Source organism: Lysinibacillus sp. NPDC056959 (assembly GCF_042674095.1).
Lineage (GTDB): Bacteria > Bacillota > Bacilli > Bacillales_A > Planococcaceae > Lysinibacillus > Lysinibacillus zambalensis.
Genome location: NZ_JBHURE010000014.1, coordinates 1 through 57,671, shown reverse-complemented (window position 1 = coordinate 57,671; position 57,671 = coordinate 1). Strand labels below are relative to the sequence as shown.

The following is a 57,671-nucleotide window of genomic DNA, read 5'->3' as shown; positions in this document are numbered from 1 at the left end:
CATTTGAATAAGCATTGTCCCTACCCCGCCAGATGCAGCATGAATTAGTACGCTATCGTTTGTACGAATTGGAGCGATTTGATGTGTTAAGAGATAGGATAAAAACAAAACCGTTGGCACAGCGGCTGCCTTCTCCAAAGAGACATCATTTGGAACTTTGAAGACAAGTTGCTCTTTCGCTACCACATATTCTGCATATGCTCCATCTTTCGGGAATGCAATAACGACATCACCAGCTTTAAATGCACTATTTTCATCGAAAACCTCTTCAACTACACCTGCTACATCTAAACCAAGTATCATTGGAAAATTTGCTTTTGCTTTATTACCTGTTCTATTTTTAATATCAGCAAAATTCACACTCGTATATGTCGTACGTATTAATACTTCCCCTGCTGAAATAGTCGGCTTTGGACATTCTACGTACTTTAAAACATCAGAAGTTCCAAACTCATTAATAATCACAGCCTTCATAAATTTCTCCCCCCTTGTTATAGTTAGATTATAAAATAAAAAAGGAATATATGGAGGTATTTCCATGAAAATCAAACTAAGAAAAGAACAATACAACGATATTCCATACAATTACTTTGATAACAAAAGTGACAGGGTGTGCTTCATGTTCTCTGGCACTGGCTATACGTATGAAAAGCCACTTCTTTATTATTCTACTGAGCTGATGCTGGAGCTTGGCTATGATGTAGTACAAGTATGCTATACGTTTGATTCGCAACAATTTGAACAGGAACCAGAAGCTATTTCAGCAATGGTTTATAATGCCGCAAATCCTATTGTGGAATTTATTTTAAGCACAAAATCTTATACCGAAGCTGTATACATAGGAAAATCACTCGGAACATTACCGATCACAGATTTTTATATGCAGCGAGTGTCATCTGTTCCTTCTCGTTATGTACTTTTGACACCCCTATTGTCACTAGATCATGTGATGAAAAATTTGCTTGGAAAGCAGGCATTTTTAGCAATCGGTACTGCTGACCCTCATTTTTCTAAAGAAAGATTAGAACTACTTTCTTCATTTGAGCTTACTATTGTAGAAAATGCTGACCATTCTCTTGAAATAAAAAATCATACAGTAGAGTCAGTGATTCTTTGCCAATCACTTTTAACAGAGCTTACAACCTATCTTCAATAAGAATATCGGAACCTTTTCATGAAATATCGGAATCATTCCTGCATTTATCGGAATGTTTTAGAAGTTTATCGGAACAATCCCTCGTTTTATCGGAATGTTTTAAAAATTCCAAAGAACACTTTACCAGTATTACAAATATATGCTACACTATCAAAAATACATTGAAGAGAAGAGTAAATAAGGCTGTTCTTCCCAGAGAGCTCGGGGTTGCTGAAAACGAGTAAGAACGAATTATTGAAACAAGCCTCGGAGTAGCGCATTGGATTTCTGTTTGAATGATGGTGCGACGGGAACTCCCGTTACAGAGAAACAGTATAAGCATACATATTTATGCCGTACTGAAAAGGCTATTATGGCGACATAATAGTGAACTAGGGTGGCACCACGTGAGTATAAATTCCGCAATCTCGTCCCTAAGACAAATTGTCTTGGGGGTGGGATTTTTTTGTTTTAGTTGTTACTTGTCATAACTAAAAGGAGGAATTTATATGAGTGTGAATAAATTAATAGAAACGTGGCGTTATCCGGCCATATTATTGTTTAGTATTGGTGTTTCCAGCGTCGGAAGCTGGATATATTTTATAGCTTTAAATCTAATTGTTTTAAACCTTACTGGATCCGCTATCGCTGTGTCTGGCTTATATATCGTTAGGGCTTTATCCAAACTTTTCGCCAGTTTTTGGTCAGGTAGTTTGATTGATCGTTTAAATAAAAAACATCTCATGATTGTTCTCAACCTTTTCGAATCTTTACTAATTGTCACACTACCTTTCTTCTCTACTTTGCCTTGGATATATTTCATGGTCTTTGTTATCACAATAGCTAGCTCTATGTATCATCCGACTTCGATGACCTACATTACAAAATTGATACCCGTTGAACAAAGAAAACGTTTTAACTCGCTTCGTAGCTTACTTGATTCCGGCGCATTCGTAACTGGTCCAGCTATTGCAGGACTGCTATTTACGATTGGATCACCTAATATGGCAATTTACTTGAATGCCATTGCATTATTTTTATCAGCCTGTATTACATTTGGAATGCCTAATATTGAGGCTAATCAACAACTGGCAAGTAAGGCCGATGCGAAATTTTCCTACAAGGTTTTATTCAGTGATTGGAAGCTTGTTATAAGATTTAGCCTTAAAAATCCTTATATTATGATGATCTATCTTTTATTTAGTGCAATGATTGTCATGATGACAGCTACGGATTCTTTAGAAGCTGCATTTGCTACTCAAGTACTATCATTATCCGAAGGTGAATACGGTGTTTTGGTGGGCATAGCAGGTGCTGGAGTATTAGTTGGTTCTTTAATGAATACAGCGATCGTTGAAAAAATACCAACTGCTTGGCTTATAGGTTTGGGGTCATTAATAACAGCATTAGGCTATTTAATTTTCACATCCTCTTATACATTTCTTATCGCTTCTTTAGGATTCTTTATTTTGTCCTTTGCGATGGCCTTTGCCAATACGGGCTTCTATACATTTTATCAAAACAATATTCCTGTCGATAGCATGGGGCGAATAGGCAGTATTTATGGTTTTGTAGAAGCCTTGTTCATTATTATCATCACTGCCGTCTTTGGGGTTGCCGCTGAAATTATATCTATACGATATGTTGTTGTTTCTGCTGCTCTTATAATGTTATTAGTATCAATTACTCTACTTATTTTTAATATTCAACCTTCAAAGGCCAAATTTTATTCAACTATTTCTAAGCTTTAGAGACTAGAGAATAAAGTGCGAAAAAATTCCTTCTTCCCCGTGAATTTGAAATGTGAATCATCACACTTAAACTAGTAAAGGAAAATAGAAAAAGACAACTTCTTGTTTGTATGTAGGACCGCAAGAGGTTGCCTTTTTCGAAGTTTAAACCGTATATTTTAGTGTCCGTCTACCATTAGGAAGTAGTTGGAAAGCATTTTACTTTATCTACTGCTTCCAATAATTTTTGTGTTACAACTTCCGATTCATCTATATGATCTGTTAGTACTTTATTTGTCTCGTCAAATAAAATCGTTGTAGTATTAAATTTATTCATAACATCTTCATTGGAAATTTTTTGACTTTTGATATAATCAAGCAGTTCATTCACCTCACCTTGAACATTTGTAATCATTAGCAATAATGCATTTATTTGTTCAGAGGTTTCGGTACTCTTTTTTATGCCTTCTGTAACTAACTGCATATTGTTCTTATTATCTTCATAGGCTTCTGAAATTTGCTCTTCTATTTTTTTCGTAAGGTTGGCTATATCCTCTGTGCTAGTTTTTGTATTTTCTGCTAGTTTTCTTACTTCCTCGGCAACAACCGAAAACCCTTTTCCATGCTCGCCCGCTCTAGCTGCTTCTATTGATGCATTTAACGCAAGTAAATTGGTTTGATTGGAAATATCACTAATGACTTTTACAATTTCTGCAATTTGTTTAGAGCGATCACTTAATTGGTTCATGCTCGATGAAGTTTTTTGGGATTGTTCACCTAGAGAATCGATTAAATACTCCACTTCTTGGACAGCTTGTTTACTTTCAATTGAAAGTGTCACCATCTCATCTGATGAAGTAATTAGAGAATTACCTTTTTCAAGTGCATTTTCAGATATAGTGTTAGAGTGAATTGTGCTATCCTCTACTTTGTTAAATTCCTCTAGAATTTTGGTAACCATTTTTCCTAAAACTATATGTTGATTATTGACTATATCATGTTGTTCAATAGTCGAAATAAGTTCTTTATGTAAGTCATTTAAAAATATTTGGAATTCATGATCCTTTTTATCAAGCTTTGCATTAAGCTCATCTATTTTTATCTTAAATTGCTCTATATCCTCTTTTTTTGATTGAAACATCGTTAACATAACTTATCACCTCTAGATAAATTTTCTTATATAACATGTATAAATTTTACTTGTTTTATAACGATTAATAAAGCAAATAACAAATTTATCCGGTTTTGTTCAAGAGATATTGCTACTTTCTTCACAATTCCACAGAATTATCTCAAATATAAAACCACCCTCACAGCAGACATTATGTCCATTGCAAAAGTGGTTTTAATTAGAAAAATATAAATTAATACGCTAAGCCGAATAGCGCTTTAATGTGTGTCAGATAGCGAATGTTAGACGCTTCTTTCATAAGTGTTGCAGGAAGACCTTTAAGTTGTGTGTTGCTAGCACCGATTGTCGCAACAGCGTCTTTACGGCCTAAGCTTGCAAGTGTACCAGAGTTAATTGCAGAGAAAGGCTTCATTTCTTGGTTTTTGTATTGTGCGAATAAGTTGTATCCAGCGCACTCACCCATTTGCCATGCAACTTGTGCAGTTGGTGCGTATAGCGGACGTCCGCCATCAGCTGGTAATGCTACAGATGCATCACCGATTACGAATACATCATCATGAGATGTAGATTGTAAGAATTCATTAATCGTAGCTTTACCGCGGTCTGCTGCAAGACCAGACTCGCCTACGATTGGAAGTGGAGCTACCCCACCTGTCCAAATAAGGGTATTGGCAACGATTGGTTCGCGATCTTTAAGAGAGATGACATTACCATCAACACCTGTTACAGGAGTGCTAGTAATGAATTCAACGCCACGTTTTGTTAAGCTTTCAGTAGCGCGTTGGATAAGTACATCCGGAAGTACTGGTAAGATTTTTGGACCAGCTTCAACAAGTTTAATTTTAAGGTCAGCAAAGTTAACACCGTGTTTTGCTGCGATTTTCGGGAAGTTGTCCACGATTTCACCAACAAGCTCTACACCTGTTAAACCGCCACCACCGATAACGATTGTTGCATCTGCTTCGTCTTTTGTTTGTGCATATGCTTTAATACGGTCTTCGATATGTTTGTTAATTTTATTTGCTTCGTTCACTGATTTAAGTACCATGGAGTTTTCTTCTAATCCTGGGATACCGAAGAATCCAGTTTGGCTACCTAAAGATACTACTAAAGTATCGTAATTTAAAGTATAACCAGTATCTAGGTCAACTTTTTTACTGTCTACGTTGAATTTTGTAACTTTAGCGATTTGTAAATCGATATCTAAACCTTTAAAGATTTTTTTAAGTGGTAAAGCAACAGCACCTTCAGCAATAGTACCACCAGCTAAACGGTGAAGTTCAGTGATAATTTGGTGTGTTGGGAATTGGTTTACTACAGTAATTTTAGCTTCATCAGCTGATAGATACTTACGTGCTGTTAATGCAGTTAAAACGCCAGCGTAACCAGCACCTAAGATGACGATTTCTTTTGACATGATTAATTAATCCTCCGTCCGTACGTTTTGAATATATCTCGAGTCGAGTCTTATTTAGCTTTACGTTCAGCGCTTACTTGTAAGAAAGCATTAACAAAACGGAAAACACCTTGAACTTGTGGGTCTTTTAACATTTTCATAAGACCGAATAAACCAATTACTTCTTGGCTTTCAGACGCACGGTCTTTCGCTTCAATTGCAGTAGCTGCAAGATTTTTAGCTGAGCCTACTACTGGGCCTGCCATTTCTGTTACCGCACCAACAGTATCATTTTTCAGTACTTCGTCAGTTGCAACAGCTTGAGCAAACTCATATGATTTTGTTAATAGCGTCATCATTTCAGTTAACTTTGGTAATTGTTCAACTAAAGTTGTAAGTGATTCCTGAACCTCAGGCTTTAATAATTGATCTAGCACATCCAATTGTTCTTGACTCACAGTTAATTGTTCAGACTGTGTTTGGTTATTCGTTTCTGACATTTTGAACTCTCCTTTGCCATCACTATCACTATTTTAATTTTTATTGCTTCCATGTAAAAAAGACCATTAAGGCACTTCTTAACAGTCGTTACAGCGCTTATATCTTACAAATCACCAGTCTCAAGAACTGGATAGCAATTCGTATAATTTGTTATTACAATGTTAACTTTATTTTGCAAAAAGCGCATCATAATTCCATCCTATCTTGTCTTGGTGACGTTACAACCTCCATTATAAGGTTGTTTGTATATTATTTCAATGAGCTAAATCACAATTTCGACAATCTTTTCAAAATTCATTGATTTGTAACTATATATTTGTAATTAAGTTTGCTTTGTATCCCAAATACAACATTTTTAATCTCAAATTTATTAAAATACATCTGATCTAATCTTCCCCTAAATCGATTGCGTAATACTTATTTTATTTTCAGCATACATACTACATAAAATGAAAGAAATCATTTTTCAACAGATTTCCAGAAAAAGTCTATAATTTCTTTCGCGGCCATAGCTTCTGATTGAAATATCCTTTTCCCTTCCCCATCTTTAACGTATCCTACTGACATTAAAGCCAAAAACGAATGGGCAAAAAAAGTAGCATTCCCCTTCCGAATCGTGCCTAGTTCCATCTCTAACTGCATCGCATGCTCTATCGTTTTATACATATTATTTTCTGATGCTTGCACTTCTTTTAACTGAGATTCCGATAAATTAATTGTCGCTTCTCTCATAAAATTTTTCATATCAATATCTACAGTGGCCGATAAATGAATTTCAACAAGCTTCTCTAACCGATCTTTAAATGATATTGACTCCTCTAAGATCTGTAAAATGGAAAGTTTAATTTGATTCATCATTGCTAGCAAAGCTGATGTATATAAATCCCCTTTAGTCGGGTAATAGTAATAGATAGTAGCCTTTGTAACGTTACAAGCTTTTGCTACATCAGCCATCGAAATATTTTTATAGCCTTCTTTGATAAAAAGCCTAGTTGCCGTTTCAAGAACAATATCTTTTTTTGGTTTCGCATTCTCATCATGGCGAGGTCTTCCGAGAACACGCGGTGACTGCTTCAACAAGTTCGCCCCCTTATAAAGGATTCATTTTAGACATAGTATAGCATATAATTTTTTACAATTGATTAATTAACCTTCTGGTATATATAATTAAAATCACTTACATGAAACGGAGGTCTTTAAATGAAAAAGCACCCACTAGAGCAATGGGGCTCAATGGTAACAAGTAAAAAAGGGCGCTTTTTAGCCCTTGCCTTTTGGATTTCACTAGTTGTTGTACTGTCATTTGCCTGGCCACAGATTAATAGTATCAAGAGCGAATCTGGTAAAAATTTACCCGAAAGTGAAATGTCTCAGCAGGCAGCAACTATTATTGCAGAACAATTTCCGAATGATGCAGGTACACCATTATTACTCGTCTGGCATCGAGAAAGCGGGCTAACTACTGATGATTTTGTTGCTATCCAAAAAGTTTACGGAGAGCTTAAAGCTAAACCTTTAGCAAATCAAACTGTTATTCCACCATATGATAAAATGCCACCTCAAGCCTTTTTAGCGTCTGCATCTGACAATGGCACAACAATTGTAACTCCTGTTTTCTTTGAAAAAGGCGTGGCTACGGATGCGTTGCGAGAGAGTTTAAAGTCATTAACAAAAACAATGGATAAGTATAATATCCAACTAGATAAAGACTTAGTTAGTGACAATCTTCATGTGCGTTATTCTGGACCGGTTGGTATCGCTACGGATGCTGTCGGTTTATTCTCCCAAGCTGATGTTAAATTACTAATTGCGACAGTACTCCTTGTTTTAGTATTACTAATTATTATTTATCGTTCACCGTTATTAGCCATTATTCCATTAATGGTTGTTGCTCTTGCCTACGTCGTTATAAGTCCAACGCTCGGTTTTTTCGCCGATCATAGATGGATCGATAAGGACCCGCAGGCTGTCTCTATTATGACTGTATTACTCTTTGGAGCAGGTACAGACTATTGTTTATTTTTAATATCAAAGTATCGAGAGATATTATTTCATATTGAAGATAAGACTACTGCCATGAAGCTTACTATAAAGGAGTCTGGCGGTGCGATTTTGATGAGTGCATTAACGGTTGTTATCGGTTTAGCTACTCTTAGCCTTGCCCATTATGGTGCATTCCAACGCTTTGCAATTCCGTTTAGCTTTGGTGTACTAGTGATGGGTGTAGCAGCGTTAGTTGTACTTCCAGCAATTCTTGTTATTATAGGTCGAGTTGCCTTCTTCCCATTCATACCGCGAACAGAGGATATGGCTTATAAAAAAGGAAAAAAACAGCACAAACCAACACATAAAATAAGCCGCACAATTGGGCGCACTGTAACGCATAAACCATGGGTGGTCATTGTTGTCACTTTACTGTTCCTTGGTGGGTTAGCAGCATTCGTACCACGTATTCAGTATACTTTTGATCTATTATCGTCATTTCCTGAGAATATGCCATCCCGCGAAGGCTTTAATTTAATAGAAGAAAATTTTTCACCTGGCGAATTAGCTCCAGTTCAGCTCGTCATTGATACTGAGGGTATAGATATCCGCTTGCAGCAGCAATTAGCTGAAATCTCTTATATTGATAGTGTTGCAGATAGCCGAATTGGAGAGAAAAATAATGCTATCCAATTGTACGAGATTTCTTTAAACGCGAATCCTTATGCTAAGGAATCGTTAGCTCATATTCCAGAGCTTAAAGCAGCGGTTATAAAAATGCTTGAGGATGAAGGTATAAAAGATGCAGATAAACATATTTGGATTGGCGGCGAAACAGCTAGTCAATATGATACACAGCAATTAACTGTACGCGATGAAACTGTTATTATGCCAACAATGATTGCTTTAATTGCTTTATTATTATTCATTTATCTACGTTCCATAACAGCTACTGTTTACTTATTAGCAACAGTTATTATTTCTTATTTCGGGGCACTTGGTGCAGGTTGGCTAATTTTACACCATGTAATGGGGGCAGATGCCATTTCAGGAGCAATTCCACTCTATGCATTTGTATTTTTAGTAGCTCTCGGGGAAGATTATAATATCTTTATGATTTCGGAAATTTGGAAAAAACGCAGAACAGTAGATCATTTGACAGCTATTGAGGAAGGTGTTGTACGAACAGGAAGCGTTATTACATCTGCTGGTTTAATTTTAGCTGGAACATTCGCTGTACTTGCTACCTTACCTATTCAAGTACTTGTTCAGTTCGGTGTCGTTACGGCAATTGGCGTGTTGCTTGATACATTCATTGTACGTCCATTGCTGGTACCTGCTATTACTACTGTTCTCGGTAAATATGCGTTTTGGCCAGGAGCATTATTTAAAAAGAACGATTAAAATTGTTGCACGGACATTAGCACAAAAGGTTAGGATGATTTTAAAATATTCATCCATCCTTTAGCTTTTGCTAATATCCGTGCTATTTTGTGTGCCCATACAACGATACGTATTGCTATAATGCATCAAAAAACTCCCCTTCGATAAGCAGAAATATATTTTTCATCTGTCTACCTATAGGGGAGCATATCGACTCATTATTATTTAGTTGGTTTTTTCATATCCATTGAAGCCGCTGCGCTTTCAACTTTAACGCGTTTTAAGAAGAACGCAAGTACAAGTGCAAGAACTGTAATACACGCTGCAATGAAGAATGAGTGTGTAATACCATCTAATAAAGCCATTTGCTTAATGTGCTCCTGCATTTGCTGCATTTGTTCTGGCGTCGGTACAACACCTGATTGCCCTGCATTCGCTTTTGCTTCTGCAATTAATTCTTCAGCTTTTGCTATTGCACGGTTATTCATGAACGTTACCATCACAGCACTACCAATCGCCCCTGCCACTTGCTGTAGAGTATTATTAATAGCAGTACCATGTGGGTTCATCATTTGTGGTAATTGGTTTAAACCGTTTGTCATAATTGGCATCATAACCATTGACATACCAAACATACGAATTGTGTACAAGGACACAATAAATGTATAGCTTGAATCTAACTCTAACTTTGTTAAACCAAATGTCGCAATTGTTGTAATCGCTAAACCGATAATCGCTAATAGACGCGGTCCAAATTTATCAAAAAGCTTCCCTGTAATCGGCGACATAATCCCCATTACAAGTGCCCCTGGAAGCATCATTAAGCCCGCTTCGAATGGTTCAATTCCACGAATTGATTGTACATAAGCTGGTGTTAAAATCATCCCAGAGAACATAGCCATTGAGACAATAACCGAGATAGCTGATCCCAACGCAAACATTGGATATTTATAAATACGTAATTCTAGCAAAGGCTGATCCATACGTAGTTGTTTAAATATGAAGATGATTAAAGCAAGTAGACCAACTGAAATCGTGCCATATACCCAAGGACTTGACCAGCCTTTATCCCCTGCCGTACTGAAACCATATAAAATACCACCGAATGCAATTGTTGATAATAGTACTGATGGGACATCTAAATGAACTTTACGTGTCTCCATTACATTATCTAATTTCCAAATACCAAACAATAAGCTAATGACAGCAAACGGAATAATCATTTGGAATAGCATACGCCAATCGTGATGCTCAACAATATATCCTGATAATGTAGGGCCGATTGCTGGTGCAGAAATCATCACTAGACCGAAAATACCCATTGCTGCTCCGCGTTTTTCTTTTGGGAAACTAATCAGCATTACATTCATTAGAAGTGGTGACATACTTGCTGCCCCTGCTGCCTGCACCATACGACCTGCTAAAAGTGTACCGAAGTTAGGTGCAAAGCCAGCCATAACCGTACCGATTGTAAAGACTGACATCGCTGCAATAAATAAATGTCTATTTTTAAAGCGTGTTACGAAGAATGCTGAAGCAGGTACCAAAATACCACTCACAAGCATATAACCTGTTGCGAGCCATTGTACTGTTGAATACGTTATATCAAAATCTTTCATGATTGTTGGTAATGCAACATTTAACAATGTGTTATTTAAAAAAGCAACAAAAGCACCCACAAATAAAATTGAAATCATTCCATAGGGGGGCTTTTTCAGTGTTTGCTCACTATTCATTTATATCCCTCAATTCTTTCTTGTTTTTTTCGATAAAACTTATTTTATACTCGCAGTCTACTTTTTTCAAGAATTAAGATTATAAATTTTAAAAACATTGATATATAGGCGTTTTAGCTATAGAATAAGAGTATAATATTTTAAAAAAGGTGAGGTTATGAACAAAAGAAAAAGACAAATCATCACAGCTGCCCGTGCTCTTTTTATTGAAAAAGGCATTGTAGATGCATCGATTAATGACATCATTAGTTCCGCTAAAATTTCAAAAGGCACATTTTACAATCATTTTTCTTCTAAAAATGAATGCTTAATCGCCATATTAGATGAAGGGCGCGAAGAAGCAAGTAATCGTCGCCACGAACTTCTTTACGGTAAGGATCCTACTGATTTAGAAGTATTAACACAGCAAGTTGCAGTACTCATGTATGTCAATCGAGAACAAAATTTAATTCAGATTTTTGAATCGATTTTCCATTCTCGTGATAAAGAACTGAATAAAATTATTTTAAATTTTTATTTACAAGAGTTAGAGTGGCTCGCCAATCGACTTGTACAAGTTTTTGGAGAAGAAATTAGTCCCATTAGCTATGAATGTGCTGTGCAGACACTTGGTATGATTAACCTTACATTACGTGCCGTCTTAATTGCTGACTATAAATATATAAATCGCGAAGCCATTGTACGTGTAGCATTACGCAATATTAGCGTAATTATACCCGTTATGCTTGAATCAAAAGAAATCATCATTAGTACGGAAATGATCAATACGATTCAAAACGTCGCGAATTTTAAAACAGTAGATAAGGAAACGGTCATCGAGCAATTAACAGGCTTTAAAAAAGGATTAGCTAAGAACGAAACAGTAGAAGGATTAGAATACGTGGAATTCTTATTAGAGGAATTACAGCGTGAGAAACCGAAGCTCTTTATTATCGAATCACTTCTTACACCTTTCCGTAAAGCATTCGTTGGAACCGTACACGCAGAAGAGGCACGTGACATCGCTAATAGCTTGTGGCGCTATGTAAAAATTGAGCGACCATCTGAGCGGTGCTTAAAATAACCACATAAACAAAAGGAGCCATATAGAAAGTCAAACATTCACGACTTTCCATCTAGCTCCTTTTTTAAGCTTCTATCCTATTAAATTTCGGGGATCAGCGTCCATTTACGGTGATAAAGCCCATTACTTAATTTGACGATCTTTCGGTCCTATCCAAAAGCCAACCGCAATGCTAATAGCTACTACAAGAAAAGGTGCATACAAAATAATAAATTGATTCATTATAATTCCCCCCTACGCATGGTGATCATGTTTACCGCAAGCATAATCACGATCAAACACAAACCATTTCATTACTAAATATAGTGAAGGGATGAGTAGAACTAATCCTCCAACAAACGCTATCACTAATGCAATCGCCATTGTTTCATTTGTAAAGCTATCATAGACCGACAAATACGGATACAGTAAATATGGATAATGCGAAATACCATAGCCGAAAAATGCAAAGCCAAACTGGGCAACCATTAAAAAGACGGCTATGCCATAGTTTTTCTTTTTAAATAAAAGAATTAGTGTTAAAAGAAATAGCACACCTGAAATAGCGAAAAGCCACCACAGATTTAACATATTTTCATAATGCTCAGGCACATGTCCCTTTAACTCCACCATAATCCCTATTACACTTATCACGAGCGGTAAAGACCAACCGAGAGCATATTTTCTCATTAAATTAGAGGCATGTTCATCCTGCGCTCTTTTCCCATACCATGTTAAGAAAACAGCCGAAATATACAAAACTGCCACTATACTTAATAGCACAATAGACCAAGTTAACGGATTCGTGAAAAGTTTAGCAATTTGTAAACGCGGTTCTTCATTGACAATTTTCACGAACCCTCCCTCAGATATCGTTAACACAATAGAAAGGGATGCAGGTATAAATAAACCAGTAATTCCGTACATCATTGTATAACCAATATGTCCACCTTTTTCGCTGTAGGATTCAAATGCATAATAACTCCCTCTAATTGCTATTAATATTAATGAGATACTGACTGGCACTAGCAAAATTGTGCCGTAATAATAAGCTGTTTGAGGAAAGAAACCTACCATTCCAACAAAGAAAAATACAAGGAAGACATTTGTAATTTCCCACACCGGGGATAAATAGCGCTTAATAACATTAGCTAGTATTTGGTCTTTACCAATCAAGACACTATACGCATTAAAGAAGCCCGCTCCAAAGTCTATGGACGCAACAATGACATAGCCAAATAGAAATAACCATAGTACTGAAATCCCTACTATTTCTAAGCTCATTGCCCCGCACATCCTTCCACTTGCTGATGTTCTTCAATTTCACGTTCAATCGGATTGTTACGGAACATACGGATAAGTACAACGATACTTCCTACCGCTAATACAATGTACAGCCCCGCAAATAGTATTAGCATCGTATCGACTTGGCCACTTGTTGTAGCACCTTCCGCCGTTTTCATATAACCACGCAGTATCCAAGGTTGACGCCCTACTTCCGCAAACCACCAGCCTGCCTCAACAGCAATAAGCGATAGCGGACCCCCTGCCACTACTATTCTCTTAAAACTTTTTGAAGAAATAAACTTCCATCCTCGCCACTTACCTAGCACATAAATAGCTGCAACGACAATTAGTAAAGTTCCGATCACTACCATGATGTCAAACAAATAATGGATATAGAGTGGCGGCTGTTCGTCCTCAGGAAATTGATCTAAACCTTTTACTTCTGCAAAAGGATTATTATGCGCCAATACACTCAATGCATACGGTACTTTGATGGCATATTTCACCTCTTCCCCATCTAACACTCCAAATAGCACAAGCGAAGCATCTTCTTTTGTTTTAAAATGCCATTCAGCAGCAGCTAATTTTTCTGGTTGATATTCAGCTAAATACTTCCCGGAAAAATCACCTACAATCAGTGCTGCTAGCGAAAATACTAGTCCAAGTTTCAATAAAAGATGTAATGCTTTTTTGTGATACACATGCTTCGATCCTCGCAGCATACGATAAGCTGCAATAGAAGCTAATAAAAATGCAGACGTCATATAAGACGTTACTAATACATGCGCTACCTTCGTTGGCATTGCAGGATTTAGCATTGCTAGTACTGGTTGAATATTTACAAGCTCTCCATCTACAAGATCAAAGCCCTGCGGCGCATTCATAAATGCATTCACAATCGTAATAAAAACGGCCGACATAGAAGCACCAATAGCTACTGGGACCAATAATAATAGATGTCGCTTTGGATTTTTGAATCGATCCCATGTATATAAATAAAGCCCTAAGAATATAGCTTCAACAAAGAATGCGAATGTTTCCATAAACAATGGTAATGCGATTACCTGACCAGCCAACTCCATAAAGTTTGGCCATAATAGTGATAGCTGCAATCCTATCGCAGTACCAGTGACAACACCAATTGCCACAGTAATCACAAACCCTCTTGCCCATCTTCTCGCAAGTAATAAATAGTGTTCGTCATTATTTTTCAATCCAACCCATTGAGCAATCATGATCATTAAAGGTATACCGACGCCAATTGTTGCGTAAACGATATGGAATGACAATGTTAACTCTGTTAAGGCCCGACTCCACATTACAGCTGAATCATTCATTTCATTTCATCTCCTAGGTACCAAAAATTCTTCCAATAATTGAAAGAAACATTATCCCCGCTACTAAAAAACTTATAATTATTAGCTTTTTTTCATGTGATTTATAGACAACCACTTTTTGTTTTTTCATCATAATAGATCAACCCAAATTTTAATCGCTGTCGCCAAGATGAGTACGGCTAAAATACTTTGCAAAATTTTCGTATTCATTTTTTTACCTACTTTTGCCCCAAGAGGAGCCGCCAGTAAACTTGCCACTATCATAATACCTGCGGAATAGTACTCTACTTGTCCTGTCATTAACTTACCGATTGTTCCACCAATTGATGAGATAAACGTAATAGCTAAACTAGTAGCAATTGTCATGCGCGTTGGAATCCCGAGTACTACAAGCATAATCGGAACAAGCAAGAAACCACCTGCAGCACCAACGATCCCTGAGCCGATCCCAACAATAAATGCTAAAATTGCGGCTAACGGCTTGTTGAAGGTTACTTCCTTCATCGGCTTATCATCAATTTGTTTCCTAGGAATAAACATCATCACAGCTGCAATCAAGGCTAAAATCCCGTATACGACATTCACACCACTTTCAGATAAAAACTGTGATCCGTAGCTCCCGACAAAGCTACCAGCTAAAATGGCACCTCCCATATAAAGAATAAGGGGCTTATTAAGATAGCCACCCTTTCGATATGCCCAAACGCCTGCAATCGAAGCAAAAAACACTTGTACCGCACTAATACCTGAAACTTCATGTGCTGAAAATGCCACTAAGCCAAAAAGTGGTGGAATATATAGCAGCATTGGGTATTTAATGATTGAACCGCCTATTCCCAACATGCCGGACACAAAAGATCCAACGAATCCAATCAGGAAAATCACAATTATAAATGTTATATCCACTGTGCTTGCATCTCCTTTTATTTATGTGCCTTCAGTATAGTCCCGCTGTAATTCCAGACATATAGGGGTTTTCCACTATTAGCTTTACTCACTGTGACAATATTGAAAATTATTTTTAAAAAATAAAAAAAGATCACTCATCATTCGAGTGATCCCAACTTGCTGACAAAAATAAATATAAAATGATGTGTATCAATAAACAAAGGTTGATTTTTACTCCGAGTTGGCGCCTCCCGCGGACTTGGCTTCAATCTATCCCGCAGGAGTCACCACTTCAGCAGCTCCAAGAAAGCGCTAGTCGGAACGTAAATCCACCCCTCACGTTACCGAATGGACATATATCCCAATTCTCATATTGCATCAGATCCTAACCACAATACGCTGTTACATATAGTTATTTGCAAGTCCATACTGAATAAGCTCAGCTTTATTACTTAAATCGAGTTTTTGCATAATATTTGATTTATGATTTTCAACCGTTTTACTACTGATATATAGTTGCCCAGCAATTTGGACATTCGTATATCCTAGAACTGTTAACCTCATTATTTCCTGCTCACGCACAGTTAAAATACATTGTTCTTCATGCCCTTTATGTTCAAACAATTTATTAAGCTGCTCCTGTGGAATACCCACGTTATAATATATACGGCCACTATACACAGCGCGGATAGCCTCATAGAGAACTCCACCTTGACTATTTTTTAAAATATAGCCATGAGCTTCAACAGCAATCGCTTTTTGAATATAAGCAACTTCATTGTGCATTGTTAACATAATAATTTTCACGTTAGGCATTTGCTTATGAATCTCTTGAGTAGCCGTAAACCCATCTAACCCATTCGGAATGGATACGTCCATTAAAATGACATCCGGGTTTAATGATATTGCCTGAGTGATTGCTTCCGCTCCATCACCCGCTTCACCTACGACCTGTACATCTTTATAATTTTCCAATAAAAGTACAATCCCTTTACGGATTAGCACATGATCATCTACTACTAAAACACGAATCATCTAAAGTCATCCTTCCAATTAGGTACTTGAATGCTAATTTTAGTACCTTTATTGTGAGCCGAATTAATATTAAAAGATCCCCCTAATAGTGTAATTCGCTCCTCCATATGCTTTAAACCAAGCCCTTCTTTTTTCACGTACTGCAAATCAAACCCTACGCCATTATCTTCTATATAGAGTGATAAATTTGTAGCTTTCTTTTCGAGGCGAATGACGACTGTAGAGGCCTTTGCATATTTAGTAATATTGTGTAAAGCCTCCTGCACGACGCGATAAATATTGATTTCTACAGATGGATGACACCGTTCTTCAAAATCTGTTTCTAACGATATAGCAATATTAGGATGTACCTTTTGCACTGAATCGACAAGGGTGCTTAATGTAGGTGTAATCCCTAACTGATCTATACTATGGGGGCGAAGCTGATAGGAGTACAATTTAATATCATTCATTACTTGCTCTAGCTCATTGCGTACTTCTTCGATATACGTATTTAGCTTTTCATTGTCTTTGACATAAGATTCAACCGCCTGCAATGCAACAGATATTGTATATAATGATTGGCCAACGCCATCATGTAATTCTTGCGCAAGCCTTTTATGTTCTTCCTCTTTTGCCTCAATCAGTTTTTTAATAATCAGCTTTGAAATCCGAGCCTCTTCTTCCTTTAACTGAAGGGTCTGATCGCGCAACACAAGAAGAAACGCTTGCTCGTTACTGTCGGTATACATCAGTGCCGTGCTCATTTCAACATCTATCTTACTACCATGATACGTCGGCATTTTCGATAAAAAATAAGGAACCTCATTATGCTCTATTAAATAACATGTATGTTCTTTTGGAGATTTTTGACGATTTTCGCAAAATGAACAAAAGGGCACTCGATCTCCTAATTCCCATCCCGATAACCGCTTCGCTGAGGGATTCATCATTAAAATTTCACGGTTTTGATTCATTATGATGATGCCATCTTGAATATATTGAAATATTTGCTGTAAATATTTATTTTTCAGCTGTTCTTTCTCCAATCTAAACACACTCCTAGATCAATTATACCTCGGCATAATTCCGTCCGGAATCGGCTTTGTGCTTAGGCCTGCACGAGGGCCGACACGATGTCGGTCATTTTGGTAATGCCACAGGACGTGGCGTTTTTAGACTGAGTTCCTATATTTCAGCGGATGTTTGGACACCCGCTGAAAAGTGACTTAAAACCACATTCATCCCACCTATAGAGGTGGGAAACTTAAGCTGAAAGAAGTTAAAAAAGGCATAAAGCCTCCCTTTAATTTTACTTGTTACTTCAGCATAATTGACCCTATACTTTTTCTTCTATTAAGCTATAACTCCTCACTTCATGCCCTGCTTTCCGAATGATACGAACACTCATATTTTTTTCTAGCTGTGTTGACGCAATGATATGAAGTGGTCTTTTTGGTAGTTCATGCATGTGACGTACTAAATAAGCAATTGGTAAATTTAATGCATTTGGTGTAGGTGATTTATAAGAGTCATTATAATCACGTACATCCACTATAGCCATTCCCACATTCAACTCTTGTAGTAAACACTCTTGTATTTGACGTACTGGGATATGCCGTTTATAAATAATTCTACCAATAATAAGAAGGAATATACTCAAACTTACAATAATCATTTTTTAACCCCTTTTACCGAGAAAAAAGGTTGTCTAAATCCGTTTAGCATTCCATTGACGAATCTCATAACGCCTTACCAAACAAAGAAAAATAGCAGACTAGGATCACTAGTATGCTATTTTTCTTTTAGAACAACCTCATTTATTTAGTCACTACCTCTTGTTGCCAAGCCATATAGCCACCCGTTAAATTTACAATGTCGTGAATGCCGTTTGCTTTTAGCACACTTACAGCAATTGCAGAACGAGCACCACCTTGGCATTGAACAACAATTTTTTTATTAGTTTGCAATTCATCTAAACGTCTAGCTAGCGTACCAACCATAATATGTTGAGCATTTTCAATATGCCCTGCATCATATTCTGTTTGATTGCGCACATCAAGCACATGAACTTTTTCACTTTCAATGAACGACTTTGCTTCTAAAGGAGTTATATTTTCATAACTGTCTAGAGAAGTAGCCTCTTCCAATACTTTCGTCACTTCTCCATAACCAACAACATTGTCGATACCGATAGAACGTAATGCTATTAAAATATCATCTAGTTGGGAAGGATTAATTAATAAATATAACGGTTTTGTATAATCTACTAACCAACCAGCCCAATTGGTCAATGAATTATTGTAAGGGATATTTAGTGTACCTGCGATAAATCCTTGTGAGAAATCTTCCGCTGATCTAGTATCAATCACTTGCTTCCCATCCGCAAGAAGTTGAGTAATCTCTTCATAGTTTGACACTGCCTTTACTGGTGGTAAGTTCTTAAGTAGTTCTAGCCCTATTTTATTGACACGCTTCATAACAGCGAAATAATAAGGAGGTTCCGGCTGACCATCTAGTAATGCGTCAACAAATTTTTGTTCATCATCAAACTGCATAGCCCAGTTGAATTGCTTCTCATACCCAACTGTTGAAGATGGCACAGCGCCTAATGCTTTACCACAAGCGCTACCTGCTCCATGAGCTGGCCATATCTGCATATAATCTGGTAAAGCCTTAAAACGTTCTAATGATTTAAACATCGCTTTAGCACCAGATAGTGATGTACCCTGAATACCAGCAGCCTTTTCTAACAAGTCAGGGCGTCCAATATCACCTACAAAGACAAAGTCACCTGTAAAAATCCCAATCGGCTTATCTGCTACACCGCCACGATCCGTTAATAAGAAGGAGATACTTTCTGGCGTATGTCCTGGTGTGTGCATGACTTTAAAAATAAGATTACCTATAGAAAATTCATCACCATCTTTTAATAATTGATAAGGAATTCCTTCAAGATTTTGATACTTCCAATCAGCATCCCCTTCGTCGGAAATATACATCGTTGTTCCAACACGGTCTGCTAACTCACGAGACCCCGCTACAAAATCGGCATGGATATGTGTTTCTAACGCGCCAACAATTTGCATCTTTTCTTTTTCTGCTAATGCAAGATAGGGCTCAATATTACGCATCGGGTCAACAATGACCATTTCACCTTTCGCCTGACATCCCACAACATAAGAAGCGTGCGCTAATTTTTCATCGTAAAAATATCGTAATAACATGTGTAAAACTCCCCTTTACTCAGTTTTTTTCTTTTAAAATATCTAGTGCAGATTGAACATAATTAAGTGTTTTTTGAACAGAAGGATCTTTCGTCCATTTAATAATTGAAAAAACATTGATATGTTGAGGCTTCTCTTCTGCTCTTTGCTGTACCATTCTGAAGAAATCCATACCCGTCTTACCTTTTTCGACGTAGGAATCGGTATAGCTCTTTAAGTTATTCATTGTATATTCTGTCGTTTGTTTATCCTGAAGTACCGCTGCACCAAAATCAATGATGTTTTCTAACTGATGAATGATTTGAACAAGCTTTGGCAACTTCTCCATCAGCTGAACAATAGCTGTTATCGTTTCTGAGCCTACATTATAAGTAGAGACAAATTGCTCGTATCTATCTATCGTCTTGTCATCAGTTAGTACTGCTTTTCCAAAACCCACAACATTTTCTGCTGATTCTATCGTTTGCTCTACATTCGGTAATTTTTCCAATAAGCGCTGTAAAGAGTCTCGAACTTCTGGCTTCTCAAGCGTTTCGATTATTTGATATAATTCCTTGCTCATACTTACCGTAGCATTAGCCATGCTTGTCGCCTCCCTTCATTCGTAATTACATAGTGCCTTTCAACATCCCATCCCAGTACATAACAGGTAGTAAATCCTTTTTCATGAAATACATACTGGATCTTTCCACCGCCTGATTGAAGGGCATAGATTCAACAGGTTCTTTATTGTAATCAAACTCCGCTAATATCAGTTTGTTGTAGCCTGTTACAATTGGGCAAGAAGAGTAGCCGTCATACGTTTGCGTCATTAGCTGTTGTCTCATTAAAGCAATAAGATTTTGTGCAACGACAGGAGCTTGCTTGCGTATAGCTGCACCCGTTTTGGATGTTGGTAGATTAGCGTTATCGCCTATTCCAAACACATTGCTATACTTTTTATGTTGCAAAGTAAACTTGTCGACATCTACCCAGCCACATTCGTCCGCTAAAGCACTCGTCCGTATAAATTCGGGTGAACACATATAAGGTGTCACGTGAATCATGTCGTATTTAATTTCTTCTAATGTGCCTGTATTTAAATTTTCAAAAATAGCTATTTTTTCTTCAGTCTTAATTTCAATTAAATTACGACGGAATCGAGCATCAATATTTTTCCGTTCTATTACCTTTTCAAGTGCTTCACGATATTTCAAAACATCGAAAATCGCTGGATTGGCCGAACCAAAAATAACGTTAATATTGTCACGAACATTGACTCTATTAAAATGGTCTTCTGCTAAATGCATAATTTTTTGTGGAGCACCGCCACATTTTACCGGAGAGTTTGGATGTGTAAATAACGCTGTCCCTTCTTTAAAATTACGAATCGTTTCCCACGTATAATCCACATGCTTAAAAGAATAATTACTACATACACTTTTAGTCCCCAATGCCTCTTTCAGCCCTTTAATAGCACCCCAGTTAATTTCTATCCCACCAGCAACTACTAAAAAATCATACGTGTATGTTGTACCGCCTAGTGTTATTACCTGGTTTTGACTGGGGTCAAAACTACTAACAGCCTCTTTTAACCAAACAGCTCCTTCAGGGATAACAGAAAGCATCTCACGTTCAGAGTCCCACTTATTTGCTGCACCCCCTCCCACCAATGTCCAGAGTGGTTGATAATAATGTTTTTCTGCAGGATCTATGATGGCAATCTCCCCTTGAAGTGAATGAGATTGACGAAGTAAGCGTGCCGCTACTGAAATACCAGCAGTTCCTCCTCCAACGATGACTACTTTAAAAGAAGTCTTCATGTGTGCATCCTCCTTATCATGCTGTCTTTCGTATACAACTTTTACACCTTAATAATAGTTTTAAGAGAGGGCCGTTCATATAGGGGTAATCCCCTAAAAAATTACACTCCAATGTTCAATATCACAAAAAGGGCAGTACAAGGTGAATGTTTCATCACTTGTACTGCCCTAAATAACAGTGCTTTACTTTATTTCTTCAATTAAAAACTAGCCATCTCCATAATGTGGAGTTGATTTCCGTTCCGACTGGGCGCTTTGTAGCTGCCGCTTCGCTTTCGCGCAGTTAAAACATTTGTAGCTGCCGCTTCGCTTTCGCACAGTTAAAACATTTGTAGCTGCCGCTTTGCTTTCGCACAGTTAAAACATTTGTAGCTGCCGCTTTGCTTTCGCACAGTTAAAACATTTGTTGCTGTCGCTACGCTTTCGCACAGTTAAAACATTTGTTGCTGTCGCTACAGAAAACATTTGTTGTTGCTGTCGCTTCGCTTCCGCGCAGAGCAGAGCTTCCTGGGGGGGACGTCCGATGAGCCGCTTGGGGCAACAGATGTTTTTTGCGCGAAAGCGTAGTGCTAACGTAGCGACAACGGCACGATGTTGGACACGAAGGCGTTATCACAGGATGTGATGGTTTTAGCCTTCGTTCCTTTATTGCTGATCCCCAAGGCGTCGCCCAGCCTCCACTCCAATCAACTTATATACTTGCACTCACTTTCACAACCGCCCCCAACTTTGAGGCCAAAAACTACTACTTACATTTAAACTTTAATATAAAAACTGTACCTTCCGCTCCTGATTGGACCCTAATGGTACCCCCATGTAAATCAATTAACTGCTTAGTAATAGCCAATCCTAGACCTGTACCCGTTGTATCGTCTGTAGTATTTGTACCTCGATAATATCGCTCAAAGAGGTTATCAAGCTCCTCTTGAGGAATTCCCGGACCTTGGTCGGCAATTGTCAGCATAATTTCCTTGCCTATATTTTGCGCTTCTACGTTCACCTTTGTACCTTCAGGCGTATACTTTTTAGCATTGGTTATAAGATTATCCAAAATACGCTTTAATAAAAGCTCGTCCGCTTCAAGCATGACATCACCATAAACCTTTACAGACACTTGCTCATCTGCAAATTGAGGTAACCAGACAGCGAGTGGTATCAACACTTTTTCAAGCTGGATCGCTCTATTTTTTAATTGGTAGGTATATGTTAAGTCTCGTATAAGGGCATCCATGTACGTTGCCTTCTCCTGCATCGTAGTTGCAAAGACGCGCATTTCTTCCTTCGTCCACTCATAGTCCTCAGAAGCAAGCATTGTTGAATAACCATAAATAGAGCTTAACGGTGTCTTTAAGTCATGCGATAAGCCTGTTATCCATTCCTCACGTAATTGCTCCGCATGTTTAATCTGTCTTTCATTAGAGGAGAGGCGCTTTGATAAATTATTAATCGATTCATCAACTGGCTCAAATAATTTAAATTTCCTTTTTAACTTCCCTGTCTTCAGATGATGGATACTTTTATCTATTACTTTACTGTAGTCGAATTGAGCTAGTAGCTCGATTCGAGATATTACATAAACAAGCGGGCGAACAAATTGACGGGAAATACTAACCGATAAAAAAATAATTCCTATTAACAATATAATATGTCCGCCAAAGAAGATGGAGATAAATAAAAGCATCGCTTTATTAAAGGGCTCGTCAAACGGCTTATACGCTGGGTTGGGCATACGTACAACTAGTGTCGATCCATCCTCTAAAAAAGCATTTCGCGTAAGCTCTTTGTACTCAAAAATATCGTAGTTTTCTTCGAGCAGTTGAGGCTTATGAAGTTTTTTATAGCGCTCACCAATGACTTCTACACGATCCCACTGCTCATTATAGATTTCAACTGATACCTTCTTATCTTGTAAACGCTGGAGCAGTTCAGAAGGAATCTCTCCTTTATCCTTCCACTCCTGAACTACTTCCTCAAAAAACGGTTGGACAGGTAAAGCCGGGAGGAATAATAAATGGTATTTTGGAATCTCCCATGTGTGCATTCCCGGCCGTTTAAGAGCCATTATTTCGTTATCTGGCATTCCACATAGTTCACAAGTTTCTCCCGTGTAATCAACAATGTCCATCGATCGATTGAACAAATATAATTGCCCTAAGTTCTCCTCTGCTCGCTTCACTAAATAATCAGCAATCTTAATGGAATCCCCTTTTTCTACGACAGCATCATCTTTAATTTCAGAGGAAGACATTATATGAATATCGTCACCGACATGACGATTGATAAAGATTGCGAAAAACACCAAACTTATAATAAAGCCTGTAATGATTAGTAAATAAAAAATGATGAAATAAGACACAAAACGAAGCGTTAATCTTCTAGCTGGCTTCATGAATGAACATCTCCAACAAGCTTATAACCAATCCCCCTCACAGTAATAATGCAGGTTGGTTTACCAGGTTTCTTCTCTATTTTTTCACGGAGTTTTCGAATATGTACCATCACGGTATTGTCATCAAACAAACAGTCACCCCATACACGCTCGTAAATTTGCTCCTTCGATAATACTTGCCCCGCATTTTCACATAAGTATTTCAATAGATGAAATAACCTACCGCTAATAATTTCCTTTGTGCCATTTACAGTTACCTCTGCTGCATCGATATCGAATGTAAACCGACTACATGAAAATATATGACTTTCTGGCACATCTTTTTTCTTTACATATCTTGTCAGTTGCACCTTAACCCTCGCAACAAGCTCTAGCGGATTAAATGGCTTCGTAATATAATCGTCTGCGCCATTCATAAAACCACGAAGCTTATCTGCATCACTACCTTTTGCAGTTAAAAAGAATATAGGTGCTTCACTTTGCTCTCGAATCATATTCGCCATATCCAGTCCACTACCATCTGGAAGCATAATATCTAATAGATAAAAATCAAAAACCTTCGTTTCCATTTTCTTTTTTGCTTCTTGAACAGTGTCGCAGAGTGTAATGTTTAAAAAACCTTCTTTTCTTAATATAATTTCAATCATTTCTGCAATTGCCCGTTCGTCCTCTAATACTAAAATTGACACGTCTTGCATGCTATCACCTTCTTTTAAGAATACTTTAAGGTAGCCATCATTTCACCATAAGCTTTACCAACTACACTATGTATAAGATAACCAATTAAGGAGATAAAACGCAATGACAACTAAACGTGTTACCTTCATAGATACAATGCGTGGGTTTAGTTTATTCGGCATCTTAATGGCAAATTTGCTGATTTTCCAATTTGGCATGTATGGCAAAGATGAACTAAAAGACCTTTCCACTCTTGATAATGGAGCCCTGTATTTTGTAAAAATCTTTATAGAAGGTTCATTTATGCCGATCTTCACCATTTTATTTGGCTTCTCTCTTATTAAACTCATAGAGTCTATTCGTAGAAAAAAAGATAAGAGTCGATGGTCCATTTTACGCCGTGCAACTGGGTTAATAGCCTTAGGTTTACTACATTCAACCCTTTTATGGGACGGCGATATTCTATTTGCCTACGGCTTAATGATATTGTTTTTAATCCCATTCATTAATCGTAAACCAAAAACTTTATTTATTTGGGCTGGCATCTTCTTATTACTTATTACTAGCTTATCATTTGGTTCCGTAGAAGAAACTAAAAAAGAACAGAAAGAACTAGCAACCTATGTAGAGAAAGCCGACCATGTATACGCTAATGGAAGTTACTTAGATATTTATGATTTCCGTGCAAATACTCCACTCCCAGGCATGGATGATGCAGGCTTAGTCTTTTTCTTTTTACTTTTTATCGCACCAATGGTTACCGCTTCATTGACCCTTTTCGGCATGGGGCTCGCTAAAAAGCAAGCTTTTGTGAATATGGACGACGAAAAGAAATGGTATAAGCTTGGCGCTCTGCTTGTGCCAATAGGGCTAGCTTGTAAAAGTCTAAGTTTTATAGAAAGCAATTTTTCTGGCATGTTGATGACAGGTGGATCTGAATTATTAGCAGTTGGCTATGTCTGCCTTGCAGCTTTACTATATAAAACTCGCACTGTACAACGTCTCGCTCCCGCTTTTGAAAGTGTCGGTAAATTATCTTTAACCAATTATCTAATGCAAACCATCATTTGTACAACAGTATTTTATGGATATGGTCTAGGCTTATACGGAAAGTTAGGAGTTTTTGGCGGTATTTTATTTGGAATCGTCGTGTATAGCTTGCAATGTGTTTTCAGCCTTGCCTATTTCAAGAAATTTAAACGTGGACCATTCGAAACCATACTGCGTATATGGACGAATTGGTCTTGGAACGGACAGATAAAAACAAAACAGAAAGGAAGTACTTTACATGAATAGCGACTATAAAGAGGACTTTACTGATACATGGTGGTTTTTAGGAATCTGTACTGCTGTTGCTGTAGTTTTAACACTGTTTGCGTTTTAATATAGCAAGGCATTAAGTAATGCTGTTTTCTTTCCCCTTCACACGTTTTGATCAATCGGTCCTTCCGAGCTGTTAATAGATCAATTAACTATCAACTATACAACAACATATAGAAATTCGTTTTCAAATGCCTCCTACTGTATACTACGATTACACATACTATACAGCTTAGGGGGCGTTTTTTTGCTAGAGCGAATTATTATTACTGGCTATAGACCACATGAATTAGGCATCTTTAATGACAAGCATCCTGGCATTCCCATCATAAAAAAAGCACTCGAAAACCGTCTTCGTCTATTGATAGACGAAGGTTTAGAATGGGTCATTATTAGTGGTCAGCAAGGTGTCGAAACATGGGGTGCCGAGGTTGTTCTTATGTTAAAAAGGGAATTTCCTCATTTAAAATATTCTATTATCACTCCTTTTTTAGAGCAAGAGAAAAATTGGCAGGACCATAAAAAAGAAAAATATCAAGCATTAGTAGCGCAAGCAGACTTTGTGACGAGCGTTACGAAAAAGCCATACGAGGCGCCATGGCAATTTATCGAAAAAGATAAATTCATTATCCAAAATACAGATGGTCTGCTGCTAATTTATGACGAAGAAAACGAAGGCTCCCCGAAGTATATGAAACGTCTAGCAGAAAAATATATGGAGACACACGATTATTCACTTTTAATGATTACCGCTTATGATTTACAAGTAGTAGCAGAAGAAATACAGCAACAAGATTGGTAGGTAAAATATTGATATAATTTTCTGATAACTATATAATTGAACTATATTAGTCATAAACTTATGGATCATCACAATAGCGTGTGGTTGATTTCCGTTCCGACCGGGCGCTTTGTCGCTGCCGCTTTGCTTTCGCGCAGATAAAACATTTGTTGTTGCTGTCGCTTCGCTTTCGCACAGAGCAAAGCTTCCTGGGGGCGTCCGATAAGCCGCAAGGAGTCGCCCAGTCTCCACTCCAATCAACTTATATAAAAAATGGTATTCCTTTTTCACGCCTTCTTTTCTACCCTTCAGTGCTAATTTCTAAAAAGGAGCTGCTAACATTTGAGTAAAAAAATCGAAATGGTTCTTGAGTCGTCGCCGGTGAACGTTTCTCATGATACGTACCGCAGAGAATGCAAATATACACGTGGGATTCATATTGAAGCACAAGAATTTCAAGCAATTTTGGATGCAATGTGTCCCGATTCTCGCTTGTATTTTGATTTCCATAATCCACGCAAAGAGATTAAAAAGGGAACATATTTAAATGGACACTCTGGGTTAGCACGTAATATTTATAATTACTATAAAACAAATCACAACATTGAACTGACCGAGCTTATTAACGGTAAAGATTTTTATGTAAAAATCATATAAAGAGATGAATAGATTCCTTATCATTAAAGTGGGCTGTTACTTACATAACACCCCACTTTTTTCGGATATAAAAAGAGCTACTCTCAATTGAGAGTAGCTCTTTGTCTTCATTCAGCATATGTTTTCTGTAATGAAATTGACTTTTTATAAATCCGACACTTGAGCACCTAGTTCTTTATCATTGTACATTTCAGTGTCCAATTCTTTTGTAATACGTGCAGTTGTGACACCCGCAGTCATTGAACCACTTACATTAAGAGCAGTACGGCCCATGTCGATTAATGGTTCAACAGAAATTAATATACCTGCAAGTGCAATTGGTAAATCAAGTGCTGATAATACAAGAATGGCTGCGAATGTCGCACCACCACCGACACCAGCTACACCAAATGAGCTGACTGCTACTACTGCAATTACAGTAATGATAAACATTGGATCAAGTGGATTAATCCCAACTGTTGGTGCAATCATAATCGCTAGCATTGCAGGATAAACACCAGCACAGCCATTTTGACCAATAGATAAACCAAATGAGCCTGAGAAGTTCGCAATACCTTCTGGTACGCCAAGACGGCCTGTTTGTGTTTTAATGTTCATCGGTAAGGCACCTGCACTTGAACGTGAAGTGAAGGCAAACAATAATGTTTCTGCAGATTTTTTTAAATACGTAAATGGATTTAAACCACTTAAAGTAAGAATTAATAAGTGTACTAATAACACGATAAATAATGCTACATACGACGCAATAACAAACTTACCTAGATTATAAATTGCTCCGAAATCAGATGTTGCAACTGTACGCGCCATAATTGCTAAAATACCATATGGTGTTAAACGTAAGACAATTGTTACAACGCCCATTACTAGTGCATAGATTGCATCTAAGCCTTTTTTAATAGTCGCTGCTGTGTCTTCATCTTTACGTGCTACACGTAAGTAAGCAAAACCTAAAAACGCTGAAAAAATAACAACAGCGATTGTTGATGTAGAACGAGCACCTGTTAAATCTAAGAATGGGTTTGCTGGGAATAGCTCAATAATTTGTGTTGGTAAATCCGGTGCAGTTAATCCAGAAGTTTTCTCCTCTAAATATGCCCCACGCTCTTCCTCTGCAGCACCTTGCATAATATGAGAAGCATCTAAATCAAACACTGTTGCTGAAAAAATACCGACAGCAGCTGAAACAGCAGTTGTACCGATTAAAATGACTAAAATCAGAGCTGCCATTTTCCCGAAGTTTTTACCAACCTTCATTTTCGTAAAGGCTATTAAGATGGAAATAAAAATTAATGGCATTGCAACCATTTGTAGCAATTTAACGTAGCCAGTACCAATAATATTGTACCAACTTGTTGTTTTTGCTAAAACATCAGAATCAATACCATATATTAAATGCAATCCAAGACCAAGTACAATACCTAAGCCTAGCGCAGTAAATACACGATTTGAAAACTTAACGTGCTTTTTATTCATATAAAATAATATTCCAACGAACACGAGTAACACGGCAACGTTAAGAATAATTTGTAATGTAGACAATGGACAGCCTCCTAAGAAGTTTAATTATAATGTAAATCGAATTATATACCTATAATCCCTATAATTCAAGTATGTTTTATTAAGATTGATAATTTCCTATTATGCACGACTTTTCTCTTTTGATTATGCCCTAAAAATCGAATTTAATTATTTTAGTTAAACATAAACCTTTTTGAGCAATTAAGATAAGAAAATCGAATGAAAGAAGTTAAACAAAGGCTTCGTTGGATTTAAGGGAGATGTTATGAGGCATTCGGAGCAAATGTAAATGCTTCTATAAAATAAGGGATTCAAGCTATGATTACTGCTACAATTTCTTATTTCATTTTATATTTTAGTCAACAATGCCGAAGTTGGTGACAAAGTATATGCTGCTGTATGGCAGCCTGTGACGGATATTAACGTTACAGGTATGTTGTGTGTTCTTCGTTAGGTTTTTACAAGCATATCCCCTGAAATGCGATTGCACCTGAACTTGTGGAAGGCTTTACCGAAACAATGACAAACGTCAATCCATTTGGTAATCAGCAATCTTACTGCGGTGTTCAACTGATTCTGGCTGAAGTGCTTACTAGGAATGTTCTAAAGATAAAAAACCTACTGCGTGCATTTAATGAACGCAGTAGGTTTCCTTTGTATTGTCATTAATGAGGTAACAGCTTCCCGAAATATTTTTACATTGTTTTTTCACACGTGTCACTGCATCTGACAATTGGTCAACTGATTCAAATTGCTGATATTGATTAGTAATAACAGCAATGGATAGCGTAGTACAAGATAATGGCCCTAATTCACCAGCTCTATTTTGTACTTGTAAGTATGTTAAATCCTCTACATCATAAAAGCTTAAAATAGATGCATCAAACTCATCAATAATTCTTTGACAGATTACAGCAGCAGACTCATAATGTGGAAGAATCGCAACAAAATCATCTCCACCAATATGTCCTAAAAAATCTTCTGTTCCCACTATATTTCTTTTCAAAACATCTGTTAAATACAGTAAAATCTTGTCTCCTTTATTAAAACCGTACGTATCATTGTATGATTTAAAATGATCTAAATCAAAATATATTAAACTAAATTGTGGTAGCTGTAATGCTTCCTCTAGCTTTTCATCAATTAATTTATTGCCAGGAAGACTACTTAATGGATTTAAAAAGCTAGCAATAGCTACTTGTGTGTCTACGAGCTTTAGCAGTAGCTCCCGAATACTTACTACACCGTAATATAAGTCATCCCTTGTTACAATCACATCATCATATAAATCCTCTGGAGGTCTAGACATTGCTAATGTACTGACCTCCGTTATAGGTATGTTGCGATCTACAATTAAAGGATTTTCTTTAATAATCAGCTGATTATGCCGTCCTATAAATAAATTATAGCCATAGCGTGTACCAATCTTTTGATAGAAATGTGTACGCGTAATATGCCCAATTGGTTTGTCATCTCGAACAACAACAACACTACGTAATAACGGATTGCTTGTAAAAAGTAAATCCACATCTTTATTTTTCACAAATTCATCAATACAAGGAACGTTTTCTATGACTTCCCCTATCTTCATGGTCACCCATCCTTATTTTTCCTAAATGTATTTCCTTTGCGGGTTTCCCTATCGCATAACCTTGCGCGTAGTGGATTCCAATAGTATGTAAATAATGAAGCTCTTCCTGGCGTTCAATACCTTCTGCAATAATTTTCGTCTTCGCCTGCTCCGCGTATCTCATCAGCAAGGTAACAAGCTGCTGCTGCTCGCTGTTTTTATCAATAAATTGTATTAAAGAACGGTCTAGTTTAATAAATTCTGGCTTTAAGTAAATAAGCGTTTTCAAGCTATTATAGCCTGAGCCCACATCATCCACTGCAATTCGATATCCCTGTGATCGATAATGAGATAATACACGTTCAAACTCTACAAAATCTACCACTGCACTACGTTCAGTTAGCTCAAACACTACTTGCTGTGGTTTTATGCCAAGCTCCTTTAATAACTGCAAGGTTTCACCACTATGGTAGTTCTTATCTAGTAACACATTAGGATGTATATTTACGAATACTAAAAAATCTCTATCTATCCATTCTTCGTGCAGTCGTTCTTTGAAACGCTGTAATGAAAGATTACGACAAAAGCATTCAAATAAAAATACACAGTCCGTTTGCCCAACAAATTCATAAAACTGATCGACGCTATTAAACAATTTCGAAGGCTCCGGACGGTTTAGTGCCTCAAAACCGACTGTCTGCTTCGTCTGTAAATCAATGATAGGTTGAAAAAAAGTATGTAAATTCTTGTCTTGAATAATTTGCTTCAATGCTTTTAAACGTTTTATATAGAGAGTATTGTTTTGATGCTGCCCGTAGAAATATTTTAAATAAGAAAATAAATTACTCGTTTTTATGCTTTGTCTCACAACAGACTCCATTCTCGCACCTCTTAAATCGGTTATTAGGATCTATTGTACGCTTTCATTGTAAAAACACTGTGAATTTCATGTAAAAACAGATGTCTCTAGCACTAGATTTCCTTTTCAAAAGTTTGCGTCACCTTATAAAAATAAGCTTTTTTGATCATTTAATAGAGTTGTATAAATTTAGGGCGTAGAGAAGGCAGGTCGAGCAAAGGTTAGTGGTTTTATCAGCGATTCGCATCGCCCTATCAGCTATTTCACTGTACATTCATGATACTAATAGTATTTTACTGACAAGTACTTTTATAATAAGTAATAGAAGCTCAATCATAGGAAAGGTTGCTTGATATTGTAATGAACATAGAGAACTTTTTACAACTGCCTATTACAAAAGAATTTACAGTCGTTGCCGGTCGTAACGGTTTACATAAACCCGTTCAAAATGTTGAAATTCTAGACTTTGAATTTTCACCCGATATTCAAACGGTGAGAGAAGCGATTTTCACACCGAATAGTGTTGTGTTAAGCAGTTTATTATTCGCAAAGCACAAGCCAGAGTATTTACGGAATGCCGTGAAAAGCCTTATTGAGCTGGGGGCAAGTGCTTTAGCTTATAAACCTGTCATCTATGAGGATTTACCAGAAGAAGTGTTAGTCTATGCAGACGAACAAAATTTTCCGATCTTACGATTTGGTGGAGATGAATTTTTTGAAAAGATTATTTTAGAAACGATGGCCTATGCAAAAACACAGGATTATTCGTTCTTTTTAGATACGATTATGCGACGTCTCATGGAGGAAGAAGTAACTGATGAACAAATAAAGTCTATTTTACAGCAAATCAATAAGCCCTTCGACAAGTATGTATTTGTTGCTAACATTCAATCGCAAGAGCATGAAAATAGCCAATGGATGCACTCTCTTTTTCAATTAGACCCTCTATTGAAATTTGGTATGATTTGTACCTACAAAAAGAGTCTCTTTATTGTAATGACCCATTCATCACAGCAATTTCAATTTGAAAAACTTCTCAATGAATGGTTAACGATGTACACCATCTCGACGAATTCATTGACCTTTGGCTATAGTCGTTGTCACATAACACAATCAGAATTCTCTATTGCTGTTCGTGAAGCCTTTTATGCACGTATTATGGCTGAAATTGAATCGGCTTCTATATGTCATTATGAGAACCTCGCTTCCGATTGGTTATTAATTGAATTGCATCGTAAAGATGCTACATTTGCTATGGACTATGTAAATAGCTATCTTGGTCCCCTACTTGAGGAAAAGATTGATCCGGATTTAATGAAAACAGCAATCACCTATGTTGTAAAACAAGGAAATATTAAAGAAGTAGCCGTTGCTCATTTTTGCCATCCAAACACAATCCGTTATCGCATGTCTAAAATACGTCAGCTAGTAGCACCTTTAGAAAATGATTATGTTTTTTATGAGCGTATAGCTGCAGCCGTTAAATTGTACTTATTACACAGCAAAGTGAATGTCGAATGACAGCTTTGGAATAAGTACAAAAAAACGCCTGAATTTTTAGAATTAAAATCAAACTATTTTCTTCCATCTCATGCTATTCTATTGAAGTTAGGAGGGAGAATGATGAAACAATACATAGCTGACGGTATGCTATTAGTCACTGCAATCGTTTGGGGTAGCGGATTTGTAATAACGGCTATTGCATTGGAATATTTAACAGCCTATCAAGTAATGGCAGGTAGATTTTTATTAGCCTCGATTATACTGACAGTCTTATTTGGATCTAGATTAAAAAAAGCTTCTAAATCTGTTATCTGGAAAGGTATTTTATTAGGGACCATTTTGTATATTGCCTTCGCCCTTCAAACAGTAGGGCTCCAATATACAACACCATCTAAAAATGCATTTTTAACTGCTGTCAATGTCATTATTGTTCCAATAATTGCGTTTGCGGTTTACAAGCGTCGTATAGATGGCTATGAAATTATCGGTTCAATAATAGCTATTGTCGGTATCGGTTTTCTATCTCTACAAGGCTCACTAACAATGAATATCGGAGATGCGCTTTCCTTAGCTTGCGCTGTCGCCTTTGCCTTTGATATTTTCTGTACAAACCTATTTGTCCAAAAAGAAGATGCCATTACCCTTACGATTATTCAATTTCTCACAGCATCATTTTTAGGTGTTTTGGTCATTGTCGGTCTAGGCGATATCCCAACTACTCTTGAAAAAGAAGCCATTTATTCGATTATTTATTTAGCCATTTTTTCAACGACTCTTGCCTATCTTTTTCAAAATGTGGCGAATCAATATACGTCTGCTACAAAGGCAGCTATTATCCTATCTACAGAATCCTTCTTCGGCATGGTGCTATCCGTTATATTCTTACATGAGGTATTAACAAGCCGTATGGTCATAGGGGCTGTCATGATTTTACTCGCCATATTAATAGCAGAAGTAAAGCCTGCTCATCCGAAAAAACGAATGATGAAGAGCTCACGATAACGAATTTCAAAATAGTTTCAGTGCTACTGAAGCTATTTTTTTATTAAACACGACTAGTCATGATACTTGTAGTAATCCCTACGACTAAAATTGTAATAATGGAAAGCCATAATGTACTAGTAGATAAAAGCAGTCCCCCTACGACAATGACTATGGAATCGATTATAAAAATAAGGATTCCAACGTTAACCCCAGTCTTTTCACTTAAAAATTGTGCAATCAAATCTGTACCACCAGTGCTTGTCTGAAATCTAAGCATCAAACCAACACCAAAACCCATAAGTACCCCTCCAAAAATGGCGCTATAGAGGGCATCTACTTGAATAAAATTCCGAACAGATTTTAGCAAATCAATACTAAGAGAAGATGCTAATAATCCATGTATACTATTGTAAAAATACGCTCTATATTTATACCAAGAAATAATAAAAATAGGGATGCTAATTATGATAATCATTAAACCTATTTTAAGGTTATATAAATAATGTAAAATAAGCGCTATCCCTACAACACCCCCATCTAAAATTTGATAGGGCGTTAAGAATAGATTAATCCCTAATGATATCGCGACACTTCCTATAAGAATGACTAAGCCTTTCGTAAAAAAATACATACAACACCCCTTCGAGACTTGCATGTTTTTATAGTATGAAAGAATCGATTTGAACATGTTATTGTTCACGTCAGTCGGTGTAATCGTATTAATATTTTTTATCGAGCTCAGTCGCTAAATTCCTCTATAAATTGTGTGAATACAAAAAATGTATCGTCACCAAAACGTGTGGTTGATTTCCGTTCCGACTTGGCCTTTCCCACTGTCGCGAAGTTAAAACATTTGTTGCTGACGCTGCCGCTTTTTGCCGCTGACGCTTCGCTTTCGCGCAGAAAACATTTATTGTTGGTCACGAATGCGTTATCACAGGACGTGATGCATTTAGCCTTCGTTCCTCTATTGCTGATCCCAAGGAGTCGCCCAGTCGTAACGAAGATCAACTTATTTACATAATAGACGTTTTAACAAAGTCATCCACAACTTTTGGTGATGAACCAAAAAAGCCCTTCTGCATATACACAGAGAGCTTGGAAAAGACTATTTATTTTTTGCCTTCATTCGTTTCAGTAAAAATCCACCTTTAAATGATTTTGGCTCATAAGAAATAATAAAAGCATTTGGTTCATAATGCTCCACAATTTGGAACAATTCTGTCTCACGATTTCTCTTTGTTAATATTTCATATTTATAGCGATTACTATCTCTACCTTCACCAATATAAATCGTCACAGCAAAGCCTTCATTACGGAGAAAATTCACGAGCTCTTCGTTCTTACTTTGCGTATTGATTGTCGCATAGACATAGCCAATCGCCAGTTTCCGCTCAATTTTAGCACCTAGAAAAATACCTAAACCAAAACCAGCAGCATAAACAACCATCGCTAAAATACTTTGGTCTCCATTAAAGACAAGAGAAAGGCCGAATACATACACTAACATTTCCAGCATACCGAATATGGCAGCAAGGAACGTTATGTTCTTCACTAAAAATATTGTACGTAACGTTAAAAAAGGCACATAAACCAATTGAAGTAATACAATCAAAAATATACTTTGCATTTTGTAAGAGACCTTTCAAAAAGTAGTTTTATATCTATAAATGTATGTCGATATACCGAATTACATTCTAGTGATATGTTTCTATTTTATAGATTCCCTACTAATTAAAAACTAAACATCTAGTCTCATAAAAAATGCCACCTACTATAGAAGTAGATGACATCTTGTTTTTTATTGAAAACCTTTATGCTTTCCTATTCATCAGGTCTTCCTTATGCTTTGCCCAATCATGTTGAACAAAATGTTGCGGATAATCGCGTGACAGAACCAAAAGGACAACTCCGAAAAAGAAGTGCCTCATTTACATGACTAGCAATCCGAATTCATCGGTACTTTCTTCTTTATTAGTTCATCTATGTAATACTCTTTTAACCAAACTTCCAATTTCATTTTTTCTTCTGAAGACATATGTGACTCCATGGTTACTTGTAGTTCTTCAATAACTTCTTTAGCAGTTTTTAAATTCATTTATAACCATCCTTTCCATATGGTTCATATTATTCCACATCCATCTGTATTTCAACAACCAATTTTTACCACAGTTTTTTCGCCCCTGTACGTACAATAAGACACCACTATCTCCTTTTACCTTCTAAACCGCCATAATGGAAAACTATCTTTCTTATTTCTTCAAACGAAGATAACAAATAACTTTGTTCACTTTCAAATTCAAAATGCAGTTTATTTTCTTCACTAAAAAACTCTTGGAAATACCCTTCTATAGTAATCTGCCCCAATCGATTAGATCTGACCAGTTGAAAACCATAATTCTGCGTCTTTTACAAAATAGTTTCCACTTTTTATATCAATTTTCCCTTTAACTTCGTATCCACCCAAATAACTAGTTTCATTCGGAAATCAAAAAACCTCAATGATTTCTATCCGGATAAATCCTTGTTTGCCTCCTATTAAAAACGCATTTATTTCAATCCCCTTCTATTATACTGTATGTCATAAAAAGGCAGTTTAAAAGATAGTGCATTGACAAACGACATAAACAGTGTAAAATTACACTATATTAGTTAATTGAAATCAAATAAAATAGTTTAAGAGCGAGGTGCTTGGAATGTCATTCTACTTATTAATATGTATATTACCTTTTACCTTAGTAACACTGTTATATATAATTAATATTATTTTCTTATCAAAGAAAACGTTGAATAATATTAAAATGTGGAAAACCTCGATTCTAGTGGTCAATGTCATTGCGTTATGTTTAAGTATTTTAATTGTTTTACCATCGATTGTATTACTCACCATTTTTTCTTTAGGCACAGGTGATGAGTTAAATACAGAGGATGATTTTAATTTAGAGGCAGCGACGCTTATACTGTTGAGCATTTTTAGTTTTATATATTTCTTCGTTACAAATATTGTATTTACTGTTTTTACAGCTAAAAAGCAATTCCATCAGGGGTGACTTGTTCCATGAAGAAGTCTTGCTGTAGAAACAGCCTTGTTTCCGCATAAAAAAAATGTCACCTCCTTTCATCTACATCAATAGATAAAAGGAGGTGACAACGTTCTTTTCATCAAAATACGTAGGGTATTTAGATGAACGTTATTAAATTTTTAAACTTCCCCATGCATCGGGTCTTCTTTATGCTTTGGCCCAATCATGTTAAATAAAATATTAAGAATAATCGCTGTGACAGAACCACAGACGATACCGTTAGATGTTAGAAGAGAAACGCTTTCTGGCAGCGATTCGAAAATTCCCGGAACAACCGATACGCCGACACCTAGGCTGACTGCAATTGCAGCAATCATGGCGTTTTCCGCTGATTCATTCATAACAGGTACTAGCATGCCCATACCTTGCGTAATAACCATACCGAACATCGCAAGCATTGCCGCACCAAGTACTGGTGTTGGAATGATCGTTGTTAACGCTGCGATTTTTGGTAGGAAGCCAAGTGCTACTAGTAAACCACCTGTAATGTAAATGACTTTACGGTCTTTTACCCCCGACATACGTGTAAGTCCCACGTTTTGTGAGAACGTTGTATATGGGAAAGCGTTGAAAATACCGCCGATCACAGAAGCAAAACCTTCAGAACGATACCCACGTGCTAAATCTTTTGAATCTAATTTTTTCTTACAAATATCACTTAGTGCAAAATAAACCCCTGTTGATTCTACTAAAGAAACCATTCCTACAAGCGTCATTGTAATAATCGCAGATGCATTAAATGTTGGCATCCCGAAGTAAAATGGCTGAACCATGTGTAATACGTCAGCATCTGAAACTGGGCTAAAATCAACCATATCCATAAATACGCCTAGGATTGTCCCCGCAACTAATCCAACTAAAATGGAAATTGCACGAATGAAGCCCGTAGAAAAACGATAAACGACTAAAATAATGACTAATGTAATAAACGCTAAAGTTACATTCGAACCCGATGCAAAGTCTTCTGCACCTTGTCCACCTGCCATATTATTTAAAGCTACTGGTAATAAAGAGATACCGATAATCGACACGACCGAGCCTGTAACAACTGGCGGGAAGAACTTTACTAACTTACCAAAAAAGCCTGCAATAATCATGATGATTACACCTGATGCAATAATAGATCCATAAATATCAGTAATGCCTTGTTCAGGATTAGTACCAATTGCAATAATCGGACTAACCGCTGTAAATGTACAGCCTAGTACTACCGGCAAACCAATACCGATAAATTTACCTGAATACACTTGTAAAAGCGTTGCGACCCCACACATCATAATGTCAATCGCTACTAAATACGTCATTTGTGTTGAATCAAAGCCAATTGCCCCACCGATAATCAGTGGCACTAAAATGGCACCTGCATACATCGCAAGTAAATGTTGAATAGCTAGCGTCGTCGATTTAACGGTATTCATTACGCATTAGCCTCCGGAGCAAATGTTACTTTGCCATCCTCAAGAGAATCTACAATTGCTAATGATTCCACGCGAACCCCTTGCTGGCGTAATAATTTCCCACCGTCTTGGAAGCCTTTTTCAATAACAATGCCTACGCCCACAACATTTGCACCAGCTTGTGCTGCGATATCAAGCAAACCTTTAACAGCTTCGCCATTAGCTAAGAAATCGTCAACAATTAGAATGTTATCATCTTCATTTAAGAAACTACGTGATACTGAAATATCATTTGTTTCATTTTTTGTGAAAGAATGTACTTTTGAATTATAAAGATTATCAGATAGTGTTAATGATTTACGTTTACGTGCAAACACTACAGGAGCACCGATTTCAAGCCCTAGCATAACAGATGGTGCGATACCTGAAGATTCGATCGTTAATATTTTTGTAATCACTTGATCAGAGAATCGAGTGGCAAACTCATGACCAATTTCTTTCATAAGCATTGGGTCAATTTGGTGGTTTAAAAACGAGTCTACTTTTAATACAGATGAAGATAGAACTTTACCTTCTTGCACAATTTTGTCGTGTAATAACTTCATTTCCTTTATAGCCTTCTTTCTTATAGTAATAAATTTTTAAGAGCAAATAACCGAAAGCGCCGTGCTAACGCAGCGTCAGTAACATGATGCCGTTGTCACAAAGGCGTTATTATAGAAGAAATACTCATTCCAAATAACAAAAAAACGCTGAATACTTTGATTCCAGTCATCTACGAGTGGAGCAAGCATTCAGCGTAAAAACGTCGAAACGAATAGAAAACATCTTATATAAAGTCTTCTAAAGCATTGCTACCCATAGTCGATTTTTTTACGGAAAATCGGTAGAGACTTGCGAGCCATATTCTCGCTATTATATGAGTGAAATATTATTCAATTATGCCTTGGCATTATTTCCAAAAATGGCACTTTATTCGGTATGTGCTTGTATCTTACACTGAATAAAGTCTGTTTTTTCGGAATTTACTATTATTTTACTAACTTTCAATTGCAAACGTTCGTGTTTTACAATCAACGTAATGATTATATCAGACAATTTTCGAGCTTGCTAGTCATTATTTTGATAAATGGAAGGGCACAGTCATAATAACGATATTTTTGTGAAATAACAGCGACGTGCGAATTAATAGACTCGATTGATTGTGTAACATATGATGCCATCCTTTTTTTGGTAAAAACTGTGGTATGATGACTGTTACTTGATGGCCTGTTTTCGCACATTGATGTTCAACTTTATCAATAAATTTCATTAACGGCTGCGTAATACTTCGATATGGTGAATAGTATGTGACAAGCCGTACATTTGGCTGCCAAGCTTTCCACTTCTCTTCAAACGCTTTTGCATCCGCTTGATCGAATGCAACATAAAAGGCAATAACTTTATCAACATTTAATGACTGCACGTAATGCAATGTGTTTTCGACTACTTTCGTAATACCAGCGACAGGTACAATGAAGACATTCCCCTCTACATTCGGTAATTCCTCATGATCTAATCTTAGTTGTTCACCAACTGTTTGGTAATGCTGCTTAATCCGGTGAAAAGTCCAAATAATAATTGGTAAAAAGATAAACACTGGCCATACTTGAGGCAATTTTGTCACAAAAAACATCATCGCTACAACGAAGGAAATGACCGCTCCAATCGTATTGATTGAAAATTTACCCACCCAACCTTTTGGCTTTTCACGCCACCATTTTCGCATCATTCCAGCCTGCGCTAAAGTAAACGGAATAAAAACACCAACTGCATAAAGCGGAATCAAATGCTCTGTTGTTCCATCAAATAAAATGATTAAAACAATGGCCGCTAAACCAAGCATTATGATGCCATTTGAATAACCAAGTCGATCCCCACGAATCTGGAATATTCTTGGGATAAAGCCGTCCTTCGATAAATTGACAGCTAATAAAGGAAACGCTGAATAACCCGTATTCGCAGCAAGTACTAATATCATTGCTGTTGTTCCTTGCACTATATAATAAAAGATATGACGACCTACACTTGCCTCGGCAATTTGCGAAACAACCGTTTCTTTCGCATTGGGAGCAACTCCATAAAAATAAGCTAAGCTCACAATACCAATAAATAAAACTGCTAAAATGCCACCCATAGCTAATAATGTTTTAGACGCATTTTTCGGCGCTGGGTCTCTAAAATTAGGAATAGCATTCGAGATTGCTTCAACACCAGTCAAAGCTGAACTTCCGGATGCAAATGCCTTTAATAATATAAATAGACTGATACCTGCAACTGGTGTACCGACCTTTGGATGCAACTCTGCTGAAACTTGACCTGTCATTACGTTAAAAATCCCTACTCCGATTAACACCAGCATCACTACTACAAACAAATAAACGGGATACGCTAAAATGGATGCAGATTCTGTGACACCACGTAGGTTCAAAAGCGTTAAACAGATAACAAAAAACACAGCGATTATCACATTATAGGGATGCAAACTTGGAAAAGCCGAAGTAATGGCATCCGTTCCAGCCGATACACTTACCGCAACTGTTAAAATATAATCGACAAGCAATGACCCACCAGCGACTAGACCAGCATTAACACCTAAATTTTCCCGAGAAACTACATAAGCACCACCACCATGTGGATACGCAAAAATAACCTGACGATACGAGAAAATAAGTGCAGTCAGTAACACAACTACCCCAGCAGCAATCGGTAGAGAGTACCAAAAGGCAACAGTACTTACTGCCATAAGTACGATTAAAATTTGCTCAGGTCCATACGCAACTGATGACAACGCATCGGACGATAGTATGGCTAGTGCTTTTGTTTTACTAAGCTTTTGTTCTCCTAACGCTTCAGATCTCAATGGTTTACCGATAATATAACGCTTTAATGAGGATTTCATATTCAACACCTTCTAGTTTCATAGAATGTGTTTCGCATTTCTAAATCGATTACACTTTAGCATAATCGGTTTTGTGCCGTTCACTGGGGCCTTGTTTCATTTTTAGAATGAAGACAAAAAAAGCCTACAAGTCATCACTAAACAAGACTTGTAGACGCTCATTCGTCTGCCAAGCTCCACTTTTCTGCTCTTAACGCTTACGAGGTTAGCTGTCGGATTCGGGCCTGAGTAGCCCTACCCTTCAAAAATGAAGAGATTCACCCCAAGGATTACTTATGTAATCCGTAAAAATTGGTTCCCCCGCGTCTAATTGCTTCAGCGATTTAGAAATTTGAAACTTTTATAATGATGTCATATTACGCCTGTAATTAAAAAAAGTAAAGAAGAAAATATTTCATTGTTAGGTGGTAAAAACATAGACATATCGATAGTTTAATTACCTACATTGTGCCGCTCGTAATATCAATAACATAAAAAGCTATCTTAAAAGTATTCCTCTACTTTTAAGATAGCTTTAGCATATTAGTCTTCCTTATCTTGTTCGAAGCTTACAATTTCTCCTGTAGATGCATCAACATCAACTTCGTATTCATACTGACCATTTTTAATTTCGATTTCATAAATACCATCATCAAGCTTAATTGTAGTCACTGTGCCATTTGCTTTCGTTAATGCCTTTTCAATAGCCTGCTCTTTTGTGATTTTAGTTGTTGGAGTGGCAGCAGTTACATGAACATCCAGATCATCGTCATCTCGACGTTCCTTCTTTTGCTTTAGCAGCTTCCCTGTATAGGCATCAAATTTCAAGTCATATTCTCCTGTATCTGTATGAACTTCTACCTCATAGACAGAACGATAACGATTCTGGTCTAACTCAATATCAGCTACCGTTCCATTGACAACCGCTAGCGCCTTTTTCTCAATTTCCTGCATTGTTACGATCTTCTTCTCTTGAGCATTACCTGTTAATAATGTTGTTGAGCCAATAACAGCACCAACACCAAGTGCACCGACTAACGCTGGGATTAAAATCATTTTTTTCATGTTCATATGTCCACCTCTCCTTTGTTTTATTCCGCACATAACTGGCAGTAAGATCCAGTAAATGTCCGGTTGGTTCAGAGCAACAGATGTTGGTCACACAAGCTGCACCATGGTGTAATAGCTTGTGTTCCCCTTATCTTCGAAGATGAAGAAAGCCCCTCTGAACGAAGTTTCGCTTTAACTATTTTTAGTTTATCAAGCAAAGATGAAAGGACGATAAGAGAAACATTAGAATTTCATGAGAAGGCCTTAATGATCGTCATCCCAAGTAACGGACATAACTTTTCCTGAGACTGCATGTATTTGAAAAACAGCTTCGTCATCTTTCGTTTCAATTTCAACTAAATAGTAGCCACCATCCGCTGTTTCCTCATAATCAACTGAATCCACTTCTCCATTTAGTTGTTGGAGGGCAATCTTTATTGCTTGCGGTTCAGAAATAATTTTTTCTTCTTCAGGTCGCTCAATTGGTTGAACATTTTTTTCAGATAACACCTCACCTGTAAAAGCATCGAGGGCCAACTCTTTTTGCCTATCCTCTTTTTCAACTCTTACGGTGTAAACACGGTCTGTTAACTTAACACTTTCTACACGCCCATATTCTTTTTTAACAAATTGACGTATTTGCGATTCTGTTAACAATAATTTACTTTCTGCCTCCATCAGTTTTAACGCTTTAATTTGTTGAGTAGTAGGATTTAGTATCGCTGTGTAAGTGGCTCTATCTCGCGTAAATATTATTTCATAGCCGTTTCCTTGCTTTTTAGCCTTTGTTACATGACCGTTGTAGATTGTTTCAATATGGTCAATGGCCTCTGCTTCACTTAGAGGCTCGGCATGAAAAAAGCGATTTTGAGCATACCATAGTGTTACACTCCAAAGAATGATGATGGCAACAATTATCGATAGCCATTTTTTCATTGTTGCCCCTCCTTTGGTACTCGTAATGTAAAGCTTGAGCCCTCACCAAGTGTACTTTCAACATCGATCGTAATGCCTAATTGCCCTGCAAGCTCATGAGCAATAGCCAACCCTAAGCCAGACCCTCCAGTTTTACGATTACGGTCCTCATTCACACGATAAAAACGTTCAAATAAATGGGTAATATGCTCATTTGGAATCCCCGCTCCAAAATCTTGAATCGTAATAAGAACATGAGTGGTAGTTTCTTTAGCGTGTATGAGGACTTCATCCTCACTATATTTACGGGCATTATCAAGTAAAATGAACAGCAGTTGCCTCAACATTTTTTCGTCACTATAAATAGCATTTGGCATTTTATCCTCGACAATGAATGAGCGATGATAAGCTTGTTGCATTTGTAAAGCAATCTTCTTTAAAAAGGGGTCAAGCTCTATCTGCATGCAATGTACTTCAAAATGCTCGTTATTTTTGGCTAGCTCAAGTAATTGCAACACCATTTCATGCATGCGCGCTGATTCATTTACAATGGCTTGTAGTGATTCCTGTGCTACCTCTTTATTTTCAAAGCCTCTACGTACTAGCAATTTTGCATAGCTTTCAATTACTGTAATGGGCGTTTTTAATTCATGGGAAGCATTCGATACAAATTGCTGTTGCTTTTGATAATGCTGCTCAAGCTTCTCCATCATCATGTTAAAAGTACGATGAATGTTTGTTAACTCGTCCCCACCCTGATCGGGTATTTCAATTTTTTCATACTTACCCGTCGTAGCACTTTTAAGCATCGTTTCATTTAAACGATCGAGTGGCAATAAAATAAGGCGACCGAGCGCTAAACTCGCTAAAAATATAGGTATTGTCGCAACGATTGATACGACCACCAATATCGCTTTTAGCAAACCTAATGTGCTCGCCACTTCTTCCATTGACTGTTTTAATTTTATTTGGACAACGGTTCCGTCCATCCAAATAGCCGGCATTGTAAAGGTAATGTACGGAACATCAGGCATCTCTAGCGTAGCCTGAACTTTCATTTTTAAGTTCTGTCCATCATCAATATAGACTGCGCCATCTGTTGGCATATAAGCTCTTAAGACTTGCTGTAAGTCGGTTTGCTCGTTTAACTGACTTAATGTCGAGCTTAGTTCATTTGCTCGTGCTTGGAGCTGTTTATATTCGGTATGATAAGCAAACTTCTCATACAAAAAGTAAATACCACTATTTGTAGCTACTAATAAAACGAGCATTAATAATGTTGTTAGCAGATGAATTTTTGTTTTAAGTCTCATGTTTGTGCTCCTTTAGCACATACCCTACACCACGCACCGTTTGGATAATTGGTGTATCGTTAGCAGCTTCAAGCTTTTGTCGTACATAGCGGATATAAACATCCACAACATTCGTATCACCGTAATAGTCATAACCCCATACAGCCTCTAAAATTTGCTCCCTAGCCAGTACTTGCTTTGGATGCTTTAGTAAATATAAAAGCAACTCATATTCACGGGGTGTCAATTGAAGTTCTTTTCCATAATAAATTACCTCGCGTGTCTGTTCATTAATAGACAATTGCCCAAATGTCTGCTCGGCTTGTTGTAGATTTCCTTTTTGAGAGAATCTTAAAGCAGTCCGAATGCGAGCAAGTAATTCTTCAATATCAAACGGCTTCGTTATATAATCATTTGCTCCAAGATCCAGACCCTTTACCTTATCTTCCACTTCACTCTTTGCAGTTAGCATAATTACAGGTGTCTGTGATTCTGTTGCACGAATCCGTTTTAGTACATCAATCCCGCTCATCTCGGGTAACATCACATCCAGTAAGATTAAATCCCATTGTTGCTCACGATATTTAAGCAAACCATCTGTCCCTGTATGTGCCATATCAGCTTTATAACCCTCAAATTGAAGCTCTAACTGTAGAACTCTTGCGATATTCTCTTCATCCTCTATTATTAAAATTCGATTGGTCATGTCGAATCAGTCCTCATCATTTTCTTTTCATCGTAAACGATACTAAGGGTGGAAGTCTAATTAGAAAATGATGAGAAGAACAATAAATTAAGCTCGACAACAAACACGATCTCAGCACAGCAGTCTTCCAAGTTTAAAAATCCACATCCTAAAACCATGTCGAGTACACATTTTTTAATACTCCATATTTAATTTGTGCATACTTTAACTACATTACTGAGCAAAAAATAATAATGGGCAAAAATCTTCACATTTTTTTCCTAAAGCTATAGAATAGTAGTATATCGTTTTCCTCTAGGAAACTTTATTTCATTGATGATACTTTTTGAAATGAGGGAACAACATGGTTTACAAACGAATGACAAAATCGTCTGCTGAGGCAGTTTTAGATGGAGATATAACAGGTTGGCGACGAATCTTACCGTTTCTTGGTCCAGCCTTCATCGCAGCAGTTGCCTATATTGATCCAGGCAACTTCGCAACAAATATTACAGCAGGTTCACAATATGGCTATTTATTGCTTTGGGTAATCGCTTTTTCTAATTTAATGGCAGTGTTAATTCAATCCTTGTCAGCAAAGCTTGGTATTGCTACAGGTAAAAATTTACCCGAAGTATCACGTGAACATTTTTCTAAAAAAACGTCTATCTTTTTATGGATCCAGGCTGAATTGGTCATTATTGCAACAGACCTTGCAGAATTTATTGGTGCTGCATTAGGGCTATACTTGTTATTCAATATTCCAATGCTGCCTGCAGCGCTTATTACAGCAGTTGGCTCATTTGCTATTTTAGAATTGCAACGCAGAGGCTTTAGAGCATTTGAAGCAGGCATTTCTGGCATGGTGCTTATCGTCGTATTAGCATTTGCATTCCAAACATTTTTAGCACAGCCAAATTGGGGCGAAGCAACAATGGGCATGTTCACACCGCGCTTTGAGGGCGTAGATTCTATTTTACTCGCAACGGGTATTTTAGGGGCAACTGTCATGCCACACGCTATTTACTTGCATTCTTCGTTAACCCAAAATCGCATCGTTGGCCGAAATGATAAAGAGAAGAAACGGATTTTCCGTTTTGAGTTTATTGATATTATTATCGCGATGATTATTGCCGGTGCCATCAATATGAGTATGCTTGTTATTGCTGCGGCAGTATTCCATACACAAGGCGTAGTAGTTGAAGATTTAGATATCGCTTATAACGGTTTAAAAGAGGCGCTTGGTCCAATGGCGGCAGTGTCCTTTGGTCTTGGCCTTCTCATTGCAGGTCTTGCTAGTTCTTCAGTCGGTACACTTGCAGGTGACGTTGTGATGCAGGGCTTTATTAGAAAAAAAATACCGCTCTATTTACGCCGAGCTGTTACAATGTTACCGCCTCTAGTCATCATTGCATCCGGTGTGAATGCGACTTATGCGCTTGTCCTAAGTCAGGTTATTCTATCCTTTGGTATCGCATTTGCTCTTGTACCACTTGTACTGTTTACAAGTAAGCGTGACATCATGGGAAGCCTAGTCAACCATCGTATTACAACTATATTAGGATGGATCGTCGTGGTGATTGTAGTTACTTTAAATGTTTATTTATTATGGCAAACAATATTTGGTTAAAAAAATGCCCGCCACAAAACCTCAAATTTGATTTTGTGGCGGGCATTTCTACATGTAAAAGACTTACTCCATTACGTGTGATTGATTTCCGTTCCGACTGGGCGCTTTCCTGGGGGCGTCGGGGCGGTCACGAAGGCGTTATCACAGGATGTGATGCTTTTATCCTTCGTTCCTCTATCGCTAATCCCCAAGGAGTCGCCCAGTCGTAAAGAAGATCAACTAATATATGGCATACGTTTCAACAATTTTCACACCTACTACAATGCGCTATTTTTTTACCCTTAAATATCTATCTTCTCAATGTTCCGAAATGATAAGTAGGCCACGCTTATACCGATAATCGCTAAAGTGATAGGTATAAAAATAATATCATACAAGGTGAAGCTACCCGAATTTGATGATACGACTGATACAATTAATATAGATGATACAATCGTTGCCGGAATAGAGTATTTTCTCATACCGAAATACAATGGTATTAAAGCGATGCATGATGCTGAAACTGCATTCATGATCACAGCGGGAATTCGTTGTATGACGATAGATACCGATAACGTATCTGGGAGCAATTGAAAACTCTCACTAACAGCACAAAAAATGGCTGTGACAAATATAGTTGATAAAACAATTGCACTAAAGGTAAAAAGAACAACTATGGCTAGCTTTGAAGCAATTAGTTTTTTTCTATTGATCGGGTACATAAAGGCTACAGTGATCGTTTTATATTTAAATTCTCCAATAATAAACTTGGCGATTAACACACTAGCAAAAATAATAAATACTGCTCTTACAAATGAATCTATCATGCCTAATGCCGTCTGATAAGTTCTAAAATCTACATCACCTTCTACTTTAGTGATAAATATAAGCATAAATATAACAGCTAGTATTACAAAATTTGCGAAGACAGCTCGTTTTATATATGAACCAATATGATATTTTTTCATTTCTAAATGCATTAAATTAAGCACTAGTGACACCTCCATTGATTAACTTCAAGAAATAATCCTCTAATGAGCTTGTTTTTTTGCTAATGCCCTCAATTTCAAGATCATGCTCAATCAATGTTTTAGATAGCACCTTTTGCGAAGCCGTCAATTCATAAATTCGAATACAATTGTCATCCACTAGTTTGAAATTAGTAATATTTAATTTACTTTCTAAAATAAAGGCAGCCTTTTTCCCATCATTAACAATCAATTCTATATAATTTGACTGACTACGATTGACAGCGTCCATAGATACTTCCTTCATTAATCTCCCATCCTTAATAACTCCAACTGTATCTGCCAACTGTTCAATTTCACCCAAAATGTGGCTAGAAATCATAATTGTAATGCCATACTCTTTACAAAGCATCTTGAATAACTCTCGAAGCTCTTTAATGCCGACTGGATCTAGCCCATTAATCGGTTCATCTAAAATAAGTAGTTCCGGCTTCGTAATAATTGCACGTGCAATACCCAGGCGTTGTTTCATTCCAAGGGAAAAGTCTTTTACACGTTTATTTTCCGTGTTTGTTAGTTTTACTAAATCTAGAACATGCGCAATTTCTTTCTTGTCATAATAGCCCATATATTCGCAATGTAATTCTAAAGTTTCCTTTGCCGTTAAATTTTCATAAAAAATTGGGTATTCAATAATCGTCCCCATCCTTTTCAGCACTTCGTATGAGCGGTCATTTAATTTCTCACCAAAGATTTCAATATCTCCACTCATTGGCTTCGTAAGATTTGTCAGCATTTTCATGACTGTCGTTTTTCCGGCACCATTAGGACCTAAAAAACCGTAGATCTCTCCTTTTTTCACATGCATAGTAACAGCAGAAACGACTTCTTTCCCCTCAAACACTTTCGTAAGCTGATTTGTCTTCACAATATATGTCATGTAAATCTCTCCCTTACATTTAACTATCCTTATTATAAAAAATGAAACTCTCTAATTTATTAATGGATTCTTACAAATTTCTTAAGCGCAGAAGAAAAGCCTGTAAAGCATTTTAAATGCTCTACAAGCACGGTTGTTCAATACATCATTCGTTTTAGTGAAATCGTAAAAATGGTCTTCTCATATGGGATACTGGAAAGCTGGATGGAGCCATCCATTAATTCTACAAGACGTTTTGTAATCGTTAAGCCAAGTCCACTCCCTTGGAAGGATTTATTTCTAGAATCCTCAAGCGTATACATTCTTTCAAAAACATTATCGATATGATATTCGTCAATCCCTTTACCATGATCCCATACATCAATACAAATATTCGTATCATCAGTTCTTACTGTGAGTCCAAGGATGTTTCCTGCCGCCCCATAGGCAATCGCATTTGACAATAAATTATTCAAAACTCTATCTAATGCTTCCTCATTACCAAGTGCATATACAGATATCTCCGGTATTGTTATATCAATCTCTAACCCCAATGACATGACCATATCGTAAAATGATAAAATGTTTTTCCGGCAAATTTCACTTACGTTAATTTTCGTCATTGGGTAATCTGTATCTCCAGCCTCCAATTTTGCCAAATCAAAAAATGTATGGATTATTTTTAATACGTCCAATGTTTTCGAATGAACGCCAGTGAGCAAGCGCTGCCGCTCCTCGTCACTAAGTGATGGCTGTAGCTGCAGCATTTCCGTATAACCTAGCACAACAGTTAAAGGTGTTTTAAGATCATGCGAAATATTGGCCAACATTTTTTTCATAGACTCTTCCATTTTCAGATGTGTTGCTTGCACTTTTTGGTTGTGGTCTAACAATGCATTCATCGCGATTAGTAGCTGCTGTAATTCTTGATTACCTGTCGATACTAAAATCTTTTCGTTCGATTGTTCATCAATGATTGTTTGCAGCTTTTTATGCATGTATTGAATCTCATCATCTTGTTGTTGCTTTGCCTTCATCTGAAAAATAATAATTCCTACGAGTAATACAATAATTAGCAATAGACATATAATCATGATGTTTACCCTTCAAATTTGTAGCCGATCCCCCAAAGCGTTTTAATATACTTTGGGTTGGACGGATCGTCTTCAATTTTTTCTCGTAATCTTCTTATATGTACATTAATAATATTTTCATCTCCATAGTAAGCATCATTCCAAATCAATTGATAAATTTGCTGCTTCGTAAAAACTCGATTACGATTTGTCACGAATAGCGTTAAAATAGCAAATTCCTTTGACGTGAGCTTTACATTTTGTCCATTCTTCTCAACCGAAAAATTAACAAGGTCTATCAATAAGTTGTCTATCTCTACTATATCTGCCTTATCCACTACTTGACCGGAGTATTTTGTAGCTCTTCTAATTGCGGCTTTGACACGTGCCGAAAACTCCAGCATCGAAAACGGCTTGGCAATATAATCATCTGCCCCTAATCCTAACCCTAATGCTTTATCAACATCACTATCCTTCGCTGACATGATGATAATTGGAAGTGATGCTTGCTCTCGTATAATCTTTAAAACTTCTAATCCATTAAGCTTCGGTATCATAATATCCAAGATTACTAAATCAAAGGGATTGTTTAAACAATTTTGTACTGCTTCTTCTCCATTTACTGCAGAGGTGACAAGGAATCCCTCCATCGTTAAATAGCTTTCTACCATTTCACGAATGGCTTCATCATCTTCTACTAGTAAAATGTGCTTTTGCACTTCCATGCACCTCTATTCTAAAATGTAAAAATTTCATTTTATTGGCTCATCATCCTAACGATTATCTCAAGATGTGATCCTTTATTAATTGAAGCGGTAATAAACTAGTTTCATACAAATCACCTGTGATAGTAATAACTAGTTCTTCCTTTGGCCAAATAAAAATATATTGCCCCCCAAAGCCTAATGCAAAGAAATATTGATTATCTTCCGAAAAAGCTTTAGTTACATTCTGTTTATTTACCCACCAATGCATCCCGTAATAACCGATTTTTTCATAAGTCATTAAATTCGGCTTTATCGAATGGTTAATCCAATCCTCTGAAACTATCCTTTTCTCTTTATATACGCCTTTCTTTAAAACTAAGAGCCCCACTTTCATCATATCTTCTGCCTTTAATAAAAGACCATCTGCCCCTTTACTAATTTTCTTCTTATCCTCGTACCACTGATATTCTTGAATACCTAATGGTTGAAATTTGTCCTCACCTATTAAGCTTTTACGTACAGCTATTTCTACTGAATGAAGATAAACGATATACGTTTCAACAAATGACATAACCAAAATTTGGTGGTTATTCATTCTAAAACAGTTTACCATATTAAGGTTGGGCACCAAAAATGGAGGGACGGTCTGAAAAGCTAAAGTCCACTTTTATTTTCTCCAGTAATTTTATCTGAAGATCCTAAAATATAAAAATGGATCAATGATTACTATTATGGGGATGCGGGGGTTTGGGGCTTAAAGGATTTAATTTTTCTCTGACAAGATTGTATGTTTGAGCTTGCCAATTCATTTTTCAACTAAAAAAAACTGCCCTGCAAGCCATTTTCTATGGCTCACAGGACAGTTTATTATTTATTAATCTACTTTTAAATCACATTGCTCAAGTGGAAGCATTTTTGTTTTATGCTTAATTTTATAGCCAAGCCATAACAGTAAGAACAGTGGAATACCGATATACGAGACAAGGACTCCGTACCAATCTACTGAACCACCCATAAATGCACTGTAGTTTTGTCCAATAACAACAATCATACAAACCGTAAAGGCAAATAGCGGACCGAATGGGAATAATTTTGCTTTATACGGCAACAATTTCGGATCTAAGCCCTGTACGTCGAACGCTCGACGGAAACGGTAATGGCTAAATGCAATTCCTAGCCAAGCAATGAAGCCTGACATCCCAGAGGCATTTAGAAGCCACATGTAGACCACACCATCACCAAAGAATGAAGCTAAAAATGCTAGAGAGCCTACAGCTAAAGTCGCCAGTAATGCGTAAATTGGAATACCTCGACGGCTTAGTTTAGCGAAAAATTTAGGTGCATGTCCATCTACCGCTAATTGCCAAAGCATACGAGAAGATGCGTACAGCCCTGAATTCCCTGCTGACAGCATTGCCGTTAGAATAATAGCATTCATCAATGATGCAGCAAAGGCAATTCCTAAACGGTCGAACACCAGTGTAAACGGTGAAACAGCGATATCTTCAGATAGCAAACGTGCGTCTGTAAACGGAATCAACAGACCAATTGCACCGATCGCTAAAATATAGAATAAAAGAATTCGCCAGAAAACGGACTTAACAGCTTTCGGAATATTTTTACCAGGATCATCTGTTTCACCCGCTGTTATTCCAAGTAATTCTGTTCCTTGGAACGAGAATCCCGCAGCTAAGAAAATACCAAATGTAGCAAGGAAACCACCGTGGAATGGTCCATCACTAATAAAGAAATTCGTAAAGCCTACCGGAGCATTTCCTCCTAAAATACCAAATATCATTAAGAAACTGATGATAATAAAAATGATTACAGTTACAACCTTTATCATGGCAAACCAATATTCACTTTCACCATAGCTTTTTACCGATAATAGATTGAACGTTAAAACGACAGCAATAAATAAAACAGTCCAAAGTGCTGAAGAGCTATCTGGAAACCAATATTTCATAATCAATGATACAGCTGAAATTTCTGCCGCAATTGTAATTGCCCAGTTGTACCAATAGTTCCAACCAAGTGCAAAGCCTAGAGCTGGATCCACAAATTTTGTAGCATACGTACTAAATGAGCCCGATGATGGCATATAGGCTGCCATTTCGCCTAAGCTCGTCATTAAAAAATAAACCATGATACCGATTAATGCATAAGCAAGAAGCGCACCGCCAGGGCCTGCCTGTGCAATGGCACCACCACTAGCTAAAAACAATCCTGTACCGATTGTACCGCCTAATGAAATCATTGTAATGTGACGGCTTTTTAATTCTTTTTTCAACTTTGGCGCTTTATGGCCGAGCTGATTGACTTTTATTTCACTCACAATTTAGCTTCCTTCCTTTTAAGAGGCGAAAAAAATGCCATCACATGAACGGCAGTGATGGCTAAGAATCCTCTGTTCTTTCAAAATGATAGCTCAACACGTTGTCCAAACGTGACAGTTCTGTTCCTTTCGGAGACAGCCCCAGCATGAGGTTTTCAAGTCCCCTCACACTTCGGCAGTATTTCCTTTCAACTAATATCTTAAATGCTTGTCATTTCCATTAGCATACTCTTAAATACCGCGACCTCTACCTCAATATAAACATGAGGCATATTATTAAATTTATGATGAATATTATTCTAACATATGACATATGGCATTTCAACAACTCGAGTAACATTCTATATTTTGTGAATTTTCAACTATTTTTATTATTGTGATAAAGTGGTATAGTGGTTCAATCATAATTGTTCTAACAGGGGGGATTTATTTGACTACTCATGAACATACCGATACTTATCCTAGCAGGAAAATTAACTGGAAAGGTACAACCTTATTACTAGTGATCGGCGTAATTTGTATTGGCTCGACATTACGGATGCCACTAACAGTTGTTGGACCTATTATTTCCTTTATCCGAGAAGACCTCGGCATATCCTATGCATTAGCGGGCTTTCTAACAACAATCCCATTGCTAGCTTTTGCAATTATCTCACCTTTTGTACCAATTGTCGCACGTAAAATAGGGCTAGAACTAACATTATTTTTATCGACTATTCTTTTGGCATTAGGGATTGTACTACGCTCCCTCGGCACAACTAGTTTACTCGTATTTGGCACTGCGCTAATTGGTATAGCCATTTCATTCGGTAACGTACTTATTCCAGGATTACTTAAATTGAAGTTTCCTTATCACGTAGGTTTGCTTATGGCATTTTTCACAATGTCGATGAATTTGACAGCTGGGCTTGGCGCTGGCATTAGCTATCCTGTTGCCCATTCATCCATTGGCTGGCAAGGTGCTCTGGCAGTCGCACTTGTTCTTGTGGCGTTAACCATTTTAATTTGGATTCCACAGTTGAAATTTAATAAGCCAGAGCCTAATGTTAAAACTACGAAAGAACGTACACCTTTATGGAAATCACCTGTTACTTGGGCAGTAGCGGGAGCTATGGGATTTCAGTCGTTATTATTCTATACAACCGCTGCTTGGATTCCTGAAATATATATAGCACAAGGATTAGCTGCAGATCGTGCAGGATGGATGTTTTCCATCATGCAATTTTCACAAGTCCCAATGGCCTTAGCTGTCCCTATTATTGCTAGTAAAATGACATCTCAACGACCTCTCGTATTCATGTTTACGGCATTTTACTTAATTGGCTTTATCGGACTAGTAATGGAATGGACGAACCTCGCTATACTTTGGATGGTACTACTAGGCTTAGCCGGAGGAGCTTCATTCTCATTAGCGATGATGTTCTTTACATTACGTACCCGTACCGCTTTTGAGGCAGCTGATTTATCAGGTTTTGCACAATCATTAGGATATTTATTAGCCGCAATCGGTCCAATTTTATTTGGTTATTTACATGATATATTTGGTGGCTGGGATATCACTGGTTGGTTATTTGTTGTCGTAGCATTCATACTCTTCTTATGTTCATTTAGAGCTTCTAAAAATGAATATGTAAATTAAAAAAGGTAGCTCATAATCTTATTTCAGCGAGTGTTTGGACACTCGCTGAAATAAAGTTAACGTGAGCTGCCTTTCTCTATTAATAAGGTGGTTTCTGATAAAAATAGTTCGGTGTATTGTAAACATTAACATAAGGCTTGTGATAAATATGGGTTGTAGCTGGTGAAAGAGGTGGAATCAACCATGTCCAATTGCCTGTCACCTCGCGATTTGCTGCTGCTTCTGCTTCCTCAAACAATTTAAATTGTTGTGCAGCTGTATGATGATCTACAATGCTCACACCATCTTCTTTAAAAGAATGTAGAACGGCCATATTCAGCTCAACTAATGCTCGGTCACGCCATAGAGAAGCCTGTTTAGTTGTATCAAGGTTAAAAATTTCTGCTATAGCGGGTAGCATATTATAGCGATCATGATCTGCTAAATTACGTGCCCCAATTTCTGTACCCATATACCAACCATTGAATGGAGCTGCCTCAAAGTCGATACCTGCCATTTGGAAGCGCATGCTCGAAATAATCGGCACTGCATACCATTTTAATCCTAGTTTTTCTACTTGAGAAGATTCTGGGTGGCGAATCGGTACCTCTAGTACATATTCGTCAGGGATTATAAACACTTGTGGCTCTCTATCATCCACCTGTACGACAAGCGGAAGCACATCAAATGCTGTTCTCTCACCCTGCCAGCCAAGTGATTCACATACTTTTGTAAACGCAACGGAATGCAGATCACCAACGATTCCAGATTCCGTTTCATAGCCAGCATAGCGAATTAGCTGATGATTCCATATACGTACTCGCCCTGGTGCAAAAATCGTTATTGTCGGACGAATTTTCCCATCATTTGTTGCGTATTGAATATGTTTAAGCAAAGTGTTGAAGATATCCTCTTCATGTGAAAGATCACGGGCATCAACAACATGCAGCGATTGCCAAAACAATCGACCAATACATTTATTACTATTACGCCACGCCACTCGTGCACCAAAGATTAGTTCTTCCGTTGTCGGTATATATTCTCCAGTTGTTTTAATATACTGTAATTTATTTTCTAGCCATGTTTTTGACTCGTCTTGCTCTACTTGATAAAGTTCTAAAAATCGTTGTACTTCATGTAAATTCATATCGAACTCCTCCATCTACCCTCATATTAGAGGAATGGAACTATTATCACCACGAAAAAATCTGCAAAAAAACATACATATTTTATATATGAAATACTTTGTTCAATATTTCTTATCATTTTTTGGGATTAGGGAAAAGATAGACACCTTCGCTTCAAGTGCTATTATGAGAATTTCAGGGGATTATAAAGGACAAAGCCTTTTTGTATGTAGAAATTGGTTATACAAGAGATATCTTCAGTTGCAAAACCGATTTTTTTTATCATGATTAAGCCCTTCGCAATACTTAGGAATAGACGTTATAACACGGCTATTCGAAATAAAACTTCCTTAACACAAAGGGTGATCCTTTTTAGCTTTTAATTGGCATAAAAAAAGCATGTTACACGAATGTGCAACATGCTTGATGACCCCTACGGGATTCGAACCCGTGTTACCGCCGTGAAAGGGCGGTGTCTTAACCACTTGACCAAGGGGCCGTGGCTCCGAAGGCAGGACTCGAACCTGCGACAACCTGATTAACAGTCAGGTGCTACTACCAACTGAGCTACTTCGGAATAATGGTGGGCCTAAATGGACTCGAACCATCGACCTCACGCTTATCAGGCGTGCGCTCTAACCAGCTGAGCTATAGGCCCATTATTTTGGAGCGGGTGATGAGAATCGAACTCACGACATCAGCTTGGAAGGCTGAGGTTTTACCATTAAACTACACCCGCAGATGGTGGGTCAGGACGGAATCGAACCGCCGACACTTAGAGCTTCAATCTAATGCTCTACCAACTGAGCTACTGACCCGAAAAAAATATGGAGGAGGTAGAGGGATTCGAACCCCCGCGCGGTGTTACCCGCCTGTCGGTTTTCAAGACCGATCCCTTCAGCCAGACTTGGGTATACCTCCGTAATATATAAATGGTGGAGCCTAGCGGGATCGAACCGCTGACCTCCTGCGTGCAAGGCAGGCGCTCTCCCAGCTGAGCTAAGGCCCCTTGTTAGGAAAGATGGTCGGAATGACAGGATTCGAACCTACGACCCCTTGGTCCCAAACCAAGTGCTCTACCAAGCTGAGCTACATTCCGATACTATTAGGCTTTATTTGGCGCGCCCGACAGGAGTCGAACCCATAACCTTCTGATCCGTAGTCAGACGCTCTATCCAATTGAGCTACGGGCGCATTTATAAAAACTGATGAGCCATGAAGGACTCGAACCTTCGACCCTCTGATTAAAAGTCAGATGCTCTACCAACTGAGCTAATGGCTCCTATTAAAAAATGAATGGCTGGGGTACTAGGATTCGAACCTAGGCATGACGGAATCAAAATCCGTTGCCTTACCGCTTGGCTATACCCCAATTATTAAAATGGGGCGACTGATGGGAATCGAACCCACGAATGCCGGAACCACAATCCGGTGCGTTAACCACTTCGCCACAATCGCCACTATATATAATCACAGTAGTGTTTGATAACGAGTACCTAGAAACCTGGCAGGGGCAGTAGGAATCGAACCCACACCAAAGGTTTTGGAGACCTCTATTCTACCGTTGAACTATGCCCCTAAAAATGGTGGAGGGGGACGGATTCGAACCGCCGAACCCTAAGGAGCGGATTTACAGTCCGCCGCGTTTAGCCTCTTCGCTACCCCTCCGAGGGATGATGCCGGCGATAGGAGTCGAACCCACGACCTACTGATTACAAGTCAGTTGCTCTACCAACTGAGCTACACCGGCAAAAAAAAAAAAATGGCGGTCCCGACCGGGATCGAACCGGCGATCTCCTGCGTGACAGGCAGGCATGTTAACCGCTACACCACGGGACCATTTTGGTTGCGGGGGCCGGATTTGAACCAACGACCTTCGGGTTATGAGCCCGACGAGCTACCACTGCTCCACCCCGCGATAATAGAGTGCTTGATTAAAAAATGGTGGAGGATGACGGGCTCGAACCGCCGACCCCCTGCTTGTAAGGCAGGTGCTCTCCCAGCTGAGCTAATCCTCCTGGGTATAATGCCTAGCGACGTCCTACTCTCACAGGGGGAAGCCCCCAACTACCATCGGCGCTAAAGAGCTTAACTTCCGTGTTCGGTATGGGAACGGGTGTG

The 57,671-nt window shown here is 37.6% G+C and carries 50 protein-coding genes, 18 tRNA genes, 1 rRNA gene, 3 riboswitches and 1 other annotated feature (1 of these 73 running past the window's edge); of the genes, 12 read left to right on the top strand and 57 right to left on the bottom strand.

What is annotated here, in order from left to right; genetic code table 11:
- On the bottom strand, positions 1–474 hold the 5' portion of the coding sequence (locus ACFTQ7_RS15935) for a quinone oxidoreductase family protein (protein WP_386829889.1). The gene continues 495 nt to the left of window position 1, outside the view; only the first 474 of its 969 coding nucleotides appear in the window; its start codon is at positions 472–474; the stop codon falls past the left edge of the window.
- Positions 475–538: 64 nt separating this feature from the next.
- On the opposite strand from ACFTQ7_RS15935, the gene ACFTQ7_RS15930 reads away from it, so the two are divergent.
- Positions 539–1,156 (top strand): hypothetical protein, encoded by a 618-nt coding sequence (locus ACFTQ7_RS15930; RefSeq protein WP_386829888.1) that lies wholly within the window; start codon positions 539–541, stop codon positions 1,154–1,156.
- Between the two features lie 152 nt (positions 1,157–1,308).
- Positions 1,309–1,574: a binding site (T-box leader), on the top strand.
- Positions 1,575–1,644: 70 nt separating this feature from the next.
- Positions 1,645–2,886: an MFS transporter gene (locus ACFTQ7_RS15925; protein WP_386829887.1), complete on the top strand. Its 1,242-nt coding sequence runs from the start codon at positions 1,645–1,647 to the stop codon at positions 2,884–2,886.
- Between the two features lie 175 nt (positions 2,887–3,061).
- On the opposite strand, the gene ACFTQ7_RS15920 is transcribed toward ACFTQ7_RS15925, so the two are convergent.
- The 4 genes from ACFTQ7_RS15920 to ACFTQ7_RS15905 all read right to left on the bottom strand — a co-directional run bounded on the left by ACFTQ7_RS15920 (position 3,062) and on the right by ACFTQ7_RS15905 (position 6,971).
- Complete coding sequence (locus tag ACFTQ7_RS15920; RefSeq protein WP_386829886.1) at positions 3,062–4,015, bottom strand: methyl-accepting chemotaxis protein; 954 nt, start codon at positions 4,013–4,015, stop codon at positions 3,062–3,064.
- A 214-nt stretch (positions 4,016–4,229) separates the two neighbouring features.
- A complete protein-coding gene (locus ACFTQ7_RS15915; RefSeq protein WP_349661596.1) occupies positions 4,230–5,414 on the bottom strand; it encodes an NAD(P)/FAD-dependent oxidoreductase in 1,185 nt (394 codons plus the stop codon).
- 50 nt (positions 5,415–5,464) lie between these two features.
- The gene (locus ACFTQ7_RS15910) at positions 5,465–5,893 is read right to left on the bottom strand and encodes a helical membrane plugin domain-containing protein (RefSeq protein WP_079563022.1); all 429 of its coding nucleotides are present in this window, start codon (positions 5,891–5,893) and stop codon (positions 5,465–5,467) included.
- A 460-nt stretch (positions 5,894–6,353) separates the two neighbouring features.
- Positions 6,354–6,971: a TetR/AcrR family transcriptional regulator gene (locus ACFTQ7_RS15905; protein ID WP_386829885.1), complete on the bottom strand. Its 618-nt coding sequence runs from the start codon at positions 6,969–6,971 to the stop codon at positions 6,354–6,356.
- A gap of 123 nt (positions 6,972–7,094) precedes the next feature.
- Between ACFTQ7_RS15905 and ACFTQ7_RS15900 the strand changes: the two genes are divergently transcribed.
- A complete protein-coding gene (locus ACFTQ7_RS15900) occupies positions 7,095–9,281 on the top strand; it encodes an MMPL family transporter (protein ID WP_386829884.1) in 2,187 nt (728 codons plus the stop codon).
- A gap of 200 nt (positions 9,282–9,481) precedes the next feature.
- On the opposite strand, the gene ACFTQ7_RS15895 is transcribed toward ACFTQ7_RS15900, so the two are convergent.
- Positions 9,482–10,996 (bottom strand): DHA2 family efflux MFS transporter permease subunit, encoded by a 1,515-nt coding sequence (locus ACFTQ7_RS15895; RefSeq protein WP_386829883.1) that lies wholly within the window; start codon positions 10,994–10,996, stop codon positions 9,482–9,484.
- 157 nt (positions 10,997–11,153) lie between these two features.
- Here ACFTQ7_RS15895 and ACFTQ7_RS15890 point away from each other — a divergent pair, with 157 nt between their 5' ends.
- Positions 11,154–12,059: a TetR/AcrR family transcriptional regulator gene (locus tag ACFTQ7_RS15890; RefSeq protein WP_386829882.1), complete on the top strand. Its 906-nt coding sequence runs from the start codon at positions 11,154–11,156 to the stop codon at positions 12,057–12,059.
- Positions 12,060–12,182: 123 nt separating this feature from the next.
- Here the strand turns inward: ACFTQ7_RS15890 and cydS are convergent, their stop codons facing one another.
- From cydS to ACFTQ7_RS15830, 12 genes are all read right to left on the bottom strand, one after another.
- Positions 12,183–12,281, bottom strand: a complete 99-nt coding sequence (gene cydS, locus ACFTQ7_RS15885) for a cytochrome bd oxidase small subunit CydS family protein (protein ID WP_386829881.1) — start codon at positions 12,279–12,281, stop codon at positions 12,183–12,185.
- 12 nt (positions 12,282–12,293) lie between these two features.
- The gene (locus ACFTQ7_RS15880; protein ID WP_386829880.1) at positions 12,294–13,322 is read right to left on the bottom strand and encodes a cytochrome d ubiquinol oxidase subunit II; all 1,029 of its coding nucleotides are present in this window, start codon (positions 13,320–13,322) and stop codon (positions 12,294–12,296) included.
- Positions 13,319–14,662 carry a cytochrome ubiquinol oxidase subunit I gene (locus ACFTQ7_RS15875; RefSeq protein ID WP_386829879.1) on the bottom strand — a complete coding sequence of 448 codons (1,344 nt, stop codon included), beginning with the start codon at positions 14,660–14,662 and terminating at the stop codon, positions 13,319–13,321. Before ACFTQ7_RS15875 ends, ACFTQ7_RS15880 begins: the two co-directional genes overlap by 4 nt.
- Positions 14,663–14,791: 129 nt before the next feature.
- Entirely contained in the window at positions 14,792–15,568 is a 777-nt protein-coding gene (locus tag ACFTQ7_RS15870) for a sulfite exporter TauE/SafE family protein (RefSeq protein ID WP_386829878.1), read from the bottom strand.
- A 384-nt stretch (positions 15,569–15,952) separates the two neighbouring features.
- On the bottom strand, positions 15,953–16,585 hold the full coding sequence (locus tag ACFTQ7_RS15865; protein ID WP_197140389.1) for a response regulator: 633 nt from the start codon (positions 16,583–16,585) through the stop codon (positions 15,953–15,955).
- Entirely contained in the window at positions 16,582–17,613 is a 1,032-nt protein-coding gene (locus ACFTQ7_RS15860) for a PAS domain-containing sensor histidine kinase (RefSeq protein ID WP_386829877.1), read from the bottom strand. Before ACFTQ7_RS15860 ends, ACFTQ7_RS15865 begins: the two co-directional genes overlap by 4 nt.
- Before the next feature lie 290 nt (positions 17,614–17,903).
- The gene (locus ACFTQ7_RS15855; protein ID WP_386829876.1) at positions 17,904–18,242 is read right to left on the bottom strand and encodes a rhodanese-like domain-containing protein; all 339 of its coding nucleotides are present in this window, start codon (positions 18,240–18,242) and stop codon (positions 17,904–17,906) included.
- A 142-nt stretch (positions 18,243–18,384) separates the two neighbouring features.
- The gene (locus tag ACFTQ7_RS15850; protein WP_386829875.1) at positions 18,385–19,791 is read right to left on the bottom strand and encodes an MBL fold metallo-hydrolase; all 1,407 of its coding nucleotides are present in this window, start codon (positions 19,789–19,791) and stop codon (positions 18,385–18,387) included.
- A gap of 19 nt (positions 19,792–19,810) precedes the next feature.
- Positions 19,811–20,374 (bottom strand): helical membrane plugin domain-containing protein, encoded by a 564-nt coding sequence (locus tag ACFTQ7_RS15845; protein WP_386829874.1) that lies wholly within the window; start codon positions 20,372–20,374, stop codon positions 19,811–19,813.
- Between the two features lie 25 nt (positions 20,375–20,399).
- Entirely contained in the window at positions 20,400–21,593 is a 1,194-nt protein-coding gene (locus ACFTQ7_RS15840; RefSeq protein ID WP_386829873.1) for an NAD(P)/FAD-dependent oxidoreductase, read from the bottom strand.
- Between the two features lie 745 nt (positions 21,594–22,338).
- Positions 22,339–23,982, bottom strand: a complete 1,644-nt coding sequence (locus tag ACFTQ7_RS15835) for a sensor histidine kinase (RefSeq protein WP_386829872.1) — start codon at positions 23,980–23,982, stop codon at positions 22,339–22,341.
- The gene (locus ACFTQ7_RS15830) at positions 23,979–24,680 is read right to left on the bottom strand and encodes a response regulator transcription factor (protein ID WP_386829871.1); all 702 of its coding nucleotides are present in this window, start codon (positions 24,678–24,680) and stop codon (positions 23,979–23,981) included. The genes ACFTQ7_RS15835 and ACFTQ7_RS15830 overlap by 4 nt, the downstream gene beginning before the upstream one ends.
- Positions 24,681–24,783: 103 nt before the next feature.
- Between ACFTQ7_RS15830 and ACFTQ7_RS15825 the strand changes: the two genes are divergently transcribed.
- From ACFTQ7_RS15825 to ACFTQ7_RS15815, 3 genes are all read left to right on the top strand, one after another.
- On the top strand, positions 24,784–25,956 hold the full coding sequence (locus ACFTQ7_RS15825) for a DUF418 domain-containing protein (protein WP_386829870.1): 1,173 nt from the start codon (positions 24,784–24,786) through the stop codon (positions 25,954–25,956).
- 271 nt (positions 25,957–26,227) lie between these two features.
- The gene (locus ACFTQ7_RS15820; RefSeq protein ID WP_386829869.1) at positions 26,228–26,782 is read left to right on the top strand and encodes an SLOG family protein; all 555 of its coding nucleotides are present in this window, start codon (positions 26,228–26,230) and stop codon (positions 26,780–26,782) included.
- Between the two features lie 321 nt (positions 26,783–27,103).
- The gene (locus ACFTQ7_RS15815) at positions 27,104–27,418 is read left to right on the top strand and encodes a hypothetical protein (protein ID WP_386829868.1); all 315 of its coding nucleotides are present in this window, start codon (positions 27,104–27,106) and stop codon (positions 27,416–27,418) included.
- 144 nt (positions 27,419–27,562) lie between these two features.
- On the opposite strand, the gene ACFTQ7_RS15810 is transcribed toward ACFTQ7_RS15815, so the two are convergent.
- From ACFTQ7_RS15810 to ACFTQ7_RS15800, 3 genes are all read right to left on the bottom strand, one after another.
- On the bottom strand, positions 27,563–28,891 hold the full coding sequence (locus ACFTQ7_RS15810; RefSeq protein WP_349661637.1) for an L-cystine transporter: 1,329 nt from the start codon (positions 28,889–28,891) through the stop codon (positions 27,563–27,565).
- 676 nt (positions 28,892–29,567) lie between these two features.
- Entirely contained in the window at positions 29,568–30,527 is a 960-nt protein-coding gene (locus ACFTQ7_RS15805; RefSeq protein ID WP_386829867.1) for a GGDEF domain-containing protein, read from the bottom strand.
- Positions 30,487–31,386: an EAL domain-containing protein gene (locus tag ACFTQ7_RS15800; protein WP_386829866.1), complete on the bottom strand. Its 900-nt coding sequence runs from the start codon at positions 31,384–31,386 to the stop codon at positions 30,487–30,489. The genes ACFTQ7_RS15805 and ACFTQ7_RS15800 overlap by 41 nt, the downstream gene beginning before the upstream one ends.
- 339 nt (positions 31,387–31,725) lie before the next feature.
- Here ACFTQ7_RS15800 and ACFTQ7_RS15795 point away from each other — a divergent pair, with 339 nt between their 5' ends.
- Both ACFTQ7_RS15795 and ACFTQ7_RS15790 read left to right on the top strand, forming a co-directional pair.
- A complete protein-coding gene (locus tag ACFTQ7_RS15795; protein WP_386829865.1) occupies positions 31,726–32,886 on the top strand; it encodes a PucR family transcriptional regulator ligand-binding domain-containing protein in 1,161 nt (386 codons plus the stop codon).
- Between the two features lie 102 nt (positions 32,887–32,988).
- Positions 32,989–33,870, top strand: a complete 882-nt coding sequence (locus ACFTQ7_RS15790) for a DMT family transporter (RefSeq protein ID WP_386829864.1) — start codon at positions 32,989–32,991, stop codon at positions 33,868–33,870.
- 43 nt (positions 33,871–33,913) lie between these two features.
- On the opposite strand, the gene ACFTQ7_RS15785 is transcribed toward ACFTQ7_RS15790, so the two are convergent.
- From ACFTQ7_RS15785 to ACFTQ7_RS15775, 3 genes are all read right to left on the bottom strand, one after another.
- Positions 33,914–34,483 carry a YitT family protein gene (locus ACFTQ7_RS15785; RefSeq protein WP_349661618.1) on the bottom strand — a complete coding sequence of 190 codons (570 nt, stop codon included), beginning with the start codon at positions 34,481–34,483 and terminating at the stop codon, positions 33,914–33,916.
- A 477-nt stretch (positions 34,484–34,960) separates the two neighbouring features.
- Positions 34,961–35,482, bottom strand: a complete 522-nt coding sequence (locus ACFTQ7_RS15780) for a DUF2179 domain-containing protein (RefSeq protein ID WP_349661619.1) — start codon at positions 35,480–35,482, stop codon at positions 34,961–34,963.
- Between the two features lie 309 nt (positions 35,483–35,791).
- On the bottom strand, positions 35,792–35,950 hold the full coding sequence (locus tag ACFTQ7_RS15775; RefSeq protein WP_170939023.1) for a hypothetical protein: 159 nt from the start codon (positions 35,948–35,950) through the stop codon (positions 35,792–35,794).
- A gap of 598 nt (positions 35,951–36,548) precedes the next feature.
- Between ACFTQ7_RS15775 and ACFTQ7_RS15770 the strand changes: the two genes are divergently transcribed.
- Positions 36,549–36,902, top strand: a complete 354-nt coding sequence (locus ACFTQ7_RS15770; RefSeq protein ID WP_386829863.1) for a hypothetical protein — start codon at positions 36,549–36,551, stop codon at positions 36,900–36,902.
- Positions 36,903–37,054: 152 nt separating this feature from the next.
- Here ACFTQ7_RS15770 and ACFTQ7_RS15765 read toward each other — a convergent pair whose 3' ends face one another.
- From ACFTQ7_RS15765 to ACFTQ7_RS15735, 7 genes are all read right to left on the bottom strand, one after another.
- A complete protein-coding gene (locus ACFTQ7_RS15765) occupies positions 37,055–38,353 on the bottom strand; it encodes a nucleobase:cation symporter-2 family protein (RefSeq protein WP_349661623.1) in 1,299 nt (432 codons plus the stop codon).
- A complete protein-coding gene (locus ACFTQ7_RS15760; protein ID WP_079562994.1) occupies positions 38,353–38,937 on the bottom strand; it encodes a xanthine phosphoribosyltransferase in 585 nt (194 codons plus the stop codon). The genes ACFTQ7_RS15765 and ACFTQ7_RS15760 overlap by 1 nt, the downstream gene beginning before the upstream one ends.
- Positions 38,938–39,173: 236 nt before the next feature.
- A riboswitch (purine riboswitch) is annotated at positions 39,174–39,275 on the bottom strand.
- A gap of 174 nt (positions 39,276–39,449) precedes the next feature.
- Entirely contained in the window at positions 39,450–41,273 is a 1,824-nt protein-coding gene (locus tag ACFTQ7_RS15755) for an APC family permease (RefSeq protein WP_386829862.1), read from the bottom strand.
- Between the two features lie 180 nt (positions 41,274–41,453).
- Positions 41,454–41,604, bottom strand: a riboswitch (cyclic di-AMP (ydaO/yuaA leader).
- 191 nt (positions 41,605–41,795) lie between these two features.
- Complete coding sequence (locus ACFTQ7_RS15750) at positions 41,796–42,323, bottom strand: PepSY domain-containing protein (RefSeq protein WP_386829861.1); 528 nt, start codon at positions 42,321–42,323, stop codon at positions 41,796–41,798.
- Between the two features lie 243 nt (positions 42,324–42,566).
- Complete coding sequence (locus ACFTQ7_RS15745) at positions 42,567–43,238, bottom strand: PepSY domain-containing protein (protein ID WP_386829860.1); 672 nt, start codon at positions 43,236–43,238, stop codon at positions 42,567–42,569.
- Complete coding sequence (locus ACFTQ7_RS15740; RefSeq protein ID WP_386829859.1) at positions 43,235–44,530, bottom strand: sensor histidine kinase; 1,296 nt, start codon at positions 44,528–44,530, stop codon at positions 43,235–43,237. The genes ACFTQ7_RS15745 and ACFTQ7_RS15740 overlap by 4 nt, the downstream gene beginning before the upstream one ends.
- The gene (locus ACFTQ7_RS15735) at positions 44,520–45,215 is read right to left on the bottom strand and encodes a response regulator transcription factor (protein ID WP_386829858.1); all 696 of its coding nucleotides are present in this window, start codon (positions 45,213–45,215) and stop codon (positions 44,520–44,522) included. The genes ACFTQ7_RS15740 and ACFTQ7_RS15735 overlap by 11 nt, the downstream gene beginning before the upstream one ends.
- Positions 45,216–45,558: 343 nt before the next feature.
- Here ACFTQ7_RS15735 and ACFTQ7_RS15730 point away from each other — a divergent pair, with 343 nt between their 5' ends.
- The gene (locus ACFTQ7_RS15730) at positions 45,559–46,824 is read left to right on the top strand and encodes an Nramp family divalent metal transporter (RefSeq protein ID WP_349661629.1); all 1,266 of its coding nucleotides are present in this window, start codon (positions 45,559–45,561) and stop codon (positions 46,822–46,824) included.
- Positions 46,825–47,105: 281 nt separating this feature from the next.
- On the opposite strand, the gene ACFTQ7_RS15725 is transcribed toward ACFTQ7_RS15730, so the two are convergent.
- The 6 genes from ACFTQ7_RS15725 to ACFTQ7_RS15700 all read right to left on the bottom strand — a co-directional run bounded on the left by ACFTQ7_RS15725 (position 47,106) and on the right by ACFTQ7_RS15700 (position 52,805).
- A complete protein-coding gene (locus ACFTQ7_RS15725; RefSeq protein ID WP_386829857.1) occupies positions 47,106–47,795 on the bottom strand; it encodes an ABC transporter permease in 690 nt (229 codons plus the stop codon).
- Entirely contained in the window at positions 47,788–48,711 is a 924-nt protein-coding gene (locus ACFTQ7_RS15720; RefSeq protein WP_386829856.1) for an ABC transporter ATP-binding protein, read from the bottom strand. Before ACFTQ7_RS15720 ends, ACFTQ7_RS15725 begins: the two co-directional genes overlap by 8 nt.
- Before the next feature lie 137 nt (positions 48,712–48,848).
- Complete coding sequence (locus ACFTQ7_RS15715; RefSeq protein ID WP_386829855.1) at positions 48,849–49,784, bottom strand: sensor histidine kinase; 936 nt, start codon at positions 49,782–49,784, stop codon at positions 48,849–48,851.
- Positions 49,785–49,789: 5 nt separating this feature from the next.
- The gene (locus ACFTQ7_RS15710) at positions 49,790–50,482 is read right to left on the bottom strand and encodes a response regulator transcription factor (protein ID WP_386829854.1); all 693 of its coding nucleotides are present in this window, start codon (positions 50,480–50,482) and stop codon (positions 49,790–49,792) included.
- Positions 50,483–50,543: 61 nt separating this feature from the next.
- A complete protein-coding gene (locus ACFTQ7_RS15705; RefSeq protein WP_386829853.1) occupies positions 50,544–51,083 on the bottom strand; it encodes a serine hydrolase domain-containing protein in 540 nt (179 codons plus the stop codon).
- A gap of 261 nt (positions 51,084–51,344) precedes the next feature.
- Complete coding sequence (locus tag ACFTQ7_RS15700) at positions 51,345–52,805, bottom strand: amino acid permease (protein WP_386829852.1); 1,461 nt, start codon at positions 52,803–52,805, stop codon at positions 51,345–51,347.
- Positions 52,806–52,886: 81 nt separating this feature from the next.
- Positions 52,887–53,063, bottom strand: a riboswitch (Lysine riboswitch).
- Between the two features lie 172 nt (positions 53,064–53,235).
- On the opposite strand from ACFTQ7_RS15700, the gene ACFTQ7_RS15695 reads away from it, so the two are divergent.
- On the top strand, positions 53,236–54,444 hold the full coding sequence (locus tag ACFTQ7_RS15695; protein WP_386829851.1) for a CynX/NimT family MFS transporter: 1,209 nt from the start codon (positions 53,236–53,238) through the stop codon (positions 54,442–54,444).
- A gap of 79 nt (positions 54,445–54,523) precedes the next feature.
- Here the strand turns inward: ACFTQ7_RS15695 and ACFTQ7_RS15690 are convergent, their stop codons facing one another.
- The 20 genes from ACFTQ7_RS15690 to rrf form a co-directional block, all read right to left on the bottom strand.
- A complete protein-coding gene (locus ACFTQ7_RS15690) occupies positions 54,524–55,570 on the bottom strand; it encodes a nitric oxide synthase oxygenase (RefSeq protein WP_386829850.1) in 1,047 nt (348 codons plus the stop codon).
- A gap of 407 nt (positions 55,571–55,977) precedes the next feature.
- Positions 55,978–56,049, bottom strand: a tRNA-Glu gene (locus ACFTQ7_RS15685).
- A 1-nt stretch (position 56,050) separates the two neighbouring features.
- Positions 56,051–56,127, bottom strand: a tRNA-Asn gene (locus tag ACFTQ7_RS15680).
- A gap of 4 nt (positions 56,128–56,131) precedes the next feature.
- Positions 56,132–56,208: transfer RNA gene (locus tag ACFTQ7_RS15675), tRNA-Ile, on the bottom strand.
- A 7-nt stretch (positions 56,209–56,215) separates the two neighbouring features.
- Positions 56,216–56,289: transfer RNA gene (locus ACFTQ7_RS15670), tRNA-Gly, on the bottom strand.
- A 3-nt stretch (positions 56,290–56,292) separates the two neighbouring features.
- A tRNA-Phe gene (locus ACFTQ7_RS15665) sits at positions 56,293–56,368 on the bottom strand.
- A 10-nt stretch (positions 56,369–56,378) separates the two neighbouring features.
- Positions 56,379–56,471 (bottom strand) — tRNA-Ser (locus ACFTQ7_RS15660).
- Positions 56,472–56,483: 12 nt separating this feature from the next.
- Positions 56,484–56,559 (bottom strand) — tRNA-Ala (locus ACFTQ7_RS15655).
- 13 nt (positions 56,560–56,572) lie between these two features.
- Positions 56,573–56,649, bottom strand: a tRNA-Pro gene (locus ACFTQ7_RS15650).
- 18 nt (positions 56,650–56,667) lie between these two features.
- Positions 56,668–56,744 (bottom strand) — tRNA-Arg (locus ACFTQ7_RS15645).
- A 15-nt stretch (positions 56,745–56,759) separates the two neighbouring features.
- A tRNA-Lys gene (locus ACFTQ7_RS15640) sits at positions 56,760–56,832 on the bottom strand.
- Positions 56,833–56,847: 15 nt separating this feature from the next.
- A tRNA-Gln gene (locus ACFTQ7_RS15635) sits at positions 56,848–56,922 on the bottom strand.
- A gap of 10 nt (positions 56,923–56,932) precedes the next feature.
- Positions 56,933–57,008 (bottom strand) — tRNA-His (locus ACFTQ7_RS15630).
- A gap of 47 nt (positions 57,009–57,055) precedes the next feature.
- Positions 57,056–57,129 (bottom strand) — tRNA-Trp (locus ACFTQ7_RS15625).
- Between the two features lie 5 nt (positions 57,130–57,134).
- A tRNA-Tyr gene (locus ACFTQ7_RS15620) sits at positions 57,135–57,218 on the bottom strand.
- Between the two features lie 9 nt (positions 57,219–57,227).
- Positions 57,228–57,300: transfer RNA gene (locus ACFTQ7_RS15615), tRNA-Thr, on the bottom strand.
- Between the two features lie 13 nt (positions 57,301–57,313).
- A tRNA-Asp gene (locus ACFTQ7_RS15610) sits at positions 57,314–57,389 on the bottom strand.
- Between the two features lie 4 nt (positions 57,390–57,393).
- Positions 57,394–57,468, bottom strand: a tRNA-Met gene (locus ACFTQ7_RS15605).
- Positions 57,469–57,492: 24 nt separating this feature from the next.
- Positions 57,493–57,568, bottom strand: a tRNA-Val gene (locus ACFTQ7_RS15600).
- Between the two features lie 10 nt (positions 57,569–57,578).
- Positions 57,579–57,671 (bottom strand): 5S ribosomal RNA (gene rrf / locus ACFTQ7_RS15595); the annotation flags it as partial.

Coding starts and splice junctions, on each gene's coding strand:
- ACFTQ7_RS15930 (WP_386829888.1), top strand. CDS start 539: ATGAAAATCAAACTAAGAAAAGAACAATACAACGATATTCCATACAAT.
- ACFTQ7_RS15925 (WP_386829887.1), top strand. CDS start 1,645: ATGAGTGTGAATAAATTAATAGAAACGTGGCGTTATCCGGCCATATTA.
- ACFTQ7_RS15920 (WP_386829886.1), bottom strand. CDS start 4,015: ATGTTAACGATGTTTCAATCAAAAAAAGAGGATATAGAGCAATTTAAG.
- ACFTQ7_RS15915 (WP_349661596.1), bottom strand. CDS start 5,414: ATGTCAAAAGAAATCGTCATCTTAGGTGCTGGTTACGCTGGCGTTTTA.
- ACFTQ7_RS15910 (WP_079563022.1), bottom strand. CDS start 5,893: ATGTCAGAAACGAATAACCAAACACAGTCTGAACAATTAACTGTGAGT.
- ACFTQ7_RS15900 (WP_386829884.1), top strand. CDS start 7,095: ATGAAAAAGCACCCACTAGAGCAATGGGGCTCAATGGTAACAAGTAAA.
- ACFTQ7_RS15895 (WP_386829883.1), bottom strand. CDS start 10,996: ATGAATAGTGAGCAAACACTGAAAAAGCCCCCCTATGGAATGATTTCA.
- ACFTQ7_RS15890 (WP_386829882.1), top strand. CDS start 11,154: ATGAACAAAAGAAAAAGACAAATCATCACAGCTGCCCGTGCTCTTTTT.
- cydS (WP_386829881.1), bottom strand. CDS start 12,281: ATGAATCAATTTATTATTTTGTATGCACCTTTTCTTGTAGTAGCTATT.
- ACFTQ7_RS15880 (WP_386829880.1), bottom strand. CDS start 13,322: ATGAGCTTAGAAATAGTAGGGATTTCAGTACTATGGTTATTTCTATTT.
- ACFTQ7_RS15875 (WP_386829879.1), bottom strand. CDS start 14,662: ATGAATGATTCAGCTGTAATGTGGAGTCGGGCCTTAACAGAGTTAACA.
- ACFTQ7_RS15865 (WP_197140389.1), bottom strand. CDS start 16,585: ATGATTCGTGTTTTAGTAGTAGATGATCATGTGCTAATCCGTAAAGGG.
- ACFTQ7_RS15855 (WP_386829876.1), bottom strand. CDS start 18,242: ATGATTATTGTAAGTTTGAGTATATTCCTTCTTATTATTGGTAGAATT.
- ACFTQ7_RS15850 (WP_386829875.1), bottom strand. CDS start 19,791: ATGTTATTACGATATTTTTACGATGAAAAATTAGCGCACGCTTCTTAT.
- ACFTQ7_RS15845 (WP_386829874.1), bottom strand. CDS start 20,374: ATGGCTAATGCTACGGTAAGTATGAGCAAGGAATTATATCAAATAATC.
- ACFTQ7_RS15840 (WP_386829873.1), bottom strand. CDS start 21,593: ATGAAGACTTCTTTTAAAGTAGTCATCGTTGGAGGAGGAACTGCTGGT.
- ACFTQ7_RS15835 (WP_386829872.1), bottom strand. CDS start 23,982: ATGAAGCCAGCTAGAAGATTAACGCTTCGTTTTGTGTCTTATTTCATC.
- ACFTQ7_RS15830 (WP_386829871.1), bottom strand. CDS start 24,680: ATGCAAGACGTGTCAATTTTAGTATTAGAGGACGAACGGGCAATTGCA.
- ACFTQ7_RS15825 (WP_386829870.1), top strand. CDS start 24,784: ATGACAACTAAACGTGTTACCTTCATAGATACAATGCGTGGGTTTAGT.
- ACFTQ7_RS15810 (WP_349661637.1), bottom strand. CDS start 28,891: ATGAATAAAAAGCACGTTAAGTTTTCAAATCGTGTATTTACTGCGCTA.
- ACFTQ7_RS15805 (WP_386829867.1), bottom strand. CDS start 30,527: ATGAAGATAGGGGAAGTCATAGAAAACGTTCCTTGTATTGATGAATTT.
- ACFTQ7_RS15800 (WP_386829866.1), bottom strand. CDS start 31,386: ATGGAGTCTGTTGTGAGACAAAGCATAAAAACGAGTAATTTATTTTCT.
- ACFTQ7_RS15795 (WP_386829865.1), top strand. CDS start 31,726: ATGAACATAGAGAACTTTTTACAACTGCCTATTACAAAAGAATTTACA.
- ACFTQ7_RS15790 (WP_386829864.1), top strand. CDS start 32,989: ATGAAACAATACATAGCTGACGGTATGCTATTAGTCACTGCAATCGTT.
- ACFTQ7_RS15785 (WP_349661618.1), bottom strand. CDS start 34,483: ATGTATTTTTTTACGAAAGGCTTAGTCATTCTTATAGGAAGTGTCGCG.
- ACFTQ7_RS15780 (WP_349661619.1), bottom strand. CDS start 35,482: ATGCAAAGTATATTTTTGATTGTATTACTTCAATTGGTTTATGTGCCT.
- ACFTQ7_RS15775 (WP_170939023.1), bottom strand. CDS start 35,950: ATGAATTTAAAAACTGCTAAAGAAGTTATTGAAGAACTACAAGTAACC.
- ACFTQ7_RS15770 (WP_386829863.1), top strand. CDS start 36,549: ATGTCATTCTACTTATTAATATGTATATTACCTTTTACCTTAGTAACA.
- ACFTQ7_RS15765 (WP_349661623.1), bottom strand. CDS start 38,353: ATGAATACCGTTAAATCGACGACGCTAGCTATTCAACATTTACTTGCG.
- ACFTQ7_RS15760 (WP_079562994.1), bottom strand. CDS start 38,937: ATGAAGTTATTACACGACAAAATTGTGCAAGAAGGTAAAGTTCTATCT.
- ACFTQ7_RS15755 (WP_386829862.1), bottom strand. CDS start 41,273: ATGAAATCCTCATTAAAGCGTTATATTATCGGTAAACCATTGAGATCT.
- ACFTQ7_RS15750 (WP_386829861.1), bottom strand. CDS start 42,323: ATGAACATGAAAAAAATGATTTTAATCCCAGCGTTAGTCGGTGCACTT.
- ACFTQ7_RS15745 (WP_386829860.1), bottom strand. CDS start 43,238: ATGAAAAAATGGCTATCGATAATTGTTGCCATCATCATTCTTTGGAGT.
- ACFTQ7_RS15740 (WP_386829859.1), bottom strand. CDS start 44,530: ATGAGACTTAAAACAAAAATTCATCTGCTAACAACATTATTAATGCTC.
- ACFTQ7_RS15735 (WP_386829858.1), bottom strand. CDS start 45,215: ATGACCAATCGAATTTTAATAATAGAGGATGAAGAGAATATCGCAAGA.
- ACFTQ7_RS15730 (WP_349661629.1), top strand. CDS start 45,559: ATGGTTTACAAACGAATGACAAAATCGTCTGCTGAGGCAGTTTTAGAT.
- ACFTQ7_RS15720 (WP_386829856.1), bottom strand. CDS start 48,711: ATGACATATATTGTGAAGACAAATCAGCTTACGAAAGTGTTTGAGGGG.
- ACFTQ7_RS15715 (WP_386829855.1), bottom strand. CDS start 49,784: ATGATTATATGTCTATTGCTAATTATTGTATTACTCGTAGGAATTATT.
- ACFTQ7_RS15705 (WP_386829853.1), bottom strand. CDS start 51,083: ATGGTAAACTGTTTTAGAATGAATAACCACCAAATTTTGGTTATGTCA.
- ACFTQ7_RS15690 (WP_386829850.1), bottom strand. CDS start 55,570: ATGAATTTACATGAAGTACAACGATTTTTAGAACTTTATCAAGTAGAG.